Origin of the sequence: Clostridium sp. HBUAS56017, assembly GCF_007115085.1 — a bacterium.
Lineage (GTDB): Bacteria > Bacillota > Clostridia > Clostridiales > Clostridiaceae > Clostridium > Clostridium cibarium.
This window is the reverse complement of the sequence record NZ_SULK01000008.1, coordinates 21,923-79,593: the sequence shown is the minus strand read 5'-3', so window position 1 is coordinate 79,593 and position 57,671 is coordinate 21,923. Positions and strand designations below refer to the sequence as shown.

The 57,671-nt window shown below is 29.5% G+C and carries 32 protein-coding genes, 1 other RNA gene, 1 pseudogene, 1 riboswitch and 1 other annotated feature (1 of these 36 cut by a window edge); of the genes and pseudogenes, 7 read left to right on the top strand and 27 right to left on the bottom strand.

The features are described 5' to 3' along the window. The 14 genes from FAY47_RS08805 to FAY47_RS08735 form a co-directional block, all read right to left on the bottom strand. Positions 1-537: the 5' portion of a galactose ABC transporter substrate-binding protein gene (locus FAY47_RS08805; RefSeq protein WP_143316336.1), read on the bottom strand. The gene continues 516 nt to the left of window position 1, outside the view; only the first 537 of its 1,053 coding nucleotides appear in the window; the start codon lies at positions 535-537; its stop codon lies off the left edge, out of view. A 50-nt stretch (positions 538-587) separates the two neighbouring features. Next, positions 588-1,631, bottom strand: coding sequence for a galactose ABC transporter substrate-binding protein (locus FAY47_RS08800; RefSeq protein ID WP_143316335.1), 1,044 nt, complete (start codon positions 1,629-1,631; stop codon positions 588-590). Positions 1,632-1,766: 135 nt separating this feature from the next. Next, positions 1,767-3,152, bottom strand: coding sequence for an aminopeptidase (locus FAY47_RS08795; RefSeq protein WP_143316334.1), 1,386 nt, complete (start codon positions 3,150-3,152; stop codon positions 1,767-1,769). Between the two features lie 25 nt (positions 3,153-3,177). Continuing rightward, positions 3,178-4,095 (bottom strand): HPr(Ser) kinase/phosphatase, encoded by a 918-nt coding sequence (gene hprK, locus FAY47_RS08790; RefSeq protein WP_143316333.1) that lies wholly within the window; start codon positions 4,093-4,095, stop codon positions 3,178-3,180. Between the two features lie 13 nt (positions 4,096-4,108). Next, positions 4,109-4,300 carry a DUF896 domain-containing protein gene (locus FAY47_RS08785; RefSeq protein WP_143316332.1) on the bottom strand — a complete coding sequence of 64 codons (192 nt, stop codon included), beginning with the start codon at positions 4,298-4,300 and terminating at the stop codon, positions 4,109-4,111. A gap of 552 nt (positions 4,301-4,852) precedes the next feature. Beyond that, a non-coding RNA gene (gene ssrS / locus FAY47_RS08775) (6S RNA) lies at positions 4,853-5,032 on the bottom strand. 53 nt (positions 5,033-5,085) lie between these two features. Next, complete coding sequence (locus tag FAY47_RS08770; protein ID WP_143316330.1) at positions 5,086-5,481, bottom strand: hypothetical protein; 396 nt, start codon at positions 5,479-5,481, stop codon at positions 5,086-5,088. A gap of 14 nt (positions 5,482-5,495) precedes the next feature. Further along, complete coding sequence (locus tag FAY47_RS08765; RefSeq protein WP_143316329.1) at positions 5,496-5,741, bottom strand: DUF1292 domain-containing protein; 246 nt, start codon at positions 5,739-5,741, stop codon at positions 5,496-5,498. An 82-nt stretch (positions 5,742-5,823) separates the two neighbouring features. After that, entirely contained in the window at positions 5,824-6,999 is a 1,176-nt protein-coding gene (locus tag FAY47_RS08760; protein ID WP_143316328.1) for an FprA family A-type flavoprotein, read from the bottom strand. Positions 7,000-7,080: 81 nt separating this feature from the next. Continuing rightward, positions 7,081-9,366 (bottom strand): RNA polymerase recycling motor HelD, encoded by a 2,286-nt coding sequence (gene helD / locus FAY47_RS08755; RefSeq protein WP_143316327.1) that lies wholly within the window; start codon positions 9,364-9,366, stop codon positions 7,081-7,083. A gap of 282 nt (positions 9,367-9,648) precedes the next feature. Further along, entirely contained in the window at positions 9,649-10,182 is a 534-nt protein-coding gene (locus FAY47_RS08750) for an ECF transporter S component (protein WP_143316326.1), read from the bottom strand. A 276-nt stretch (positions 10,183-10,458) separates the two neighbouring features. Further along, entirely contained in the window at positions 10,459-10,914 is a 456-nt protein-coding gene (locus tag FAY47_RS08745; RefSeq protein ID WP_143316325.1) for an S-ribosylhomocysteine lyase, read from the bottom strand. A 17-nt stretch (positions 10,915-10,931) separates the two neighbouring features. Continuing rightward, on the bottom strand, positions 10,932-11,813 hold the full coding sequence (metF, locus tag FAY47_RS08740) for a methylenetetrahydrofolate reductase [NAD(P)H] (protein WP_143316324.1): 882 nt from the start codon (positions 11,811-11,813) through the stop codon (positions 10,932-10,934). Between the two features lie 72 nt (positions 11,814-11,885). Next, positions 11,886-11,994, bottom strand: a riboswitch (SAM riboswitch). 55 nt (positions 11,995-12,049) lie between these two features. Continuing rightward, the gene (locus FAY47_RS08735) at positions 12,050-13,000 is read right to left on the bottom strand and encodes an MraY family glycosyltransferase (RefSeq protein ID WP_143316323.1); all 951 of its coding nucleotides are present in this window, start codon (positions 12,998-13,000) and stop codon (positions 12,050-12,052) included. Positions 13,001-13,185: 185 nt separating this feature from the next. Continuing rightward, positions 13,186-13,236, top strand: a sequence feature (sodium ion sensor (DUF1646 type); this cis-regulatory element may regulate processes involved in with the transportation of sodium ions). A gap of 43 nt (positions 13,237-13,279) precedes the next feature. On the opposite strand from FAY47_RS08735, the gene FAY47_RS08730 reads away from it, so the two are divergent. Further along, positions 13,280-14,458: a cation:proton antiporter gene (locus FAY47_RS08730; RefSeq protein ID WP_143316322.1), complete on the top strand. Its 1,179-nt coding sequence runs from the start codon at positions 13,280-13,282 to the stop codon at positions 14,456-14,458. Positions 14,459-14,536: 78 nt separating this feature from the next. Here FAY47_RS08730 and FAY47_RS08725 read toward each other — a convergent pair whose 3' ends face one another. The 3 genes from FAY47_RS08725 to FAY47_RS08715 all read right to left on the bottom strand — a co-directional run bounded on the left by FAY47_RS08725 (position 14,537) and on the right by FAY47_RS08715 (position 18,192). Further along, complete coding sequence (locus tag FAY47_RS08725; RefSeq protein WP_143316321.1) at positions 14,537-16,195, bottom strand: B12-binding domain-containing radical SAM protein; 1,659 nt, start codon at positions 16,193-16,195, stop codon at positions 14,537-14,539. 17 nt (positions 16,196-16,212) lie between these two features. After that, entirely contained in the window at positions 16,213-16,722 is a 510-nt protein-coding gene (locus FAY47_RS08720) for a hypothetical protein (protein ID WP_143316320.1), read from the bottom strand. Positions 16,723-16,908: 186 nt separating this feature from the next. Further along, positions 16,909-18,192, bottom strand: coding sequence for a hypothetical protein (locus FAY47_RS08715; protein ID WP_143316319.1), 1,284 nt, complete (start codon positions 18,190-18,192; stop codon positions 16,909-16,911). Positions 18,193-18,320: 128 nt separating this feature from the next. Between FAY47_RS08715 and FAY47_RS08710 the strand changes: the two genes are divergently transcribed. Further along, positions 18,321-19,436, top strand: a complete 1,116-nt coding sequence (locus FAY47_RS08710) for an aminopeptidase (RefSeq protein WP_143316318.1) — start codon at positions 18,321-18,323, stop codon at positions 19,434-19,436. 159 nt (positions 19,437-19,595) lie between these two features. Next, positions 19,596-21,095 carry a stage V sporulation protein B gene (gene spoVB / locus FAY47_RS08705; RefSeq protein ID WP_143316317.1) on the top strand — a complete coding sequence of 500 codons (1,500 nt, stop codon included), beginning with the start codon at positions 19,596-19,598 and terminating at the stop codon, positions 21,093-21,095. Positions 21,096-21,169: 74 nt separating this feature from the next. Here spoVB and FAY47_RS08700 read toward each other — a convergent pair whose 3' ends face one another. From FAY47_RS08700 to FAY47_RS08675, 6 genes are all read right to left on the bottom strand, one after another. Beyond that, complete coding sequence (locus FAY47_RS08700; RefSeq protein WP_143316316.1) at positions 21,170-22,780, bottom strand: polysaccharide biosynthesis protein; 1,611 nt, start codon at positions 22,778-22,780, stop codon at positions 21,170-21,172. Positions 22,781-22,801: 21 nt separating this feature from the next. Next, positions 22,802-23,761, bottom strand: a complete 960-nt coding sequence (locus FAY47_RS08695) for an RluA family pseudouridine synthase (RefSeq protein WP_143316315.1) — start codon at positions 23,759-23,761, stop codon at positions 22,802-22,804. Between the two features lie 66 nt (positions 23,762-23,827). Next, the gene (locus tag FAY47_RS08690) at positions 23,828-25,015 is read right to left on the bottom strand and encodes a M20 family metallopeptidase (protein ID WP_143316314.1); all 1,188 of its coding nucleotides are present in this window, start codon (positions 25,013-25,015) and stop codon (positions 23,828-23,830) included. Between the two features lie 25 nt (positions 25,016-25,040). Next, on the bottom strand, positions 25,041-27,050 hold the full coding sequence (locus FAY47_RS08685) for a cell division FtsA domain-containing protein (protein WP_143316313.1): 2,010 nt from the start codon (positions 27,048-27,050) through the stop codon (positions 25,041-25,043). Positions 27,051-27,326: 276 nt separating this feature from the next. Beyond that, positions 27,327-29,114 (bottom strand): ABC transporter ATP-binding protein, encoded by a 1,788-nt coding sequence (locus tag FAY47_RS08680; RefSeq protein WP_143316312.1) that lies wholly within the window; start codon positions 29,112-29,114, stop codon positions 27,327-27,329. Further along, entirely contained in the window at positions 29,114-30,850 is a 1,737-nt protein-coding gene (locus FAY47_RS08675) for an ABC transporter ATP-binding protein (RefSeq protein ID WP_143316311.1), read from the bottom strand. The genes FAY47_RS08680 and FAY47_RS08675 overlap by 1 nt, the downstream gene beginning before the upstream one ends. Positions 30,851-31,468: 618 nt before the next feature. Between FAY47_RS08675 and FAY47_RS08670 the strand changes: the two genes are divergently transcribed. Further along, positions 31,469-33,484 carry a rhamnogalacturonan lyase gene (locus tag FAY47_RS08670; protein ID WP_207706231.1) on the top strand — a complete coding sequence of 672 codons (2,016 nt, stop codon included), beginning with the start codon at positions 31,469-31,471 and terminating at the stop codon, positions 33,482-33,484. A 62-nt stretch (positions 33,485-33,546) separates the two neighbouring features. On the opposite strand, the gene FAY47_RS20625 is transcribed toward FAY47_RS08670, so the two are convergent. Continuing rightward, a complete protein-coding gene (locus tag FAY47_RS20625; RefSeq protein WP_143316310.1) occupies positions 33,547-33,777 on the bottom strand; it encodes a hypothetical protein in 231 nt (76 codons plus the stop codon). A gap of 85 nt (positions 33,778-33,862) precedes the next feature. Between FAY47_RS20625 and FAY47_RS08660 the strand changes: the two genes are divergently transcribed. Continuing rightward, a complete protein-coding gene (locus tag FAY47_RS08660) occupies positions 33,863-36,226 on the top strand; it encodes an Ig-like domain-containing protein (RefSeq protein WP_143316309.1) in 2,364 nt (787 codons plus the stop codon). Positions 36,227-36,305: 79 nt separating this feature from the next. Here FAY47_RS08660 and FAY47_RS21185 read toward each other — a convergent pair whose 3' ends face one another. From FAY47_RS21185 to FAY47_RS08650, 3 genes are all read right to left on the bottom strand, one after another. Further along, positions 36,306-36,428, bottom strand: a complete 123-nt coding sequence (locus tag FAY47_RS21185) for a hypothetical protein (protein ID WP_279232052.1) — start codon at positions 36,426-36,428, stop codon at positions 36,306-36,308. 429 nt (positions 36,429-36,857) lie between these two features. Next, positions 36,858-42,281: a hypothetical protein gene (locus FAY47_RS08655; protein ID WP_143316308.1), complete on the bottom strand. Its 5,424-nt coding sequence runs from the start codon at positions 42,279-42,281 to the stop codon at positions 36,858-36,860. Positions 42,282-42,381: 100 nt separating this feature from the next. Further along, positions 42,382-45,999 carry a carboxypeptidase regulatory-like domain-containing protein gene (locus FAY47_RS08650; RefSeq protein WP_143316307.1) on the bottom strand — a complete coding sequence of 1,206 codons (3,618 nt, stop codon included), beginning with the start codon at positions 45,997-45,999 and terminating at the stop codon, positions 42,382-42,384. Between the two features lie 314 nt (positions 46,000-46,313). Here FAY47_RS08650 and FAY47_RS08645 point away from each other — a divergent pair, with 314 nt between their 5' ends. After that, positions 46,314-54,866: a hypothetical protein gene (locus tag FAY47_RS08645; RefSeq protein ID WP_143316306.1), complete on the top strand. Its 8,553-nt coding sequence runs from the start codon at positions 46,314-46,316 to the stop codon at positions 54,864-54,866. Positions 54,867-55,024: 158 nt separating this feature from the next. Next, a pseudogene (locus tag FAY47_RS08640) lies at positions 55,025-57,671 on the top strand (hypothetical protein); the annotation flags it as partial.

Sequence of the window (57,671 nt, the reverse complement as noted above, 5' to 3'; positions counted from 1 at the left end):
ACCATCCCCATTTTTATCTATATCTCCTTTGTTACTTTTCCATAGCCTAGTTATTATATTACCTTGTAATATACCTGCTTGACTTGGGTCTGTTCCTACAAATATAGCCCTATTATAGGATCTTATTGAATCTTTTATAGGAGGTTCCCTATTATATAATATAACAGGAACATTTTTCTGTTTAATCATATCTATAACGGTTTTTGCTTCTGTTATATCTACCAAATTTACAAATAAAATATCAATGCCTCCTTGAAGAAAATTATTTATGCTAAGATTTTGTATCTCTTGACTGTTTTTACAATCTACAAAAATAAATTCAACCTTTCCTTCATTTTCTTTTTGAATTTGTTCTAAACTTTTATGTACTTCTAAAATATATTGGTCATCAGATTTATATTCAAGAACTCCAATTTTTAAAGGAACTATTCCATTTGTATTATATACGTTCGAGACACTTTTACAAAAGTTTTGAAATATTAAAGATACTAAAATTATTAAAATAAGGCTTCCTAATATTCTATTAAAATACTTCATTTAGTTCCTCCTTAAAGATAACTATATTTAATAATTTATTTCTTAAAAAATTATTTTACATATTCCTTATATGGTATACGAATTGAAACCCCTGTATCATCAAAATTATATGCTGTTCCATCAATAGCGCTTTTTCTATTAATTAAATTTAAACCACAAGTATAGATAGCCTTTGCTGTTTCCATAACATCTTGAACAACAGTACCTGTCATGTATCCTTTTTCAATATACTCAATTGCAATTGGTATGGCATCCACACCAACAATCGGAATCATTTTATTTGGATCTCCAGTATTGTATCCATATTTTTGTAGAGTTCTAATTGCCCCTATAGCCATTGCATCATTATTTGAAATAATGGCTTCAATTTTATTTCCATAACTTAAATATACAGTATTCATGACACTTTCTGCTGTACTTCCATCCCATGAGCAAAAAACCGATGTTAATTCTTCTGTACCTATACCTTCACTATTAATAGTTAATACAGAGTATCTTGTTCTTTCAAGAGTCTCAATGTTATAAGGTTCTCCTTTTAGCATAACGTACTGAAGTTTATTATCCCTATTTTTATCGATAAGTTTCTTATTGATACTCCATAGTTTGTAAAATATTTTTCCTTGTAAAATTCCAGCTTCTGCCGCATCGGTTCCTATAAATACAGCTCGATTATATGATTTTATAGCATCTGTTGTAAGTGGTTCTCTATTATAGAAAATAATTGGTATATTTTTTTGTTTAACCATATTGATTACATTTTGTGCTGTATTAATATCTACTATATTAACTACCAAAAGATCAATACCTTCCTGAAGCAGCTTATTGATACTTGCATTTTGAACTTCTTGATTATCTTTTGCATCATAAAAAAGGAATTCAACTTTGCCCAGATTATCTCTTTGAATCTGTTCTAAACTTTTATGGATTTCCAAAATATATTGATCGCTTGATTTGTATTCCATAACTCCTATCTTTAAAGTTTTTTCCTCATTTACCTTTGATAAACACAAAGCATTTTTTTCGTTACCTTGAAAAATCACTGTTGCAAAAATAATAATTGCAAAAACTCCTATTATTTTTCTAAATTTATACATATCTCTCCTCCAAGTAATTACAAACTATATCACTCACTAACTTTATTATACTTTTTAATGCAAAAATTTATTCTATAATGAAAATTGAGCAAAAAAATAGAGCCTTTAATCATAAAAGACTCTAATTTTTTTGAATTATGCTTCAAGTAAAAATGCGTAATAACCTCTCATAGTTTCGTATATATCAACTTTACTTGCAATTTCCCAAGGCGCATGCATATTAAGAACAGGCACTCCGCAATCTATTACTTCCATATTATATTGAGCTAAAATATATGCGATTGTTCCTCCACCACCCTGATCTACTTTTCCAAGTTCAGCTGTCTGTATAGTCACATCATGTTTATCCATTATATTTCTAACTTCAGCCATATATTCAGCATTAGCATCATTACAATTATATTTTCCTCTTGCTCCAGTATACTTATTAAATACCATTCCTTTGCCCAAGTAAGCAGCATTTTTCTTTTCCATTACCGATGGAAAGTTTGGATCAAAGGCTGCACTTACATCAGATGATAACATCTTAGAATTATTTAAGCATCTTCTAAGTTTAATTTCTGAATAACCTTCAACTTTATCCATTACTTCCGCTACTGTATTCTCAAAGAATCTAGAGTGCATTCCTGTTGCTCCTACACTACCAATTTCTTCTTTGTCAACTAAAATGCATACACATGTTTTATCTGGCTTTTCTATATCAATTATTGACATAAGTGATGCATAAGAACAAACCCTGTCATCATGTCCATATCCCATAACCATACTTCTATCTATTCCATAATCTCTTGCTTTACCAGCTGGGACAACTTCAAGTTCTGCTGATATGAAATCTTCCTCTTCAAAATTGTACTTTTCTTTTAATATCTTAAGAATATTGGCCTTAACTTTATTCTTCTCTTTTCCTTTTAGTGGCATACTTCCTACTAATACATTTAATTCTTCCCCTTCAATTACCTTATTAGCTTTTTTCTCTAATTGATTTTGAGCTAAATGAACTAAAAGATCAGTTACGCCTACTACTGGATCATTGTCATCTTCTCCTATTACAACATCAATTATAGTTCCATCTTTTTTTACTACTACTCCATGAATGGCTAAAGGTAAAGTAACCCACTGATACTTTTTTATTCCACCATAATAATGTGTATCTAAAAGAACTTGCTCCGTATCTTCATATAAAGGATTTTGCTTTATATCTAATCTTGGCGAATCAATATGTGCTCCTAATATCTTTAAACCATCTTCAAATCTATTTTTTCCTATTATGAATAATGCTATTGATTTATCCTTATTATTAGCATAAATTTTATCATAAACTTTGAGCTTTTCACCGTTTTTTATAACATCTTCAATATTCCTAAATCCATTAGCTTCAGCTATCTTTATAGTTTCCTTAACACATTCTCTTTCTGTTTTGCACTTTGATATGAACTCTTTATATCCATCGCTAAAATCAAAGACTTTCTTTACACCCTTTTCATCGTACTTTTCCCAAACATTTTTTTCTTCATTACTCATCTGTCTACATCCCTTTCTTACTATCTTACTTCATATTTCTCCCCTCAATCTCCATCCTCTTTTCGATTATATCAACAGGTGAAATGTTTGACATTAACTGCTGACGGTAATTTACTGCTGCTGCTTCAATTATAACTGCTATGTTTCTACCTGGTCTCACTGGCACTGTCAATTTCTTTATGTAAACTCCTAGTATGTCCATATATTCATCATTTATTCCTAACCTGTCATAATCATTATCATCTTTCCAATGTTCAAAATGCATAATAAGGGTTATCTTCTTTTTCTGCTGAACCGAACTTAATCCATAAAGAGCTGAAACATCTATTATTCCTATTCCTCTAACCTCTAACATCCCTATTGTAACATTTGGTGAACTACCAATAAGATCACCATCTATTTCTTTAATATCTACAGCATCATCAGTAACAAGCCTATGTCCCCTCTTAATAAGCTCTAAAGCAGTTTCACTTTTCCCAATCCCACTTTCTCCTGTAATTAGAATTCCTATACCATAAACGTCTACTAATACTCCATGTAATCTTGTTTCTGGAGCAAGCTTGTCTGCAAGATATAATGTAAGCTTACTCATAAGCTTTGTTGTTACAAGCTCACTTCTTAATATCCATATCTCTTTCTTTGCTGCCAATTCTATAAATTCTTCATGCGGTTCTAATCCCCTAGATATAATTATACAATTCATTTCTGAAGTAAAATATTTTTTTAACCTTTTCCTTCTAACTTCAAATTGCATATCATCTAGAAAGCTCCATTCTGCTTTACCTATAACTTGAATTCTTTCTGGAGCGAAATAGTTATAAAACCCCGCTAACTGAAGGCCTGGTCTATTTATATCGTTTACCTTTATTTCTTGTTCTAAATTCCCCTTTACTAAAACCTCTAAATCAAAATCCTTAATAAGCTTTTCTACCCTTACCGCCAACTTTAATCACCTCTTATTTTTTCTTTTTGGGTTCAATTCCTTCTAATTGCCCTCTAAAATTACGTTTAACATTATCAATATATCTTTGTCTAAATTTCTGCTGTAATTCCTTTTCTTGATCTGACAATCCTTCTTCTTGACTTTTCTTATATAACCTATTTATATTCTCTATAACTTCCTCTATCTTCATTGAATCAATATCCATTAATACAACTCCTTATAATATATCTTAAGCTTATTTTACATATTATTCACTATATTATCAACCATTCCTTTTATCAACCTTTCCTTAATGCTGACATTTATTTTTCATTTATGCTACGAAGATTTTTAATAATACATTATCCTATATATTTCTCTCCAATTTTATACTAACTTGTATTTTTATGTAAAATCTTATCTAACTGTTTTAATTTACATTTTTCACCATTATGGTATAATTATCCCATAAATTATTTTTTTACTATATAAAGGGGTGATACTATGAATAGGACAATACTAATAAAACAAATAAATCGTAGAAAAAAGCTAATTAATTTTTTACTTAGATTCCTTCCACCTACTAATTTCTTTATGATAATTTTGTCTAAAAATTTGGACAAGCTAATCTATAAATACCAGAAATTATTATATATAAACCACTGTTCCAAAAGGCGCCAATTTTTTTATCTAGGGTTATCGGCATAAGATTTATATATCACCGCCTAAAACTATATAAAAAAACCTCAATATTAACTATTGAGGTTTTTAAATACAATCAATTCCCAACATGCCGTTTGCTTATACATTCATACCTGCGCCTCGCAGGTGGGTTAAGCTCATCTTACTTCAGCCATCTTCTAACAAAACGGAAGCTCGACATCCATAAAACTGTTGCAAATCCCGTATATAATATGTAGGTTGAACATAGTAAGCTAGGCGTACATCTCAGGATCTCTTTATGTTTCTATTATAACATATAATTTATACAATGCAATATGCAATTCTTGCCTATAAGTAATCGTTTAATGCATCTTCCATATCCCATTCAAAAGTATTATTGCATACTATAACTGCAAACTTAACATATTCAATATTATTAGCATGGCTAGTTATAACTTTCGAAAGACTTGAAGTTCCAAACTCTTCATTCATATCATCAAGTATTTCCTCTATATTGTCCTTAGCCACATCATATAAATATGAAAAATACCACTCTCTATACCACTCATTACTTTCTTCCTCTACGTCGCTTTCTTCATTAGCATATGACCTTGCTGCAGACATCTCTTCTTTGTCAAAATCATAAAAGAAGTTAAATACAACATAATTATCTTCGGATTTTATTTCCTTAATCTCTGATATATCATTATCTTCTAAAAATTCTATAATTTCTGTGATTTCCATTTGATCTATGCTCCTTAATAAATAAGTTTCTTATATTCCTTCTTAACTGCTAAAAATTCTTTATCATCTTCCACCAAATTTAACTCTTCTTTTCCATCTACATTATCTATCCTAAAGACAAAAACATCCTCACTGTCTTTTTCTTCAAGTGGTGCTAATAATAAATATTCTTTCTTTTCAACAAATATTCTAGCTACAGCTTCAAAATCTACCTTATTACCATTCTCATCTCTAAATGACATTATTTCTTTATCTTCCAATTATAGTTCACTTCTTTCTTAATAATAATTCTAATTAAATAAGACACTTATTTAAAAATAAGTGTCTTTAATTACATACATTTTACATTAAACTAATAAAATTCTCAACCATTTCATCTGCTTTTTTATAATCATCTTCTGATGGAACAAAATAAAACTTAAATCCTTCCTCCACTACCTTTAACTTTAACGACTTTAATCTTGCTGTTAGCATAGGAACTCCTTCACCGCTCCATCCATAGGATCCAAAGGCTAATGCAGCCTTACTTCTATTTATATTAACATTAACGAGAGATAATAAATCCCAAGCAGGTTTTACCGCATCTGCATTTATTGTTGGTGATCCTATCATAAATCCTTTAGCTCTCTCAATTAATCTAACAGCTTCTTCAATCGACATAGCTGTTATTTCATGAACATCTGCCTTATATCCCTTTTCTTCTAGCTTATTCCTCATGTAAATTGCTATATCTCCAGTGTTTCCATAAGCAGTTACATAAAATATCTCTACTTTTTTAGGATCGATAGGTTCTTCTGAAGCCCATTCTCTATAATAGTCTAACGCTTTAGCTACATTCTCTCCTTGATGGACTGGTCCATGACTTGTAGCCATCATATCAATTTCTAAATTCTTTATCTTTTCAAGTCCCTTCAAAACATATGGCTTGAAAGGTCCCATTATACAATCAAAGTAATATTTCATTTCATCTAAATAATCGTCTGCTACAAGATCTTTAATTGATTTTTCAGGACAATAATGACACCCAGTAAAATCACAGGTAAATAATAATTTCTTTTCTTTAACATAAGTAAACATAGTGTCAGGCCAATGTAGATTTGGTGCTTTTATAAATTGCAATGTATTATTCCCAATATTTACATCTTCATCAGCTTCTAACCCATTAAAGGGTTCATTCACTATATTTTTTAAGAAATTTAAAGCCATTTTAGTCCCTATGACTGTAGCTTCTGGATAATCTTTAAGTAACATCTTTACAGTACCGCTATGGTCTAGTTCAGTATGTTGCACTACTATATAATCTACCTTTTTTTCTCCAATAATATCTTTTAAACTTTTTTTATAATCTTCATAAAATCCATTTTTACAACTATCTATTATTACTACTTTTTCATCATTTATTACATATGAATTATAAGTAGTTCCTCTTTTTGTTTCCATTATAATATCAAAAATTTTCAATTCCGGATCTTTTACTCCAATCCAATAAATATCATCATTCAATTTCTCTGCTGACATATGATTACCTCCTAATAACAATTCTCTCTTAATAAATTATACTAGTTTTGGTTTCTACTTACAAGCTAATTGAATTGTTTTTTAACAACTTTTATTAATTAAATATGAAATTTTTTCATTTTCAATTATATACTCTAAGTGTAGAGCTCTAGTAAGAGCTACGTACAATAATCTTTCATCTAATAGATTTTCTCCATAATTTTCTTCACTTGGATTTAATATAATCGTACAATCAAATTCTAACCCTTTAGTTATATATGAAGGTAATATTATTAATTCTTCAGAAACTTCTTTCTCTTTACCTTTAATTAATTGGAATTTATATTTGCTCTTCTTTTTAAGATATTGGGATAATTCTAACGCCTCTTCGCTATTTTTAGTTATAATCGCAACTGTATTTTTTCCTTTTTCTTTCACTTCGTCTATTATACTATCTAGAACACTTGCATATTCTTCTTCAGAATCAACTTTTATTGTCTTAGGTTTTTCTCCATGTCTCAGAACTGGTTTTGCATTCTTGAGCCCTAAGTTTTGCGCGAGTAATGCTTTTTCAGCAAAATCAATTATTTCAACAGTAGATCTATAACTTTGTGTTAATTGTATATATGTAGCTTCTCCATTAAATAAACCTTTAGTTATATCTTCCCAAGTCTTTACTCCCTTATAATAATATATTCCTTGAGCTAAATCTCCAACTAAAGTTAAAGAATTTCCCTTTGAAAGTTTATTAACAAGAAAAATTTGAAACGGACTATAGTCTTGTGCCTCATCAACTACAATATGCTTGAATTTCTCCTTTTCCTCTATACCTTCTAATAAAACTCTTATATATAAAAGGGCTGCTAAATCATCTTCATCAATTATATTCTTTTCATAATTTGAATTAAACTCTCCTCTCATATAGTCTGCCAAAATTTCAGGAATTTTATCATCCGTTGCTATACTAAATAATTCTTCATCATTGAAAAAATTATAATAAATATCTTTTGAACTTATTCCTCTCCAATTTTTAAAATATAAATTAAATTCTTTTTTCAAATTTTTATTTATATTATCTTTTATAGCATCCCTTGCATCATATATTGCTATAAGTTTTTTTCTTCTCTCCTCAGAATCTTCTAATTCAGCCTTTACATCTTTAATTTTAAAATTCCATTCTGTATCTATTTTATTTAAGATTTGAGCTAATCTTTCCCTTATTTTAAGATTAAGATATCTTTTTATTTCATCTTTTCTCTTATTTATTGGGTATGACTTTAAATCTTTAAGATACAATCTAATTATCTCTTTTTTACTAAAGATTACTTCCCCTTCAATTGTAATGTCATGTATATCTAGCGCTCTACTTTCAACAAGTGCAATATATCTATCTATCATGGTTTTGTAAACCAAAGTTCCCTTAACCTTACTAGAATTAACTATTAATTTACGTTTTTCTTCATTTTTTTCTTCTAATATACTTTTCAACTTTTCATCTTTGTTATATATTTTCCCATTCATTTTAAGCTTAGATAGTACCAAGTCTTCAAAAGTATTTTGCTTAACCTTATCAGCACCTAAACTTGGTAAAATATCTGAAATATAATCCAAAAAAAGTTTATTTGGAGCTAATACTAAGATATCTTCTCCCTGCATAGTTTCTCTATATCTATAAATTAAATATGCAAGTCTATGAAGTGCAATTGTTGTTTTACCAGAACCTGCTGATCCCTGAACTATAATAGGCAGATTTTTAGGCCATCTTATAATGTCATTTTGTTCTTTTTGTATAGTTGCAACTACTTCCTTAAGCTTCTTCCCCCTACTCTCTTCTAAGTTAACTTTAAGAAACTCGTCGACAAGTTCTGTGCCCTCCTCCCCATTTATCATAAGTTCGTTTAAACCTTCATCAAAAAGTTCTTTTATTTTTCCATCTTCAAATAGAAACTTTCTTTTTAGATTAAGCTCTCCTTCAATAATTCCAGCTGGTGCTTTATAGAAAGCTTCTCCACCTGTTCCACTATAATAAAGGTCAGCAACAGGTGCTCTCCAGTCTACAACTACCTCTTCACCTTTTTTTATATTACTAATACCTTTTTTACCTATATATATGCTTTCCCCAAGTCCTCTATATTCCCTAAAGTCAACTCTTCCAAAGTAAGGTTCTTCTAATGCATCTTCGTAGCTGTTTATTTCTCTTGTTAAAACTTCATAAATCTTTTCGGTAGTTTCTTTTTCCTCACTATAACTTCCCTTAGCTTCTTTACTCAAAGCTTTAACTCTCTTCTCTATATCTTTTATATTTGATTTTTTTTCTTCAATTTCTTCTTTAATTAACTTTCTTTTTTTTAGAAGAACTTCATTTTCCTCTTTCATATTTTTATTCATAACTTACCTCAATATTTATTTTTTTGTGTTTCATATTGTAATTTTTTTACTTTTACACAAATACTTATTATATTTGTTTTAAACATAACTAATTTAAAATTATAATATAAAAATATCGCAAATTCAATTTTGAATATTACGATATTCCTAAGCAATTGCTTTTGCATTCATCATAGCTTCTATCCTATAAAAAAATTTACAACAAGGTCATCATACCATATTTTGTATATAAAAATAAAGCCATGTATAAAATCTTATTCATGACTTTACTTGAAAAATATTTTAAGTTAATTGCTTTGTTATAACTTCATTAAAAGTATTATAAATGCTTTTTCTTCTAGCCTTAGCAATTGCCTTTACAATAGCATAAGCAATTGTACTATCAACAGCATGATGTATAATTGTCCCTACACACACTACTACTAGTAATTGATAAACATTAAACCCTACAAAAGGTATAACTACTAAAGCTTCCCCTATACCATGAATCGGAGCTGTAAATATTGATGCCTTAACATAACTTCTACTTCTCTTTATTATTATTGCACCAACAAGCCCTACCAAAATGTGTATCGCCGCTCTAAAAACTATAGGCATTGGTAATCCTGTGAATAGAAAACCAACAACTGATCCTACACCTACTACAACTGCTACCATAGGTGAAACTAACATTGCAATAAACATTGGTACATGAGAAGCCACAGTTGCGCTAAATGGTGGAATTATTACCCTTAAAAATGAAAACTGCACTGGAATTATTATAGCTAACGCTGTCAATAAAGCTGCATATATCATTTCTTTTGTTCTACTATTCATATATTCATCACCTCATTAATGTATATACACCAGTATACTTTATCTTGCCCCTTATGTAAACACCTTTAACTTATCCATTTTACACCAATACTTTCTTTTAATTATTAACCTAATTATTACAGGTACTGATTTCCCAGGAAATAAATTTTTTCTATTTTCTTCGATAGTTTCATCAATTAAATTTTCAAAAAACTTATCAATATTTTGTTCTTTATAGCATAAATACCTAAGGACTTCGCCCTTAGGTATTTATAGTTTCTTAATTTTAAATAGTTTTTATTCACCAAATATGTTTAAAGAAAAACCTCTATCTAATGCTTCTTTTACATATTCCTTAGCTCCAAATAGTGATAAATCTCTGTAATTTCCACATTGTATATCATTTGCTGCTGGAATCTCTTTAGCCTTTAAAACTTCCTTTAAAGAACTTTCTAATGCTTCTTTAATTTCAGCAGCCTCCCTATCTCCCCATATACTTAAATAGAATCCTGTTCTACATCCCATTGGAGATAAATCAATTATTCCATCTAATCTTCCTCTAAGTTCATGTGCTAATAAATGTTCAAGTCCATGCATGGCTGCTGTTCCAAAAGCTTCTTTATTAGGTTGAAGGAATCTTAAATCAAATTTTGTAACTTTGTCCCCTTTTGGTCCATCTAATAAACAACACTTTCTTATATAAGGTGCTTTTACCTTTCTGTGATCTAATTCAAAACTTTCTACTTTTTCCATTTTTACATTCTCCTATCTTAATAAACTTTATTTTCTGTAGCTAAAATAGTTTCAATACTTCCACTAATCTTTTTGGCTAAATATGAATTATTCATAACATATAGATGTATTCCATCAACTCCAGTAGATATAAGATCTACGATTTGCTCTACTGCGTATGCTATTCCAGCCTCTCTTAAAGCTTCTGGATTATATTCATATTTATCCATGATTTTAGTGAACTTCTTTGGGAGTGATGCTCCACTTAATGAAACCATTCTCTCTATTTGCTTTTTATTTGTAACTGGCATAATTCCAGCTTCAATTGGTATTTTTATATTTGCAGCTTTTACTTTATTAAGAAAATCATAATATAAGTTATTATCAAAAAATAACTGAGAAATAAAATAAGCGGCCCCAGCTTCTTCTTTTCTCTTCATATTTTCAATTTCTTTTAGCATACCTTTATTTTCAATATGCCCTTCTGGATAACAAGCTGCTGCAATATTAAAATCATTGTATTTGTTAATGTTTTTAATAATTTCTGAAGCATATTTAAATTCTCCCTTCATTTGTCCATCAGCTGGTATATCTCCTCTTAATGCAAGTACATTTTCGATATTATTATTCTTCAGGGAATTTAAATAGTACTCTATATCTTCTTTAGATGAATTAATACAAGTTAAATGCGCTACAGCTTCTATACCATATTTATTCTTTACCAATGAAGATAATTCTATCGTTTTATTATCAGTTATACTTCCTCCAGCACCATATGTAACACTAATATAGTCTGGATTCAATCCCTTTAACTCTTCTAATGTTCTATAAATAGTCTCAACCGATGATGTCGTTTTAGGAGGAAATATTTCAAAAGAAAAAACAGTTTTTTTATTTTCAAATATTTCGCCTATCTTCATATAAATGCCCCCTTTAATAAAAAATACCTAAAGGTTATCCTTTAGGTATAATAAATTTCTACACTATAATAACCCTTATCTTTCAGCTTTGCTGCAGGATTTAGCACCATCATACACATATTACATATATATTGGTTGCCGGGTTTCACTGGGCCAGTCCCTCCACCTCTCATGATAAGATAAATATTAATTTATAGTTATTATAATATACTATTTATACACTTTTGTAAATATAATTATTTTTTTATCAACAGTAGCAATATAGATAATCCACTGCATATAAAACTTATTGCTAGTATAAGTGTAACTATTTGATTTATACTAAGTCCTCTTTCCTCTAGTCTAAAATGCATTTGACTTCTATCAGCTTGATATACAGGTTTTCCTTCACGGAATCTTTTAAATATGACAAATAAATTGTCAAATATAGGAACTGCCAATGCCAATATTGGCAAAAACAAACTTAAAACAGTAGCTTGCTTAAAAGCACCATCAATAGCTATAATACTTAATAGAAACCCTATAAGATTAGCACCAGAATCCCCCATAAATATTCTTGCTGGATGCCTATTGTAAACTAAGAATCCTAAAATTGCTCCTGCCAGTATAATTGAAAATTGAGCTGATACTCCTTGTCCAAGTATTATTGCAGCAAAAAAGAATGTAACCGAAGAAATTAATGATATTCCTCCTGCTAATCCATCCATACCATCTGACCAATTTATTACCGTAGTAACGCCAAATATCCATGTAATAGTTAATAAAAATTGTATAGTTCTCGATAGCAATATATATTCCCCTGAAAATGGATTTCTAAATCCCTCAAAAACTATACCAGCTTTAAATACTAAAACTGCAGCTAAAACCTGAATTATTAATCTTGGATATATAGGAAATTCTCTCCCTTTAGTTTTAAAATAATCATCTACTACACCAATTAAAAATATTAATGTTGCTGAAATAAATATCCATAGTTCTTCATGTCTATCATCATTAATTGTTAAAAAATATACTATAAAAAAACCTATATAAATCCCAAGTCCACCACAAAGTGGTATTGGTCCTCTATGCTTTTTTCGCTCAGTTGGCTTATCTGTAAATTCCAATTTATGAGCCACCTTCATTATAGGTGGAGTAATTAAGAAAACAATTAAGAAAGTACTTATCAGCGTTATTAAATATTGCATATTAAATCTACTCCTTAAACTTATCTGTCCTTTTTCTTTTATTGTCCTATATGAATTATACTATTATCGACTTTTTTTAGCAATTACAAAAATATTAAAATGCATCTATATTGGCAAAACATCTACAAATATGTTATTATATCAAAAGAAGATTTTAGTAGCAAAACATTATATTTTTATTTTACGGTTGAACATTTTTTTGATTCAAGATAATCTGACTTTCAGGGTGGGAAGTCCTTAGGGACTTTCTGCCTTTTTTTATTTTAATGGAGGTGTATTATGGAAAAAACTTTACTGAGTATTGTCTTAATTCTTATATTTACAAAATTAGGAGGTATAATAAGTAAAAAATTAAAAATGCCTGAAGTTTTGGGTGCCTTAATTGCAGGCGTAATACTAGGTCCTGTTGTATTAAACCTTATACATTACGATGATAATATTAAACTTCTTTCAAACCTTGGAGTTATCATCCTTATGTTTCTTGCAGGACTTGAGACCAATGTAAAAGAATTAAAAGAAGCTGGCTTATCTTCATTTATAATTGCAATAGCAGGTATACTACTTCCTCTTTTTCTAGGAACTTTAGGTGCATCTTTATTTTTTGATAACTTATTAGAAAATATATTTATAGGAGTTATATTAACTGCCACAAGTGTAAGCATAACAGTAGAAACTCTTAAAGAGCTTGGTAAACTTAATACGAAAGCAGGTATAAATATCCTGGGAGCAGCGGTAATAGACGATATTTTAGGCCTTATACTTATATCTATAGTTCTTGCATTTGCACAAACTTCTGGCTCAAATTGGGGGGCTTCAACCTCTTTACCGATTATATATGTTTTTGTAAAAATAATTCTATTCTGTTTATTTTCTATAATTGGAATAGCTTATTTACCAAAACTTATTAACAAATTTGCTAAACAGATAAAACCCGGTAGAGAACTTCTTACATTTTCTCTAGCCTTTGCCATACTAGTAGCATATATTGCAGAAAGTCTAGGTATAGCAGCCATTACTGGAGCTTATATATGTGGTCTTATGCTTTCATCCCTTGAACACAAAGAATATTTAACAAGAAATGTTAAAGCAATTTCTTCAGGATTTTTATCTCTCATATTCTTTGCAAGTGTTGGGATTGAAGCAAACTTAAAAGGAATAAATCTCGAGGTAATCTATATTACTCTAGTCATGTTTATTGTAGCAATAATAGGAAAATTAGTAGGATGTAGTGGCGCTGCAAGACTTCTAAAGATGCCAAGAAGCGAATCCATACAAATTGGAGTTGGAATGATTTCAAGAGGAGAAGTTGCTATAATTACAGCTAATATAGGTCTTCAAAAAGGTTTAATTTCTGAAGAAGTATTTCTTCCTACTTTAATAGTTGTAATATTAACAACAATTATAACACCTATTCTGCTTAAATTAGCATTTTCTCATAAAATAGAAAAGAACATTTAAGCATGATAAAAATATGTTAGTAGTATTATTATATAAAAACAAAAGTTGTTCCTAGAAAATGAGAACAACTTTTATTTTTTATAATATTTTAATTAATTCACCATTATTACCTACCAAATAATAAGTATCTTTATTAATTACTATTCCTTTTTTTATATATTCTTCTATATCGATAGAAAACTTTTCTATGCTATATTCTCTAAAGGCATACCTATCCCTATATTTATTTTTTATCTTTTCTTCTTCTCCCTTGTCTATTTTAACTTTTAAAAACTCTGGAATTCCTCTCTTTTTGTTAAAAGAAAGATAATCATATCTTATTATATCTTTTAATACTTCTTCACTAGAATTTAGAATTTCGTTATTAAAATCTATAAAAACTTTATAATACTCTGAATTTCCTATATTTCTATTAAAGTAACCTTTCTTTTCAAAATGCTCTCCAAGTTCATAGAAAAATTTAAATGCTGTATCAAACTTAGGGTAGAAATAATTAAGTATATTATTAAATTTCTGACTATTATAATATTTATCTACAACAGCTTCTACTTTCTTAAGTATTAATATTTCTTTATATGAAATCTTATCTGTTTTTAATATTTCATAAGGTGGATAAGGTGAGTATACCATTCCATACTTGTCACTTTCTTCTCTCATGGAAGATCCTTTTAATAACTTCAAAAAACCCAATTGTATTTCTTCTGGTTTTATACTATGTACATCATTGAATGATTTTATAAAAGATTCTAAGTTTTCCCCTGGAAGTCCTGCAATTAAATCTAGATGCTGTTTTATATTTCTAATAGATAATAACTCAATTACTTTTTCTTTAATGTCACTAAAATTTACAAATCTATTTATATTTCTTAAAACTTCATCATTTGTTGTTTGAACTCCAACCTCAAATTGAAATCTTCCATCTGGAGCATTTCTTAATAAATCAATTTCTTCTTGTTTCAATATATCCGCAGAAATCTCAAAGTGAAATTGGGTACTTGTATCTGCTTTAATTAAAAAATCCCATATAGCCATAGAATATTTATGATTGCAGTTAAACGTTCTATCAACAAATTTAACTAATCTTACCTTCTTATCTATAAAGTATTGAAGTTCTTTAAGTACTCTATCTATAGAATGAAATCTAACTCCATGACTGGTGGAAGATAAACAATATTTGCAATTAAATGGACATCCCCTACTTCCTTCATAATATACAATCTTATTATTTAGATCTTCATCTTCCTCATATGGAAAAACTACTTCATCGAACGTCATGAGGGGTCTGGTACCATTAGAAAAAACTTCTCCATTATTTTTGTAATGAAGACCCTTAATATCTTCTACCTTCCTATTTGCTAATTTATATTCAATAAACTCTCTATATGTCCTCTCTCCCTCTCCTTCAATTACATAATCCCCAATATGTTCCTTTAGGAATACTCTGCTGTCATAGGATACCTCTGGTCCACCATATAATATTTCTATTTTAGGATTTACGCTCTTAATTAAATTTGCTAAACGAGTAGCCATCTCTACATTCCAAATATATGTAGAGATGGCTACTACATCAGCATCCTCTTCAATAATCTCTTTTAATATATGCTCTTCCCTGTCATTTATAGAAAATTCTCTTATTTTACAGTCATATTCCAAATCTTTTGTAAATGAATTTAAATATCTAACTGCTAAGTTACTATGAACAAACTTAGAATTTATAGCTGTAAGTAATACCTTCATCTCTTTTCATCCTTCCTCTACGTTAATTTCTTTTTCTTTACTGCTTTAATAAAGAAAATATCTTCCCAAAGTTTAGTTTCTTCTATTTCAGAATATTTTTCAAGAATTTTTTTTATTTCCTCAAATTTACAAGTTATTAAAGGGTTATAATTTTTAAGAACCACTTCCTTTACACTTCCATTTGGCAAAACAGCATTTACATTATAATCACAAAAACCTCCACGCTCTTTATTAATATCCCAAATATAAATTACCCCTTCCTCCTTTAAATACCCACAAATCTCCTTTATTAAGCTTTCCTTTTTTCTTCCACCTAATATATTATTTAAATTAAAAAAGAATGTACATGCATCGTATGTTCTTCTATTTAAAATTTTTCTACTATCAAGATCAACATAATCAACTGATACTTCTTCTTCTGCATCCTTTGATATATTATATATTATTCCTGAGTTCTCCCTTGAAACATCTAATATATCCCCTTCAATATGAACATTATTTAAATTGATTAATATTTTCTTTCCCATAATATCACCTCCACCTCTATATTAACATATTTTACCAACTACTGAAAATATAATAAATTTATCTACCATAAAAAAACTGCCCAATCACATAAAGCAGGCAGTTTTTCTATAATATTTACTTTCTATAATATTTACTTTCTATATATTCAACTTACAATTAGTTAACTTCTTCATAAATTTACTTTTCTAAAAATACTTTTTATTTTCTTTTTTCATCCACTTCAAAACAATTATACATAGTAAAATAAATGAAAGCATAAACACAAATATCCAAATCTCTAAAGGTAGCTTAAACCCTAATAAACCCTCCTTTTCATGGATACTATAGATACATCCTGTTACACTATCAAGTATTAAAAATCCATCCTTATTATAAATTATATCTTCAATTTTACTTTTTTCATTTAGCTTTAAAATTTTACAGTATACTCCACTTGGACTTAATGCCGAAAGAACCTCTTCATCTCTATCCCAAAATAAATAACTGTCTTTATCTAAAAGCTTTCCATTAATATCTATAGATAATTCTCTTAAAGAATCAACAGTTTCATGCTGGTATAGAGGAGATTCAACTACCTTACTTGGAGGATCTTTAAGTAAAGCTTTAACTAATTCATTCCCTTTAAACCGTGGTGAAGTTATAGGATCCCCTCCACTAAAATCAGGCCACCCATACCATTTACCTCTTGCTATTTTGTAGATGTAATCTTTGTCTCTATTTACAGGTCTTAAGCCTTCATTTTTAAATCCTGAAAATATTGCAATTATATTTCCCTTGCTATCTAAATCCATCCCTGTTATTCCTCTAATACCACTTGCATATAAACTACTTCCTTTCTTTTTTAACCCGAAGGAATATAAGCAAGCATTTCCAAATGAAGACCTCTGTATTTTTTCCCCTTCCTCACTTTTTTCTCCAGCTCTTTTGAAAGCTCCTGTCTTTAGGTTACCGTAGTTGACACCTGTTAATGTTATATCTATAGGACTTAAGTCAACTTTATCTCCTTCTGATATTCCAGAATTAGTTACAGCCCCCACTGATAATAGCAAATTATTTTTGCTTAAAAGTAACTTTCTACTAATATTATTCCCACTCTCAGGAATACCACTGTACAATGTATTAACTTTTCCATCATCTAAAGAAAAACTTTGAATACTATCCTTTGATATAAATATAATCTTATCATTATAAAAAACTATATCCTCTATCGACATATCCTTATTTTTATATAAAACTTTTTCTTTCCCTTCACTATCTATAGACTTTATATAATCATTATATGCAACATATATATTTCCTTTATCATCAGTTGCTATAGCTTTTGCTTTTTCACAACTTTTAGTTATTACCTTACAATCTATATCATCTTTTAATATATTTAAACTATATTTTCTTGATACCTTAACTACTGCAAAAGATGTAGTCACTATCAAAATAATAATTATACTAAACTTAAAAAATCTCTTCATAGCACTCCCCCATTTAATCCCTTCTCTAATTTATATTTATTTAGCCTTAAATTATTACCCTCTTATTGAAAATTCTAGACATAATGCTATACTATAACTAATTAAGAAATCCAAGGAGGACAAATTATATGAAAGACCCTAGATATGCTACATTAGCTAAAAATCTAATAAATTATTCATGTCAATTAAAAGAAGGAGAAAAAGTTTTAATAGAAGGAATTGGAGAATGTAAGCCTTTAATTAAGGAACTAGTTAAAGAAGCTTACAAAGCAAAGGCAATTCCACTAGTTACTTTAAAAGATAAAGAAATTGATCGCGAATTACTTATGAACGCAACACAAGAACAACTTGAACTTATGGCTAAATATGAAGTAGAAAGAATGAAAGATATGGATGCTTACATAGGCATTAGAGCTGGTAATAACGCATCTGAAACTGCTGATGTTCCAGCAGAAAAGATTTCATTATATAGCAAATATTTTGCAAATCCTGTTCACATGAAAATTAGAGTTCCAAATACAAAATGGGTTATATTAAGATATCCAAATTACTCTACAGCTCAAGCTGCTAATATGAGTACAGAATCTTTTGAAGATTATTATTTCAATGTATGTAACCTTGATTATTCAAAGATGTCTACAGCTATGGATAATCTAGTGGAATTAATGGAAAAAACCGATAAAGTTAGATTAACTGCTGAAAACACAGATATTACTTTCTCAATTAAAGGAATACCAACTATAAAATGTGCTGGAGAAATGAACATTCCTGATGGCGAAGTATATTCTGCACCAGTTAAAGATTCTGTAAATGGTACTATAAGTTACAATACACCATCTCTTCGTGATGGATTTACTTATGAAAACATAAAACTTACTTTCAAAGATGGTAAGATCATTGAAGCAACTGCTAATGATACTGAAAGAATTAATAATGTATTTGATATAGATGAAGGTGCTAGGTATGTAGGTGAATTTGCTATAGGAGTTAATCCATTTATATTAGAACCTATGAAAGATACTTTATTTGACGAAAAGATAACTGGTTCGATCCATTTCACACCAGGCAGTTCTTATGATGATGCATTTAATGGAAATAAATCAGCCCTTCACTGGGATTTAGTTCTAATTCAAAGAGCTGACTACGGCGGTGGAGAAATTTATTTTGATGACGTACTAATAAGAAAAGATGGTCTATTTGTTCTAGATGAATTAAAATGTTTAAACCCAGAGAATCTAATATAGTTTTCCAATAAAATATTGGCTTAATTGAAATTTAAGGGTAATACTTAAATTTCAATTAAGCCTTTTTAACATATCTATAATTATATAATCCATTATTTTTAGTCTATTTATCCCTCTTCTTGAATATGATTTATTGTAATTTAAAGGAGTGAACAAACTTTGGATAAAGACAATTTTTTTAAGAATTCATTTTTACTGACAGCTTCTAATATAACAACGGGAGTTATAGGTTTCATTTTCTCAATATATCTTTCACATGTATTAGGTCCTGAAGGTATGGGATTATATAATTTAGTTATGCCAATTTACAATTTATTTATTTGTATGATGTCTGCTGGAATATCAGCTTCTATATCAAAAATTTCTGCTGTATATGTTGAAAAAAATGAAAATAATAATTTAATACGAACAATGAAAACTGTAGCTGTATTTAATATAATATGGGCAATATTTATTGGAATAATGGTTTTTGCCTTCGCTCCCATAATTGGAGAATACGGAATAAGTGATAATAGAACTATTGATGCTATTAGAGTAACTTGTCCTGCTATGGTATTTATCGCTCTTTCTAATATATTAAAGGGATATTTTTGGGGTACTTCCAAAATTACTATCCCTGCAGCAATAGATATTTTAGAAAAAGCTTTAAGAATACTTACCGTAGCCATTTTAATATTTCTATTTCAAGCTAAAAGCATGACTTTACTAGTAACACTTTGTTATATAGCCCTTTGTCTTGGAGAACTTCAAAGCTTAATTTTACTCTATATTTATTATAGACATTGTGTAAAGAAGATGGTTCCAACCTATGAAAAGTCTGAACGAAGATCTCAATTACTATTTAATGTACTTATAATTTGTTTGCCATTAACTTTAAACGGCTTTCTAAGCAATATTTTTAATACATTATCTACGTTAATTATTCCAAGGTGTTTATCCCATGCTGGTTTCACTCATGTTGAAGCACTTTCTATGATTGGAAAATTTACAGGGATGGCTATGATGATTGTTGGAATACCCTTAGTGGTAATTAGTTCCATAAATACTCTATTAATTCCTGATCTTTCTCAAACCTTAAGCAAAGGTAATTATTATGACGCTTCAATAAGAATAAGAAAAGTTATAAAGATAGCCTTTATACTTGGACTAGCTACCACTATAATATGTTTATTAATCCCTGATTCCTTAGGAAAGATTCTTTATCAAAGAGATGACTTAGGTAACTATATTAAATATGCAGGTATATCTGCACCTGCATTTTTCACTTCAATAACTATGTTTGGAATATTAAATGGAATAAATAAACAGATGATTATACTTAGAAATTCACTTATAGTAGCTGTACTAGAATTAATAGGATTATTCATATTTACATCTATCCCTAGTATAAACATATACGGCTACACAATTACTTTATTATTAACTTCTTTAGTTAGTCTTATAATTAATCTTTATGAAGTAAAAAAATCCATAGAAATAAATCTATCTATAACAAATGCGGTTATTTATTGTTTATTAACTCTACTATTTTATTTAGTACTAAATTTTCTAATTAAAAGTGTAATAGGCCCATTAAGTGTACTTAAAACCATAATCATAATAATTTTAACTTTTGGTATTTTCTCTTTTCTTGGAACCTTCGGAGAAGAAAACTCTTAAAAAATATCTAATTTATTATATATTAAAGGGCACATTTCGCCTTACTCTATACGAAATGAGCCCTTTTTCTAATTCTATCTTAACTTTATTCTCATAAACCTTGGAATGACCTTAAGTATTTTAGGTGAAACACCTTCTATATCTCTCTTTGTTATTCCTCCCATAAGAATAATTAAATAAATATAAACAAAACTTCCCACAGATACTAATATCACTGTTATTGGAATTGCCGTAATTCTTGTTAAATCCACAAACCTGTATATAAAACTAAGTGGCATTTTAAGAATATATATAGCTATTGCCATAGCAGCTGATGCTACTATTGGCTTGATAGTTAATCTTAATATTGGCATCCTCATCATCATTGTAGAACATATCTTTTTATGATTTAATACTGCAGGTATTAGATGCCACAAACAGTTACCTATTATTACTCCATATATATTTATTTTTGGAATTCCAACTAATAGAAAGTTAACTATTATCTTCACAACAATTCCTAAACAAAATGTTTTTAAAACATAGTATAACTTATTAATTCCCTGAAGCACTGTACTTTGTATCTGCGTCATTGACATAAGTACAAGTACTATAGAACCATACATCATAATATCTGATCCATTGCTATTACCATATAACGATGTATATACTTCTGTACTAAGCATAGATAATCCTACTGCTGATGGAATAGCTATCATAAATGCCATTTTAAAAGCATAGCTTATCTTTCTTTTAGCTTCCTTCCGCTCTTTTAGCACGATAGATTTTGCTATAGATGGCAATACGGTTGTCCCTATTGCAGTAATTATTACTAACGGAACACCATATAATGTTTTATATTGACTTAACTGTCCATATAAAATATTAGCTCCCTCTTCTGTAAAACCAGCAACACCTAATCTAGAAGATACATTAAGCATATCCACTACTCCTCCAAAATTTTGAAGGCCTGCACTAAGTGTAATTGGAATAGAATATTTTATTACCTTAGATAAAATTCTTCTATTTCTAATTTTCCTATTTGGAATTCTACTTTCTAAAGCTTCTTCCTTATACCCTTTCTTATCATAACAATAAATTACATAAAAACATGCAAATAAAGCTCCAACTGACGTACCTATTTGTGCTCCTGCATTACCCAATTCTATACTGCTTTGAACTAATATAAATGCACATAACAAGCTAATAAACACATTCAAAAATTGTTCAAAAATTTGAGATACAGCTATTGGAGTCATATCATTCTTTCCTTGCATAAACCCTCTAAAAACAGCAAGTAAAGAAGTAATTAATATACAAGGGCCTAGTGCCATTATTCCAATTTTAGACTGAGGGGATTTTGCCACAACACTTAGCATCCCTGCTGAGAATATCATAGCCACTCCAAGTATAGCTCCAAGTACTGCATAGAACCTACTTGCAACCTTAAGTACTTTTACAGCGCCCTTAGGATTTTGTAAAGCCGTATATTCTGCTACAACCTTAGCTACTGCTGGTTGTGCTCCCATACAACTTAATGCATATACAAATAAAAACACTTCTGTTGTCTTTGCATACGCTCCATATCCTACAGGTCCAAGTATTGATACTAAAAACGGTGTATAAAATACAGACATTACCTTTGCAATAATTCCAGCAAAAGAAAGAATAAACATCCCTTTAGCCGCTGAAGCTTTTTCGTTCATACTAATCTCCTATCTCTCTAATTAAAATTTAAAAACATCCTGTTTTATCTTTTTAAATATAGGAGGTAATGATTCCGCAATAGTTTTATTCTTTAAGTAGTTTAATTTACCGCCTACTTCTCTAAATATAAGCTTATACGCATAAAGGTATTGATAATCTAATCCAAATTTATTTCTAAAAGATGAATTTAATTTATTATCTCCATATTTTGTATCACCAATAAGTGGATTTCCTAAGTGAGACAAATGAGCTCTTATCTGGTGGCTCCTTCCTGTAATTAAATGTATTTCTAAGAAAGATATAAGCCCATTACTTTGAATATTCTTAACTTCCATAGCAATTTCTTTTGAATTTGGAACCTTCTTTTCAAATATTCTAGAAATATTTGATTCTTCATTTTTTAATATGTATCCTTTATATAATCCATCTTTTACTCTACCTTTAACCAAGGTATTATAATATTTTTCAACTTCTCCTTCTCTAATTGCTTCATTTAAAACTCTTAAAGCTTCGAAATTTTTCCCAAAAATAACTATACCTGACGTATTTCTATCAAGCCTATTGCATGGTGCTGGAGTAAAAGTTATCTCATTTTCAGGAACATAATCTCCCTTAGCATTTAAATATGAAAGAACATAATCTGTTAGTGTTGCTTCTTTTTTACTACTATCTGGATGAACTAATACTCCTGGCCACTTTTCTACTATAAGTAAATTATCGTCTTCATATGTAATCTTTAATCCACTTGAGTCAACCTTAATAAAGTTTTCCTTAGTTTCCTTCTTTGTTTTTATATATCGTATTTCTACTACATCATTTTCTTGTAGTGAATATTTTTCTTTTTCTTTTTTACCATTAACTCTTACATCACCTTTTCTTAAAGCTTTAAATATTGCACTTAATGGCACATCCTTAAGAAGCTTTCTTAGAAATTTATCTAATCTTTGTCCTGCTTCATTTGATCCTATTTCTATTTTCAAAGTATAATCAACTCCTAGTCTTATCCTTCTGTTTATAAATCCTCATTATATTAGAGTAATATTAAATCACATTGTTGTCAAATATTTGTACGCAATGTCACATTGAAGTGCTACACCTAAGGATAATGCATCTTCATCTATGTCAAAAAGACTGCTATGAGCTGGTTTGTCTGTCTTTTTAACAACATTTTTAGTTCCTAAAAAATAAAAGGCTGCTGGTCTTTCATTTGCAAAATAAGCAAAGCTTTCAACTCCCATACTTGGATTTTTTTGCTCTACTAAATTGTCTTCACCTAAAATATCCTTAGCTGCCTTTCTTACTCTATCTAATACTTTTTCATCATTATATAAACATGGATAGCTTTCTTCTATCATTATTTCTGCATGAGCTCTAAAACCCTTGCATACATTATCTATTAACTCTTTAAATCTTTTAACCATATACTCTCTATCTTCTTTTGTAAGAGTTCTAATAATTCCAGTCATAACTACCTCTTCTGGAATTACATTTTGAGCACTTCCTCCATGAATACTTCCAACAGTTATTACTGATGGGTTTAATGGAGATATTTCTCTACTTACTAAAGTTTGAAGATTTAATATTATTGTCGATGCTATAACTATTGGATCTACTGTAATATGTGGCGAAGCTCCATGTCCGCCACTTCCAATTATATTTACTATAAATGGATTAGATGCTGCATGAACTACTCCATTTTTCACTCTTATTTTTCCACAATCTAAATCCTCTGTAACATGCAGCCCTACTAAACAATCAACATTAGGGTTATCCAAAACACCTTCTTTAATCATAATAGGTGCGCCTCCTGTAGTTTCCTCTGCAGGTTCAAATAAAAGTTTTACATTTCCTGAGAACTTCTTTTTGTATTTATTTAAAATCTTTGCTGCCCCAAGTAATATCGTTGTATGTGCATCATGTCCACAAGCATGCATTTTTCCTGAAACCTTAGAACTATAGACTACTCCCTTTTTATCTTGAATTGGCAATGCATCCATATCAGCTCTAAGTGCTATAGTTTTATTATTATCTCCAACCTTCTCACCTTCTATAACTGCACAAACTCCAGTACCTGCAACCGATATAAAAGGAATCTTTTCATTAGATAAAAACTTCTTTATCATCTTAGAAGTTCTCTCTTCTTCAAACCCTAACTCAGGATGCATATGAATATCTCTTCTAATAGTAACAAGTTCGTCTTTGATATTATTTGCTTCATTTAAAAAATTAATCAAATAACTTGCCTCCTAATTATATAAATTATTCCCAAAATATTTCTACTTCGTCACCTTCAACTAGTACATCTGTGTATCCTGCTTGTTTTCCATTTAAAAGTAAATTAATATTTCCTTTAGGTATTGTTAAGTCAAAATTAATATGAGTAAATACATCTACAAATATATATGACTCTTTTCCACTCAATTTTACTTCTTCTTTATTAACAATCACGCTAATAGGATTCTTTTCCTTTGTTTCTTTAGGTACTTTAAATTCATAAATAACTTCCGATTCAGTAGCAACCTCCTCTTCTTTATCTTCATACTTAGTATATAGTTTATTTCCTTCTTCTAGTATAAAATCTTCATTTAATTCTTCATCATTTATATATAGTTTAATTTTATTTTTTAACACATACTTTTTAAAATCCTCTAATTTGTTAGGCAAAAACACCTTAACCTCATCTTCATTTTTTATAATTTCAGAGATATCTTTTCTTTCACCGTTTATTAGACATACAGGCTCTAAATTTACTATTTTATCATCAATAAAAATAGATATAGAATTTATATTGCTAATAAATTCACTTACCTTAGCCTCTGCATCTTTTCCATTTTGAGCATAAACTACACAAATATCATCACCTGCATTGATTTCACTTTCTATATCTGCAATCTTATTATTTATTTTAATAACTGCATTTACACCCATACCTCCGAAAGCTAATCTCTTCTTTCCATTGACAACAAATCTTACATTTTTCCCAGTTTTACCTATTAATAAGGAAGGATTAACACCAGCTTGCAAAAGTACATCCATAACTGTATGTTTATGAGAATTAAATAAACTTACTGGTTCTCCATTTAAACTTACATCAATAAAATCATTTCCAAGACTTCTTATAGCACTTAACGCTATCCCAAGAACTGTAACACCTGCTGATCCCAATCCATTATCAGCTACGCATTCTGGCACAGCATTCCTATCCTTTATAGCTATTCTTTGGGTAGGAATATTTAACTTCTCTGCAATTCCTTCTAAAAGACCTGGAGTATGAGCTCCTCCCCCAACTAAAAATACCGCAGATGGCGACTTTTCTCCATTAGTCTCTAATATTTTACTTGATATAGCTTCTGCTAACTTGTTTACAACTGGGTTAATAAGCTTCATAACGCTTTCTGAAAGAATTGTATTTTCTAGACCTAATACATCAATATATGAAACTTCTTTTTCTACAGCAATCTTTCTCTTTATTCCCTCAGCAGTATTAAAATCAACTAAATATTCTTGAGCTATTACTTCTGTAACTTCATCACCTGCCATTGGAACCATAGCATATGAACTTATAGTTTCCTTTGAACTTATAGCTATATCTGAAGTTCCTGCACCGATATCAACTAAAGCTATATTTAATAACCTTAAGTTTTTAGGTACCGCTGCTTCTATAGCTGCAATTGGTTCTAACGTTAGGTTCATAACTCTTAGTCCAACTTTATTCATTACAGTATATAATGAATCTATTACTGATCTTGGTAAAAATGTAGCTATAACGTCTACGCCTGCTTCTTCTCCCTTATGTCCTAAAAGGTTTGATATTACATATGAGTTTAAATAATACTCCTTTATAGAATATCCCACACAATAAAGTTTTCCAGCTGTATTTTTATTCACTTCACTTTCAGCTTCTTTTACTGCACTAAGTTCAATTGTTCTAACTATATCTTTATCTATTTCTTCATTTTCATTTAATTCAAGATTTGCTTTAGCTTCACAAGTCCTTAAAAACCTACCTGCAGCCGCTATTGAAACTTCTTCTAATTTTATCTCTAACTCTTTTTCTAGTTTCTTCTTAATATTATCAACAACTTGAGCTACTAGGTTTATATCATGAATTTGACCATCAACCATTGCTCTTTCTTCGTGTTCTTGATATTTTTCACATATTACTTCGAATTTTTTATCTCTTACAACGCCTACCGTTCCAATAATAGAACGTGTTCCTATATCTAATGAAAATATAATATCTCTTGGATTAAAAGTAGTCCTTTCCATATCTAACCATCCTCTACAAATTCTGATAGACACCTATATTATCATAATATAAGTCTAATTTAAATTATATATTATTAACAATTAACATTCAACGAAAATACAAATCACCATATACTGATTACCTCACCATTTACCAATACACTACAAATCAATTTACTTTTACATTTCTCTATTAATTGTGAGTTAGATAAACAAAAAATCTCCACAATGTATTTCTACACCATGGAGAATTTCATTAATCATAGCAAACTGCCAAAGTTATACCTTACCCACTTATTAAGCTCCCTCATTTAAAAATTCATACTGAGCTGAATATAATCCATAATAAGCTTTTCTCTTAGTAATAAGCTCATCGTGATTTCCTGATTCAATGATTCTTCCACCTTCAACCACCATAATCTTATCACAATCCCTTATAGTAGAGAGTCTATGTGCTATAACAAAAGAAGTTCTGCCTTGAAGCAATTTTTCTATTCCTCTTTGAACCAATCTTTCTGTCTGTGTGTCTATATTAGACGTTGCCTCATCTAATATAAGTATCCTAGGATTAGCTAAAAGAGCCCTTGCAAAAGATACTAATTGTCTTTGACCAAGAGATAATCTTGATCCTCTTTCATTAACTTCTGTATCATATCCTTTTTCAAGTTTTATAATAAATTCATGTGCATCAACAGCCTTTGCAGCTGCAATTACCTCTTCATCAGTAGCATCTAATCTACCATATCTTATATTCTCCATTATAGTTGTGGAAAATAAGAATGTATCTTGAAGCATTATTCCCATTTGATTTCTAAAGGATTCTAGTTTTACTTTTCTAATATCCTTGCCATCCACTAATATTTCTCCACTAGTAACATCATAAAATCTACTTAATAATGAAACTATAGTTGATTTTCCTGCTCCCGTAGCTCCTACTAAAGCTACTCTTTCTCCTGGTTCAACATTAAAATTAACATCTCTTAATACATCAGCACCTTCTTCATAGGCAAAACCAACATTTTTAAATTCAACTTTCCCATTAATTTTGTCCATTTCCTCTGCATCTTCAGCATCTTTTATATCAGGCTTTACATCTAAAATATCAAAGATTCTATCAGCCGCTGAAAGATTTGTTACTAACGTATTATAAAAGCTTGAAAGGTTCATTATAGGTCTCCAGAACATTCCTGCATACATAGAAAATGCAATTAAAGTACCTATAGCTATCTCTCCACTAATGACTAACTTATATCCAACTGAAAATACTATTACAGTTGCTATTCCAGCTGACAATTCTACTAAAGGCCAAAACATATCATTTAACCTTACTGCAGAATTCCAAGATTTTTTTAAGTTTTTAACAAAATGTTTAAATTCATCATTTGTATCTTTTTCCTTAGCAAAAGATTGAACAACTTTAACTCCTGAAAATTCTTCATGAGTAAAAGCATTTAGATTTGATCTTTTCTTTCTGTATATTTCCCATCTTCTTCTCGAAAAAATTTCAATGCAAAACATAGCTATTGCAAGTATAGGAAGAAGCGCAATACAAACTAATGCAAGTTTAACATTAAGCATTAACATAGCGATTGAAAGTAATGCTAAATTTAATAGTTGTGGTATTAATAGTTGAATACTTTGGTTAAATAAATTCTTTAATGCATTAACATCTCCAACCACCCTCGCTAATATCTTTCCTACAGGTCTACTATCAAAAAAATCAAAGGAAAGATCTTGAATATGTGTATATAGTTCACGCCTTATATTTAAAAGTATATTATTGTTGATTGAATAAATCTTTTTCCATCTAATAATAGATACTGCCCATGCAACTAAATTTAAAACCAATAAAACTCCACCTATTTCCAAAAGTCCCATTACATCATGGTTTGCAACCTTATCATCTATTGCTATTTTTAAAAGATAAGGGTTTAAAACACTACAAAGCATTACAAAAAGCATAAGACCTATTACTATAACAGATTCTTTCTTATATGGTTTTAAATAAACTGATAATCTTAATATAAGTTCTTTTTTACTTCTTCTAGTTGTATTCTCATCTTTTCTTATAGTATTTCGAGCCATTATATCACCTCTTTCTCTAGAGAATCAAAGTCTTTAAATTGCTCAGAATAGATATCATAATAAGCTCCTCTTTTCTTAAGCAACTCATCATGGTTTCCTAGTTCTTTTATTTCACCATTTTCAAAGTAGATAATTATATCTGCATTTTTAACTGCTGAAATTCTATGAGCTATAATAAATGTTGTAGCAGATTTTTTTCTATTATTTAAATTCGCTAATAATTCATGTTCCGTTTCCATATCAAGCGCTGAAGTCGCATCATCTAATACTAATATTGGTGCATGTCTAAGTAAAGCTCTAGCAATTGATAATCTCTGTTTTTGCCCTCCTGAAAGCCCTAATCCTCTTTCTCCTATTTCTGTATCAAATCCCTCATCTAATGAATCAATAAATTCAAGACAACAAGCTGTTCTACAAGCATTAACTACTTCATCGTAATCTGCTCTTCCATTACTAAATTTTATATTGCTCATGATAGTATCTGAAAACAAGAATGTATCTTGAGGTACTATACTCATATTTTTTCTTAGTTTATTTAAATCATAATCCTTAACATTAACTCCATCTACAAGCACTTCACCAGTTGAAACATCATAATGTCTTCCTATCAAACTAAGAAGAGAAGATTTCCCTGATCCTGTAGCTCCCATAACAGCCACTGTACTACCTGCTGGTATTTTCAAGTTTATATTCTTTAGCACTTCTTCATCTTTATACCTAAAATTAACATTTCTAAATTCAATATCTCCATTAACTTCTTCTGGAGAATATCCATCTTCCTTACTTTTAACTTCAGTTTCTCTATCCATAATGTTAAAAATCTTTTTAGCTGAAGCTGCTGTCCTTGAAATAAGATTGATTAAATCTCCAAGCATTCTCATAGGCCATATTAAATTCCATATATAACTACTAAATGCCATTAACACACCTAATGTAACTTCCTCGTCTAATACAAAATATCCACCTAAAACTATCATTACCACTAAAGAAATATTCGTTAAAAATTCAATTGGTGGAAAGTATCTTCCTATAATATCAGCTTGTTCCATATTTAAATCATAATAGTCATTATTCAATTTCATAAACTTTTTGATTTCATACTTTTCTCTTGTAAATGCCTTTACTAATCTAACTCCAGAAATATTCTCTTGAGCTGATGTATTTATCTCTGCTGTTTTATCACTTATCTTTTCATAACTTTTACCAAACTTATTTTCAAGTTTCATACCTATAAAACCAATTGGAATCATAATTACGACACAAGCCAATGCAAGCTTCCAATTAAGATAGAATAAAATTGCTGTTGAAAGTATAAAATATAATATATTTTCTACAAATAATCTTAGTCCAAACCCTATAGTTTCCCATATTGTTTCTGCATCCTCACCAATCCTTGACATTAACTCTCCAGTATTCATATCATCAAAATACTTAAATTCTAATGATTGTATATGATTAAATAGATCGTCTTTTACTTCCTCATGTACTTCACTACTTGTAATATCATAAAGATATTCTTTAATATATCCAAGAATCGCCTTAAATATTGTTATTCCAAGCAGCATTAAGATGATAGGTATGACTACAGAAGTATCTCCTCCAGTAATCCCCCTGTCTAAAAATTCTTTTTGAAGAAAAGGCACACATAAATCTAAACCTATAACTCCTAACATTGCAAAACTACCTATTACTACCCATGTTTTGTACTTTGAAATATACCTTAATATTCTCTTCATCTCGCCCCTCCTAATTGTTTATTTCCATAGCCCATAGAAAAAAGGCCATGGATATCCCATGACCTTAAAAATTACAATTAAAATCTATCTAAAATTGAAATTAACATAATAAAAAAGGTCATAGGCAATAGCCCATAACCTTGTAAATACAAAGCATAATTATAGCAAAGCTATTTTTCTCTTAACTTCACTATAGAGGTAGGGCTATTGAAAAATTGTACTAATCTTGAAACTGTAAATTGATTCATAAATCTCATTATTTGTTTGTCCATTAAAAACATAATCCTACCTCCTTTCGAATTTCTATAATCTATATTTTTATTTATTATTCGTTTTCTAGTATATTCCATTAAATATATCCTGTCAATACAAATATATATTTTTTAGTATATTTTACAAACATTAAAAAGCAACTTCAACCAACATTAATTCTTTGTTTTTTCACTTTTTTGTGGAAAACAAATAAAGCTTTACCATAATATCTAGCATTAATCTTTATTTGTGTTATAATGTCTTTGTAATCAAAATTTTGCATATAGAAAATATTCAAGAAACTGGGGTATATATTTTCTTGATAAACCATTACTAAAAAATACTATTAAGGGGTGTGTTTTTACAATGAAAAAATTGAAAATTACTTCTTTATTTATTTCTGCTTTTGTTATCTCTGCTTCTCTTACTTCATTCATTCCGAATGAAACAAAAGCAAACGCTACTACAATTTCTTCAAATGTATCCAAAACTGCAAGACAAATGGAATACTTAGATCGTGGTCTTATTGCTACAAAAGTTAATGATGGCGTATATATTGGATGGCGTCTTCTAGGGACAGATGCTCCTAATATATCATTCAATATATACAGAGAAGGCACTAAAATCAATTCAGAACCTATCACAAATAGCACAAACTATTTAGATAATTATGGAACTCTTAATTCAAGCTACTATGTTAAACCTATTGTTAATGGTATAGAACTTAATGCTAGTGAATCAATAACACCTTCATCAAATTCATATTTATCTATACCTCTTCAAGTCCCTGAAGGTGGAACAACTCCAGATGGAATCAAATATACATACAGTGCAAATGATGGTAGTGTTGGAGATCTGGATGGTGATGGAAAATATGAGTATATAGTAAAATGGATGCCTTCAAATTCTAGAGATAATGTACCTGGATTTACAGGTGAAACTATACTAGATGCATATAAATTTGATGGAACTTTATTATGGCGCATACACCTTGGTAAAAACATAGCATCTGGTGCACATTACTCTCCATTTCTAGTATATGATTTCGATGGGGATGGAAAGGCTGAAGTTGTTCTTAGAACTGCTGATGGTACTATAGATGGAACTGGTAATGTTATTGGCGATAAAAATGCTGATTACAGAACTGATAAAGGTTCTATATTGAGTGGCCCAGAATACCTAACTATATTTAATGGAGAAAACGGAGTTTCTATGTCTACTATTCCTTTTGTACCTGAACGTGGGAATATATCAGACTGGGGAGATAACTACGGTAATCGTGCAGATAGATTTTTAGCTGCTGTTGCTTATTTAGATGGAATTCATCCAAGCATAGTTATGTCAAGAGGATATTATGTTAAAACTTGTCTTAGTTCATATGACTTTAAAGATGGCAAGTTGGTCCCACGTTGGAATTTTGTAGCTGATGAAAATCTTAACAGTGATTATAGAGGTAAAGGAAATCATAATTTAAGCATTCTTGATGTAGATAATGACAGTAAAGATGAAATCGTATACAGTTCCTGTGCGATAGATGACAGCGGTAAAGGATTATATCAAACAGGTCTTTCACATGGTGATGCTCTTCATGCTGGCGATTTGGATCCTAACAGAGATGGTTACGAAGTTTTTCAAGTTCATGAAGAAAAAAGCTGTAAATACAATGCCGATGTTCGTGATGCAAAAACTGGTAAAGTTCTTTGGGGCGTGAAAGTTGCAAATGGTGACTGTGGACGTGGAGTTGCCGCAGATATTGATCCTCGTTATCCAGGTGAAGAAGTTTGGGCTGCCAAACAAGTTGGACTCTATTCCATAAAAGGTGAAAAAATTGCTGATGCTACACATGCGCCTACTTCTATGAATTTTGCCGGATGGTGGGACGGAGATTTATCTCGTGAACTTGTAGACGGAATTAAAATTTATAAATGGGATTATGAAAATGGAAAAATGAATACAATTTTAGATGCTACTGGCTGTGCATCAAATAACTCGACTAAAGCTAATCCTGTACTTCAAGCTGATATTTTGGGTGATTGGAGAGAAGAGATTATTTGGAGAACTGAAGATAACAAAGAACTTCGAATTTACTCAACTACAGATGTCACCAACTATCGTTTTGATACCTTAATGCATGACTCTGTATATAGGTTAGGTGTTGCTTGGCAGAATGTTGGCTATAACCAACCTCCACATACTAGCTATTTTTTAGGTAATGGTATGAAAACTCCACCTAAATCAAACATATATACTATTGGTAATAAAGTTACACGCTTAAATTTACCAGATTCAATAAATGTAAATAAAAACGAGAAAATTAATTTACCACAAAAAATTGTTGGAACATTTAACAATGGTTTTGATCATGAAGTTACCATTTCTTAGAACAGCATAGATACTTCAAACCCTGGAACTACTTCAATTACTGGAGTTATAGAAGAAACCAATCAAATCGTTACAGAAACTGTAAATATATTATTAAAATCTGAAAAGACCAATGCAGAAATTAATGCTGATAGCATTGCAGTAAAAAGCACTAACAAAATGAACAAGTCTTCTGAAATTCTCAATAAAGAACCTTCCACCACTACAAAAACTAGTGATAATAATCCAATAACTTTTCTTGTAACTTCTTCATTAATGGCTTTAATTTTATATTTAACTTCATATAAAAACAAAAAGATTTCAAAATAAATACATATATAATCGCCGTTTTTAGTGAACGATTACCAAATAATATTTTCTAAGGAGTGTGTATTATAAATGCATAAATTAAAAATTATTTCTCTTTTTATCTCTGCTTTTGTTATCTCATCTTCCCTAACTGGTTTTATACCAATTGGAGAGAAAGTAAATGCTGCAACTGTTTTATCTACAATTCCTATTGGGGCAAGACAAATGGAATACTTAGACCGTGGACTTATTGCCACAAAAGTTAAAGACGGTGTATATATTGGATGGCGTCAACTAGGAACAGATAATCCAAATATCTCATTTAACATTTATAGAGAAGGTATTAAAATCAACTCTAAACCTATTACAAATAGCACAAACTACCTAGATTCTGGTGCTGATGGAAGCGCTAGATATTTTATTAGACCTATTGTCAATGGTGTTGAATTAGCTGCTACTGATTATGTAGAGCCTTCAACCACGCCTTACATATCTATTTCAATTAAAGCTCCTGAAGGAGGAACTATCCCAGAAGCTGGAACAAGTCCTGATGCTAACTATACCTATGATGCCAATGATGGTAGTGTTGCTGATTTAGATGGAGATGGACAATATGAATATATTGTTAAATGGAATCCAACAAATGCTAAGGATAACTCTCAATCTGGCTATACTGGCAATGTGTATATAGATGCATATAAGCAAGACGGAACTCGTCTTTGGAGAATTGATTTAGGTAAAAACGTTAGAGCTGGTGCACATTATACTCAATTTTTGGCATACGATTTTAATGGCGATGGAAAGGCAGAAGTTGCATTTAGAACTTCTGATGGAACTGTAGATGGGATTGGAAATGTCATAGGTGATAAAAATGCTGACTACAGAACTGATAAAGGTTATATTCTAAGCGGAAATGAATATTTAACTATATTTAATGGACAAACAGGATCTATTATGTCAAATATTCCTTTTGCCCCTGAACGTGGAAATGTGTCTGACTGGGGTGATAGTTATGGTAATCGTGTAGATAGATTTCTAGCTGGTGTTGCTTATTTAGATGGGGTTCACCCAAGTATAATTATGTCTAGAGGTTACTACGTAAAAACTGCTATCTCTGCTTATGACTTTAAAAATGACAAATTAGTTCCTCGTTGGAATTTTGTTGCTGATAAAAATCAAAATAGCGATTACCAAGGTAGAGGTAACCACAATTTTGCTGTTGCTGATGTAGATAATGATAATAAAGATGAAATCATATTTGGTTCAGCTACAATAGATGATAATGGTAAAGGCTTATACCAAACTGGTCTTTCCCATGGTGATGCTCTCCATGTTGGCGATTTAGATCCTACTAGACCTGGGCTTGAAGTTTTCCAAGTTCATGAAGAAAAAACATGTAAATACAACGCCGATGTCCGCGATGCAAAAACTGGTGAGATTCTTTGGGGAGTTAAGGTTGCACAAGGAGATTGCGGACGTGGTATTTCTGCTGATATAGATCCACGTTACCCTGGAGAAGAAGTATGGGCTGCTAAACAAGTTGGGCTCTATTCCATAAAAGGCGAAAAAATTGCTGATGCTGCACATGAGCCTAGTGCTATGAATTTTGCTACATGGTGGGATGGAGACTTATCTCGTGAACTTTTAGATGATACAAAAATTTATAAGTGGGATTATGAAAACAGTAAAATGAATACAATTGTAGATGCTACAGGTTGTGCTTCTAATAACACTACAAAAGCTACTCCTGTTTTGCAAGCTGATATACTAGGTGACTGGAGAGAAGAGGTTGTTTGGAGAACTGCAGATAACAAGGAGCTTCGTATATATTCTACGACAGATGTTACTGATTATCGTCTTGACACATTGATGCACGATCCTATTTATAGATTAGATGTTGCATGGCAAAATGTTGGTTATAACCAACCACCACACACAAGTTATTTCTTGGGAACAGGAATGAAAACTCCTGCAAAACCTAATATCTATACTCCTAATAATAGAGTAACAAGCTTGACTCTTGCTGATTCAATAGATATTACTCAAGGTGATAATTATACATTACCTCAAAATATACTTGCAACCTTTAATAATGGAAGTAAGAAACCTGTTTCAGTAATATGGGATACTATAAACACCTCTAAATTAGGACAAGCTACTGTAAATGGAACTATTGAAGATACAAATCAAACAGTTGTACAAAATATAAACATAGTAGCAAGCAAAAATGCAACTCAGTCAAATACAGATACAAAGCAATATACAAACGAAGATGCAAATAGCAATAACAACGAAACTTCAACTACTAATACAAACAGTAATACAAAAAATAATATTTCACAAACTAGTGATAGCACTCCTATCATTTTTATTACTTCAGTATCCATATTAACTTTAGCTACCTGCATTGTTTTTGCAACTAAGAAAAAACTCAAAAATAGAACTCAAAAATAAATAAACTCTAATTAAATATAAAAAAAGCTATCTTAAAATAGAATATCTATATTTACAATAGCTTTTTTTATTAATTATTTTATCTATTTGGCTCAGTACTTAATTTTGATAATATTCCCGCAACTACTATTACCGCAATAAACATTTTCATATCTGTGCTTAAACTATTAAACATATTAACTAATGTCATTAATTTTTCCATACTCCCCACCCTTACATCCATAAACTTTACTTATCATAAACTTCAATAAGTTTACTTAATATTTATTTATATATATGTATGAGGACAGTTTTAATAATATGTTAATTTTAAAATTATTTAATAAATATATATCTTTATATATGTTCTGGTTAATTCCAAGTTTTTTCACCAATATAAATTTATATATTGAATTTAGTTACAATATGTTCGCAAAAAATTTATATTTTATTAAATTTGTCATACTATTGACACACTACAATTTTATAATAAATAATGTAAAGTAACAAAAGCATTATTTATCCCCTAAAATAGATAATGAAATATATTTTGAATGACTTATCTCCCTTTGATCAAGTCATTCTTTTTTTATTTGAAAAAGACCTGCAAAACCATGCAGGCCTCTTTCATTATCACAAATTAAACTATAAATTAATCTGCTACAGTACTATAAGTTATAGTATTAACATCTACAATTTCTCCATTTTTAATTTCAAATACATTCCATATATCTCCAACCTTATTTGTAGCTATAACATAAGTTTTCACTAGTGTGTTACCTTTATAAACACTTACCTTAGCTCCTGAATTTGATAATATACTTGAAGATGAATTTGATTTATCTGAATAATCAAAAACTGAGTACTTATATGATCCCTTTGAATCTACTGCAACTGTAATTGTTTCTGGTCCATAACTAGTTCTATCATCTACATCTAAACTTGCAACCACTTTCCCATTCTCACTAACTGAGGTATTAGAATAATTTACATGGAATGTTGATCCATTAGCTGTTGTTCCTGAAAGGTGAGAATCCAAATCACTTGGGTTTTCATTCCAAGTTAATACTATACTATATTTTTCATCAGTTCTCACTGGTACTAAAGCTGCATTTTGTTGCACATTTTCATTAGCAGCATTAGCTACAATTGAGAAATTCTCAATAATATAACCATCTTTTTGAGCTACTGCTGTATAGCTTCCTTCTGGTAATTCAACACTATATCTTCCCTGAGCGTCTGTATATACTACAATTTCCACTCCATCTTTTGAAAGATATCCTCCAGTAGTTCCATCACCTATTTTAAATCTAATTGCTACTCCTGCCACAACATTACCAGTTGATGCATCTTTAAGAACTCCACTAGCTGTTGATATTTGAATTGAATCTATTATACTTCTTACTCTTTCTTCAACTTCTGCTAAAGTCACTAAAGATGATCCTTTTATTCTTATATTTACATAATATAAGTTAAAATCAATAACTTCCGTGATACCAATTTCACTATAATCCTCTAAAGTCGCATTTCCTTCATTAATGTTCTTTAAAATTTTATATACATTAAGATTTTGCTCAATTCTGACTTTAACCTCATCAGCATTAGTATAATTTTTGCCCTTTAAGTCAGCATTAACATAAACTATTAAGCTAGAATCTAAACCAGTTATACCTAATATTGAATAATCATTAAGTACTGCTTCTCCAGCATTTATTTTTTGTAATGCTCTATAAATATTTAATTGAGCAGCTATTCTTGTCTGAATTTCTTCTACTGTTTTGCAATTTCTACCTTTTAAATCCTCATTAACATAAACCAATATATTAGCATCAACATCTGTTATTCCTAATACTGAGTAATTAGCAAGTACTGCATTTCCAGCATTTATTTTTTGTATTGCTAAATAAATATTTAGTCTACTATTTATTCTTTCTTGTATTTCTGCAATTGTTGTATAGTTTTTACCTTTTAAATCTTCATTTATATAAACTAATACATTTATGTCTACACCTGTTATTTTTAATGAATTATAATCACCTATTGTTGCTTGTCCTAAATTCACCTTATTTAAGAATACATATACACTTAGATTTACATCAATTGTCTTTTGAATATCTTCTATATTTTTATAATTCAATCCCTTTAAGTCACTATTTACATATATTAAAATATCTTTATATACCCCTGTTATGCCTAAAATACTAAAATCCTCTAATGTGGCTTTCCCTAAATTAACTCTTTCCAATGAAGCTTGTATCTTTATTACTACATTTACTCTCTCTTTAATAGCAACTATATCACTAAAATCTTTCCCCTTAAGATCCTCATTTATCGCATCGATATTTACTTCAGTTACGCTTGTAATTTCAATATATCTATAATCTTCAACTGTAGCTGTACCTAAATTAATTCTCTCCACTATTTGTTCAATCTTAATATTCATTTCATATTGTGCTATGATTGCCTTTACAGATGCCTTAACTTCATTAAATGACTCAAATAACTTACCTTTTATATTTACATTTATATAAGCTAAGTTTGCAGAGGTTACCCCTATTACACCTGCTTCACCATAATCACTTATAGTTCCTTTTCCTGAATTAATTCTTCCTAGAACAGTTTCAATACTAAATATTGCTTCAATTCTTTCTTTAATTTCGCTTACGCTTAAATAACCTTTTTCCTTCATATCTTTATTTATCAAGATTAGATTATCTATAGTAACTCCACTAACTCCAATAGTTGTATAATCAACAACAGTTGCTGTACCTGAATTTATTCTAACTAATTCTTCATAAATCTTAATTACTTCATCTATTCTAGCTTGTACTTTAATTATTTCAGTAAAGCTAGTGCCTTTCAAGACACAATTTATATATTTGATATTCTCATTAGTAACACCTTTTACTTTTATAACTTCATAATCTTCAACAACAGCGCTACCTTGACTAATTCTAATATAAGAATTGTATTCTTTAACAAGTACATTTATTCTCTCCTGAACTATGGTTGTTTCAAAACAACTATTCAAATTAATGTTTAAGTTAATATAAGATATATTCTCGCTAGTTACTCCAATTATTCCTATCTTTTTATAATTTTCTACAGTTGCTTGTCCAAGGCTTATTTTTACATAAGCTTCATACTTTTCTTCAATTATTTTTATATTACTTTGTAATGATGATAATTCAAAATATTTACCTTCTTTAATATTAATATTAATAAATGATATGTTTTCTCTTGTAACTCCTGTAATCCCTAATGAAGTATATATATCTACAGTTGCTTCTCCTTTATTTATAATTTCATAGTATTGGTATATGCTTATTAATACATTTACCTTAGCCTGTATCTCAGCAACTGTAAAGTATCTACTTTCTTTAATATTTAAATTAATATATGCGATATTAGCTTCTGTTACACCTGTAATTCCTAATGAAGTATATATATCTACGGTTGCTTCTCCCTTATTTACAACTTCATAAGAATTGTATTGACTTACAAACATAGTAACAGCTGCTTTTATCTCTTCAATTGTTGTATATTTTCCAACTCTTAAATGTTCATTTACATATTCTATATTAAATGAATTTACTATACTTATGCCTATAAATTCAAAATCGCTAACATCAGCCTGTCCCAAACCAATTCTGTTAATAACAACTTCTGTATGAGTTATAGATTGGATTTGTTCTACAACTATGTCGATCTTTGCTTGTAGTGTTTCTTTAGTAATCAAATTTCCATTTTTAACATAATCATTTATTGAGCTTATATTAGTTGTAGTAACTCCTGTTACTCTAATATATTGATAGTCTTCTATAGTAGCCTTACCTAAATTAATTCTTTCATATATTTCTTTTTCCTTTATTATAGCTTTTATTGAAAGTATTAATTCAGTTTTACTATAAAATTTCTCCTTTGTTACTCTTTCCATAATGTAAGAAATATTTTTTTCTGTAACTATATCTAATCCTAAATCTTTAACATCTTGAGCAGTAACTTCTCCTTTACTCCATCTCATTAATATTTCTATATCAATGCTAACTTTAGTTATTATTTGTTTAATAGTTTCAGGAGTTGAATCCCCACCTTCAATTATTAATCTGTTGATAAAATCAATATTGTATTCTGTTACGTCTGTATATCTTGCAATCCTAAAATCTTCTAAAGTTCCTATTCCATCCTTTATATGCTCATAAGCAGTTCTTACCCTTATTGATACTTTAATTTCAATTTGCATCTCTTCATAGGTAAAGTAATTTTTACCTTTGAATATCTCATTATAGTATGTTACTTCTTCAATTTTTATTTTGATACCTATTTTTATATAATCCTCATATGTTCCTTCACCTTTATTGGCTCTATTATATGATTCATATAATTTTAATGCTTCAGCTACTTTAGCTTTAAGCTCTTCTATAGTTTTGCAATTACTTCCTTTTACTTGATTATTTACAAATGTTAAGTTATCATTTGTAACTCCTGTTATTCCAAGTAAAGTATAATCTTCTATTGCTCCATTACCAGCATTTATTTTATCCATTGCTGCAAGGCACTTTAATGATGATTTAACTGATTCTTCTATTTTTGATTTATTTAAGTTATCTCCACTAGTACCCCTTGCATTTTTTATATCATTTCTTATAAATCCTATATTGTCAGCTGTTACTCCACTAATATTTAAGTTACTATAATCCTCTATAGTATCTGTACCTTCATTAATATTTTTTAATGATTTTATTATAGAATTTATATTATCTTGAAATTCTTTCAATGTTCTGCAATTTCTATTTTTCAACAATTCATTAAGGTCGGCTAAATTACTTTCTGTAGCTCCAGTTAAATTAGCATCATTATAATCACTTACCTTTGCTGTTCCAGCTTTTATTAAATCAGAAAAACTACATACTGTTTCAGATTCTTTTACTGCATCCATTATTTCTGCTATACTTAAATCTTTTCCTTTGATTTGTCTTTTTTCTGCTACAATTGGCTTAACATTTTCTAAGTTATCATCATTTACATCATATATCTTTAGTGCTTCATAATCTGGTACTGTACCATTACCACTATTTATTTTTTTCAATGGTTCTATAATTGAATTTATTTCATTAACTACATTACCAATTTCACTCCAGCCTTTACCATTCAGCCATTCATTAACATCTGATATGTTGGCATCATTAACATTTGTAGCTCCAATAAATTGATAATCATCTAATGTAGCTTGTCCTAAATTAATTCTTTGGAAAGCTAGATTTAATTTATCTAAAGCATCTCCTACTACCTTAGCAATTTCTCTTGAAGTTAGATCACTTCCCTTATTTACCTTTGCACTTTGTATATTTCTATTTAAAAATGGAACTAACTCATCTTTAGCTTTATAAATTTGTAATTGATTAAAATCATTTCCACTTTCAGTTCCATTATTAATATTAGCAACAGAAGTAACTATTTTTGTTACCATATCAGATACTCTGCTTATCAATTGATATCTTTTCCCTTTCAACCAATAATTAACATCCTCTAAATTACTATCGTTTACTTGTGTTATTAGCAATAGCTGATAGTCGTTAACTGTCGCTTTACCTTTATCCATTCTATCAAGAGAAGCACTAATATCTTGCACAGCATTTGTTATGGTATTAGAAATTTCATCTTTTGTTAAATTTGCCCCTTTATTTGTCTTAGCATTTTTTATAGCTTGTGCTATTACCTTAATATTATCTGGTCTTACTTTATATAATTTCAATGAATTATAATCTGATAAAGTTTCAGATCCTTCATTAATACTATTGATTAACTTTCCTTCATCAATTGCTGCTGCAACGGCTAAAACACTCTCTGTACCACTCTTTACTAGTTTATTATCGTCTATTTTTATATTTTTTTCCTTCTGAACTTCATTATCTCTTGCATTATTTTCTATTTGTAGTTTTTCTTCTTTAGCCTCAATTTTGCTTTCCGAAATATTTTCTGCTGCATGCGCTTTTATCATATCTAAATCTATAGACATCTTTGTACTTAATGCTAAGACTGATGCTAGCAGCAAAGTTTTCTTAATATTATTCATATGTTTCCCCCCTAATTAATTTAGTATAAATACAGATATAGGTGTGTTTACACCTATATCTATTAATCATTTTAAGTATATAATTTAATTATCTTTTTTCTTACTTTTTATCACTTGTTATAGTGTTTACATCAACTATTTGTCCATTTTCAACTTTAAATACATTCCATGTAATTCCACTGGCATTAGTAGGAATTACATATGTTTTTAATTCTTGATTGCCTTTATAGACTTTTACTGTAGCTCCTGATAAAGATAGTAAATTTGACGATGGTGTAGAACTATCACTTAAGTCATATACTGAATATGTATAATTCCCTTTTTGATCAACAACAAAAGTTACTGTTTCTGGACCATTACCATCAGTATCATCTCTATCTAGTGTTACAACTGTATCCCCTACTTTAACAGTCTTATTCTGATAATATACATTTATTGATTGCCCATCTCCTGTTTTACCAGTAAAATATGAATCTAAATCATGAGGATTACTTCCCCAAGATAGAACTACACGATATTGGTTTTCAGGTAATGTTTTAGATAATACCATATCTTGTAACATCTTTTCAGCAGACTCACTTGAAATAATTACACTATATATAGTAATATTTCCATCCTTTTTTGCTTCCGCTGTATATGTTCCACCAGCTAAACTAACAGAATATTTCCCTTGTGCATCTGTGTATACTACAACTTCAGTACCATTAACTAAATAGTAATCTCCTGATTTATTATTTTCTCCAACTCTAAATCTAATTGCTACACCTTCTAAAGGATTGCCTGTTTCCGCATCCCTTACTACACCACTAACAGTATATTGAATCATTATTAGTTGAATATTTTGTAATACATTCTTAGCTTTACCATCTGAAGTAATTACAAAGTTTTGAGTAACATATCCGTCTTTCTTAATTTCTACTGTGTAACATCCTTCTGGCAATTGAATACTATATTTTCCTTGTGCATCTATTGTTGCTACAACTGGAACTCCATTTTTAGTGAAATAGTCCCCTGTAGTGTTGTTAGCTCCAATCCTAAATCTAATCTCAACACCTTGTAGTGGTTTTCCTGTTGTTGAATCAGTAATTACACCACCTACATTTGAAAATATCATATTATTAATTATTATGTTAATAACCATTTTAGCATCTGAAACTTGGGATATATTTGCATTTTTTATTCTGATATTCACGTATGAAATATTGTAATCAATTATCTCATTAACTCCAATTGCCCTATAATCTTCTATAGTAGCTTCTCCAGAACTAATTTTTAATAATACTTTGTATATTTGAATATTTTTTTCAATTTGAGCTTTTACTTCATCAACCGTTACAAATTTCTTACCTTGTAAATCAGCATTTACATATATAAGTATATTAATATTTATTTGTGAGAGACCTAAAGCATTATAATCAGCAACAGTTGCTTTTCCTAAATTTATTTGCATCAATGCTTTATAAATACTTATTTTAGCTTGTACTCTATTCACTACTTCATCAATAGTTTTATAGTTTTGCTTTTGCAAATCTGTACTTACATATATAAGCAGACCATCAGTTATATCTGTCAATCCTAAAGCAGTAAAATCATCAGTTATAGCCTCTCCTAAATTTATTCTCATCAATGCTTCATAGCTACTTATTCTAGCTTGTATTCTGCTAATTATTTCATCAACAGATTTATAATTTTGGATTTTCAAATCTGCATTTACATATACCAAAATATCCTCATAAATATCTGTAATACCTATATTAATATAATCATCAATAATTGCATTACCTGAACTTATCTTATTTATTATCTCTATGTTGCTTATAGTACTATCTACTCTTACTTGTATGTCTTGAACTTTAGCATATTTTTTATTCTTTAAATCTGCATTTATATATATTACGTTCTTTTCATCAACGTTATTTATCCCTAACTTTTTATAGTCTTCTGGAGTTCCTTCTCCAGATACTATCCTTACATATACTTGAGATAATTCTACTATTGGCTTAATTACAATATTAATATTTATTATTGTTATCGAACCATTTTCTTTAATTTTTTCGTTGATAAACTGTATATTTATTTCTGTAACACCATTAATACCTATTATAATGAAATCTTTGACTTCACCATCACCTTTTACAACCTTAGAAGCTGCAATGGTTTTCTTAACTGATTCTCTTATTTCTGCTATAGTCAAATCTCTACCTTTTTCAGCTTTTAATTTTAAAATATCATCATTTACAGCTTGTAGTTTTGACAAATCAACAGCATCTGTTTTTAAATTGTTGTAATCATCAATACTACCTGTTCCAGCATTAATGTTTTTTACCGAATCTAATATAGACCTTAGCTTGTCTTGCAATGATGTTAAACTCTCATCTTTAAGCATATCATTTAATGTAGCAACATCATCTTGAGCAACTTCCGGAAAACCTGCATCTTTAAAATCTTCTGCAGTTGCTTGTCCAGCTATTACACGTTCATAAAATTTTGTTAGTTTTCTAACACTATCTACAACTTCTTTTATTTGATTTATTGTTAAATCTTGTCCACTGTTAGCTTCTTTTCTCTTGAGAACTGCAGCATTAACAACACCGTAATCAAAAAATTCTTTATTCGTATCTATAATATGTGTATTTCCATAGTCAGGTTCATCACCTACTCCATTGTTAATATTACTTAACCAACCTAATATATTATTTATTTCTTGAAGAGCTGTAGTTACATCTCCCCATCTCTGATTCATTGCTAAACTGTTTACATCTTCTCTATGCAGTTCGTCTACATTATCAGCTCCAATAAATTTATAGTCATCTAGAGTACCTACTCCTTGATCCATATTATATAAAGCTTGTTTAGTTCTATCTATGGTGGTATTAACTACACTTGCTATTTCTGCTATTGTTAAATCTCTACCTTTACTTTCCTTTTCCTTACTTATGTACTTTTTCACAATATCGCTATAAATTGAATTATAACTACCTATCTCTAACGTGCTATAATCAGATTCCGTACCCTCTCCATCATTAATATGTCTAAGAGCACTTGCTGCCTTATTTGATACATCTTGGAACTTAAGTACGTTAGTATACCCTTTTCCATTAAAATATTTATTTACGGAATCTATATTTGTTTCATTAACAAAATCTGCTCCAAGTAATTTATAATCATCAACTGTTCCAGTTCCATTATTTATATTTTCAAATGCCTCTTGAATTCCTTCTCCAGTTTGTAATGTTATATCCATAATTTCTGGTAGTGTTAAGTCTCTGCCTTGTGCACTTTTTTCAGCCATTACAGCCTTATTTATGATCTTTAGGTTATCCCTATTAACCCTTGTAAGTCTCAATGCTCTATATTCTGCTATATCACCATTGCCAGCATTTATTTTATTAACTGCATCTGATACACTAATAGCTTTCGAAACTGCCAAGTTATTTTGTATAGCTAAAGATTTACTATCTTTATTAACACCTACATTTGAATTAGACGAAGTTTTTTTAGATTCTAACTCTTCCTCTTTTTTTAAATTCACCCCCTCCATTTTTTTATCATTTGTTGTCTCTTCCTTAGAAATGTTGATTTTATTATTACTTGTAATTTGATTTTTATACGCAGATTCATCAACTGCATATGCTTTTAACGTAGGCTTATCCAATAAAAATGTACTAGTAGCTGCTGATATAGACGCTAGTAGCAATATCTTCTGAATCTTCCTCATATTCCCACCTCCTACATTAATTATAACATTAATTTCATTAATATTCTATAATAGTAAATTAAATGATTTAATTCTATTTTTATGTCACTAAATCCCCATAAAATTACATATTAATTAAATCGTTTGTAATATCATTCCAAAATATGCATCTTCTTTTTCATTAACTTTAACCTATTTATAAAATCATTTATTTCATGGTTATATAAAAAAAATATTTACTTAAGTAAAATTGTGTAAAATGTAATAATTTTAACGCCTTGTTGATATTTTAGTATATTATGTAATAAAATAGAACTCGAAAGGGGTTGATGCAAATGGTAAAAAATAAAATTACATTACTGTTATCAGGTATATATATAGCAGGTTCTATTTCTACTCCTACTTTTGCGTATAGCAAATTGGAAGAAAACTTTACAAACTTACAAAAAAAAGACTCTGTTTATAATGGACTTATGTTTAAAAATGATCTAAATCAGTCACCTTATTCATTCAAAAACTCAAATATACCTATTAACGACATACAAAATACTGCAAAAACAAAAGATTCTGTGAATTGCTCTGCAAATAGCAATACTAGTTCACTACCAAATACTAATATTCAATCGTCACCAAACACCTCATCTATAAGTAATTATCCTAACTCATCAAGTACTAATCCTATTAATGATACTATAATTAAATCAGCTGAATCTAATTCTACTGAAACCAATTCAGCTAACCAACTTACCTCTTCAAAGAGTGGAGATTTATCAAAACCTGTTGAATCAAATGTAAAACAAACTAACTCAATTGAAAAAAAAAGTTCTTACAATTCAACTAATTCTTTTTCAAAAACTGAAGTAAATTCAGTAGATAACAAATCAGTTTCCAACAACTTAAATTCATCAAACATAGAAAAATCTAATAGCTATACATCTAAATCAATGAATTCTTCTAATAATATTGTTGCTGATAATAGCAACATTAAAAACGGATGGATTACTAATGATGGTAAAAAATACTATTACATTAATGATGTTATGCAAACTGGTTTTCAAACTATTAATAAAAAAACATATTATTTTAATTCTGATGGAATTATGCAAACTGGTTGGATTACTTATAATGAGGATAAATATTATTGCGATGCTTCTGGTATTATGCAAATGGGCTTATCTAATATCAACGGTAATTATTATGGTTTTAGTACTGAAGGTAAATTACTAACTGGGCTCCATTCTATTGATGGTAATAATTATTATTTTAATTCTGATGGAATTATGCAAACTGGCTTTATTACCTATAATAACAATAAATATTATTTTAATACTTCTGGTATCATGCAAACTGGGCTAGTTTCTATTAGTGGTTACTACTATGGATTTGGTACTAATGGTAAATTACTAACTGGACTTAATTCTATTAATGGTAATAATTATTATTTTAATTCTGATGGAATTATGCAAACTGGTTGGATTACCTATAATAGCAGTAAATATTATTTTAATGCTTCTGGTGTTATGCAAACTGGACTAGTTTCTATTAGTGGTTACTACTATGGATTTGGTACTGACGGTAAATTATTAACTGGACTTCAATCTGTTAATAACACTACTTATTATTTTAATGGTGATGGTATTAGACAAACTGGTTGGATTACTATTAATGACAAGGATTACTTCTTTGATAGCAATGGTGTTATGACTCAGAATTGGACTGTTAATGATAATAAATATTCCTTCTATATAAATGGTGTTAAACAAACTGGCCTTTTACTAATTAACAATAAATACTACTATTTTGACATTAATGGTGTTATGCAGACTGGACTACAGACAGTTGATGGAAAGTCATACTATTTTGATACTAATGGGATTCGTCAATCTGGATTTGTTACATACAATAACAATAAATATTATTTTGATGCTTCTGGCATTATGCAAACTGGTTTGGTTAATATCAGTGGTTATTATTACGACTTTGACCTTGATGGTAAATTACTAACTGGCCTCCAAACAATTAATGGCAAAACATATTATTTTGACTCTAATGGAATTCGCCAAACTGGTTGGGTTACTATTAATGGAGATAAATATTATTTTAATTCAGATGGTACCATGCAAACAGGATTGCTTCCCATGCAATACTATAGATATGGTTACTGGTATAACTCCTATTATGGATTTGGCCTTGATGGTAAATTACTAACCGGTCTTCAATCTATTAATGTAAATACTTATTATTTTGATAATGAAGGTATTAGACAAACTGGCTGGATCACTATTACTGGAAGAGATTATTATTTTGATTTCAATGGTATCATGACTCAAAGCTGGATACTTAATAACGGTAAATATTCCTTTAATATAAATGGTATTAAACAAACTGGCCTTATATCCATAAACGGTAAATACTACTACTTCGACAATAACGGCATTATGCAAACTGGATTCCAAACAATTGATGGAAAAACTTACTACTTTGATAATAACGGAGTTCGCCAAACTGGTTGGGTTACTATTAATGGTAAAGATTATTACTTTGATGGCAATGGTGTCATGTGTTATTATTGGGTTTTTAACAAAAATAAATATTACTATTACGTAAATGGCAGTATGCAAACTGGTGCTATATCAATAAATAACCATTACTATGGATTTGACGATAATGGAATTATGCTTACTGGTTGGCAATTCATTAATAACCGTACCTATTACTTTGATGATAATGGTTTAGCTAAAACTGGGTTAATTACCTATGGAGGTAAGACTTATTACTTTAATCCTTCTTATGGATATATGGAAAGAGGATTTATAAACATAAATGACCAATATTATTACTTTAATAATAATGGAATTATGCTTACTGGTTGGATTAATGTTGGATCTCAACGTTATTACCTTAATGAATCTGGTATTAGATTAACTGGTTTCCAAACTATTGATGGTAATAAATATTACTTTGACTACAATGGTATAATGTGTACCAATACAGTTACAGTCAGTGGTAAAACCTATGGTTTTAATAAAGATGGTATTATGTTAACTGGATGGCAAGCCATTGTTTACGACTCAGGATATTCATACTGCAATACTTATTATTTTAATCCTGACGGTACAGCTCAAAAAGGGTTCTTTACTTATTTAGGGAAGACATACTATTTTGATCAAAACTATGGAAATATGTTATATGGCTATCAGTATATTGGAAACAAATATTATTATTTCAGTAATAATGGTGTTATGCAAACTGGATGGATTAATATCGGTTCTTATCGTTACTATTTAACAGAGTCAGGTGCTGCAGCTACTGAATGGCAAACTATTGATGGCACAAAATACTATTTTAATTCTTCTGGCACTATGCAAACTGGCCTAGTTAATATAAATTATGACTATTACGGATTTGATAATAACGGTCATATCCTTACTGGATTACATATGATAAACGGCTATAAATATTATTTTGATTCTACTGGTAAATCACAAATAGGATTTGTCACTTATCTCGGCAATACTTATTATTTTAATAGAATTATGCAAACTGGGTTTATATATGTTGACAATAATTATTATTATTTTGGTAATGATGGTTCTATGCAAACTGGTTGGATTAATGTCAATTCCTCACGTTATTATCTTAATTCAACTGGTATTAGATTAACTGGTTTTCAAACTATTGATGGTAATAGGTATTACTTTAATTCTAATGGTGAAATGTGTACTACTGTAGTTACCGTAAATGGAAACACCTATGGTTTTAATAAAGATGGTATTATGCTTACTGGATGGCAAACCATTGCTTACGACCCAGGATATTCATACTGTAATACTTATTATTTTAATTCTGATGGTAAAGCTCAAAAAGGATTTTTTACTTATTTAGGTAAGACTTATTATTTTGATCAAAACTATGGCAATATGTTATATGGTTATCAATATATTGGAAATAAATATTATTATTTCGGCACCGATGGTGCTATGCAAACTGGCTGGGTCACTAATGGATCTACAAAATACTACCTTGATGTATATGGTGTAGCAGTAACTGGTTTCCAAACAATCAATGGCAATAGATATTACTTTGATGCTAGCGGTACTCTGCAATCTAACCGTGTGCTTTCTATTAATAATACTTATTATGGCTTTAATAACATGGGCATTATGGTTACTGGTCTTCAATATTTTAATGGACATATGTATTATTTTAATTCTAATGGTTCAGCAAAAACAGATTTTGTAACTTACCAAGGAAAAACTTATTACTTCAATCCTTATTCATATAGTGGTTTTCAAACTATTAATAATAATTCTTATTATTTTGGCTATGATGGTGCTATGCAAACTGGTTGGGTTAGCTACTATTATTATGGTTCTTACCGTTCTTATTTTAATGAATCAGGTATAAAACTAAATGGATGGCAAACAATTGAAGGTAATAAATATTATTTTGATTATTATGGTGTAAAAACTGGTGTACAAAATATTAATGGACATTACTATGGATTTAACAATTCTGGTGTAATGCTAACAGGTTGGCAACGTATTAATGGAAATACTTATTATTTTAATTCTGATGGTATTGCTAATACTGGATTTATAACTTATTTAGGAAAAACATATTACTTCGATACTTATGGTTGCATGCAAATAGGATCATTGAATATAAACGGAACTAACTACTATTTCTATACTAATGGAATCATGAAAACTGCTAGTGATAGTCCTAATACATTAGCAACTGGGTGGATTAGAGATAGTTCTTACCACTATTACGTAAACTCAGCTGGCACTAAATTAACTGGATTACAAAATATAGATGGTAAAAGATATTACTTCAACACTAATGGCATAATGTTAACCGGTGTGCAAACTATTAATGGTAATCGCTATGGTTTTGATATTAACGGTATTATGCTTTATGGTTTTCAAACTATTAATGGAAGTACTTATTACTTCAACACTAATGGAGTTGCTCAAACTGGCTGGCTTACACTATCAAACAATAAATATTACTTTGATCCTTATTATGCCACAATGCAAACTGGGCAAATAAACATTACTAATAATTATTATTACTTTAACATTAAAGGCGTTATGCAAACTGGATGGATTACTAATAATTGTGGTTCTAATATTTACTATTCAAATCCGTATGGTGTATTGTTAACAGGATTTCAAACAATAGATGGTAAAAGATATTATTTTGATTCTAATTGTAATATGCTAAAAGATATGCAAAATATTAATGGTAACTGTTATGGATTTGATAATAATGGTGTTATGCTTTATGGCCTTCAAACTATTGGATCATATACCTATTATTTTAATTCTAGTGGTATCGCTCAAAGTGGTTTGGTTACAATATCAGGTAAAAGATATTACTTTAATACTTATTACTATTCTCATGATAAACTAACTGGAGTCATAAATATTAATAATAATTATTATATATTTGGTAATGATGGTATTTCACTAACTGGATGGATTAAATGGGATAATTTTATGTACTATGCCAACTCTTCTGGAATATGTCTAACTGGTTTGCAAGTTATTGACGGAAAGAAATACTACTTTAATTCTTATGGTCGTATGCTAATTGGTATTGTGTCTATAAATAATATTTATTATGGATTTGATAATGATGGTTCAATGTTATACGGTTGGCATACAATTAATGGTAATACTTATTATTTCAACACAGATGGCACTATAAAAACAGGATGGATAAACTACTTAGGCAAGCTTTGTTACTTAAATAAAGATTATGGATATTTAGAAAGAGGATTTATTACTATAGACAAAAATGTCTATTATTTTGGTAATGATTATTCTATGAAAACTGGCTGGCTTACTCTAGGTAACTCAACTTATTATCTTAATGAATCTGGTATAAGGTTAACTGGTTTCCAAGTAATAGATAAAAACAAATACTATTTCAATTCTGATGGAGTCATGCTAACCGATGCACAAAATATTAATGGAACTTATTATGGATTTAGTAAAGACGGGGTTATGCTTACTGGATGGCAAATTATAAATGATAGTACTTATTATTTCAATTCTGATGGCACTGCTAAAACTGGTTTGAATACTTACCTCGGAAAAACTTATTACTTCTATCCTTATTATGCTTATATGCAAACCGGTTTTATTAACATTAACGGCACTACTTACTACTTTGACGAAGACGGATCACTAAAGACTGGTTGGATTAAATATAATTCATATCAATACTATCTTGATTCAAATGGAATTAGACAAACTGGTCTTCAAACTATTAATGGTAAGAAGTATTACTTTAATTCTAATGGCATTATGGCAAATGGCATTGTTTCTATAAATAATACTTATTATGGATTTGATAATGATGGAAGCATGCTATATGGTTGGCATACTATAAATGGATTAAACTACTATTTCAATTCTGATGGTATTGCTAAAACTGGATGGATACCTTATTCAGGGAAGATGTATTATTCAGATCCTTCCTATGGATATATGAGTATTGGCTTTACAACTATCAATAATAATACCTATTATTTCGATAATAACGGGGTTATGGAAACTGGTTGGATTACTGTTGATTCCTACAAATATTACTTGAATTCATCTGGAATTAGACAAACTGGATTTATGACTATTAATGGTAAAACCTATTACTTCAATCCTAATAGTAATGGTATTATGCAAACTAGTACAACTTCAATTAATGGTAGTTACTATGGATTTGATGATAATGGTGTCATGCTTTCTGGTTTACAAAGACTAGACGGAAATATTTATTTCTTTAATAGTACTGGTACTGCTAAAATTGGTTGGAACATAATAGGCTCCGATAAGTATTATTTTAATTATTATGGTTATGCACTTATAGGTACACAATCTATAGATGGACATTATTATTACTTTAATGATAATGGTATTATGCAAACTGGTATAGTTAAAGTAGGTAATACTGTCTATGGTCTTGGTAGTGATGGTATCGCCCTTACTGATTTACAAACTATAGGTGGACATACTTATTACTTTAATTATTATGGTTGTGCTAATACTGGTTGGATTACAATTAATTCAAACAGATATTATTTTAACTCTGATGGTTTTATGCAAACTGGAGTTCAAAATATTGGTGGTTATATTTATGGATTTAATAGTGCGGGAATATTACTTACTGGTTTACAAACTATAGATGGACATACTTATAACTTTAATGCTAGCGGTTATGCTAACACAGGATGGATCGTAATTTCTAATAAAACTTATTATTTCAGCCCTACTTTAGGATATAAATTAACTGGTTTTATTACCGTTGACAATAAGAACTACTATCTAGATGCTGACGGTGCTTTGCAAACTGGATGGATTACAGTAAATTCAAACAAATACTATCTAAATTCAAGTGGTATAAGACAAACTGGTTTCTTAACTTTAGATAATAAAAAGTACTACTTCGATGATAGCGGTATTATGCAAACTGGTTGGCAAACTATTAATAACAATACCTATTATTTCGATAATGATGGTGTTATGCAAACTGGTTGGGCTAATATTAACTATAATAAATACTATTTTGATTCTACTGGAGTTAGACTTAGCGGTTTCCAAACAATTGGTGGTAAAAAATACTACCTTAACACTAATGGAATTATGGCTACTGGTACTATTTCCATAAATAATAAGTTATATGGATTCGATAGTTATGGAGTTATGCTTACTGGATTACAAAATATAAATGGATATACTTATAACTTTAATTCAGACGGAACTGCTATTACTGGATGGATTAAACTTTCTGATAAAACTTATTATTTTAGCCCTTCCCTAGGATATAAATTAATTGGTTTCCAAACTATAAGTGACAAAACTTATTACTTGGATAATGACGGTGCTCTTCAAAGTGGTTGGATTAGCCTTGGTTATAATAAATATTATCTTGACTTAGAAGGCGTAGTAGAAACTGGTTGGCTAACTCTAAATAATAAGAAATATTACTTTAATTCTAATGGTGCTATGCAAACTGGTATTGTATCAATAGGTGATAATAACTATGCTTTTGATACCGATGGTGTCATGCTTACCGGAATGCAAATTATAAATAATCAAACATATTATTTTAATTCTGATGGCGTTATGTTTACTGGATGGCTTAAAGATGATAATTCTTATGAACACTATTTTGACAATAATGGCATAATGCTTATTGGCTTACAAAATATAAATGGTAATATATATTACTTTGATTCTAAAGGTGTTATGCAAACTGGCTTTGTCACTTATAATAATAGTAAATACTATTTTAACGAATATGGTATTATGGCTACTGGATGGCAAATCTTAAATGGTCATAAATACTTCTTTAATGAAAATGGCACTATGCAAACTGGGATTACTACTATAAATGATTCAGTTTATGGATTTGATTTAAGCGGCGTTATGCTTACTGGATGGCAGACTATAGACTCTAAAACTTACTACTTTAACTCTACTGGTATTGCTAAAAACGGCTGGCTTAACTATCGTGGTAAAACATATTATTTCGATCCACAATATTCTTATATGATAACTGGATTTAAAACTATTACTGGCAAAACATATTACTTCAATGAAAATGGTATTATGCAAACTGGTGTTATATCTATTAATGGAACTTTTTATGGATTTAATTCTCTAGGTTTCTTACTAACAGGATGGCAAACTATTAATTCTAATACTTATTATTTTAATCCTGATGGCTCTGCTCCTAAGGGACTTCAATCAATTAATGGATATCTTTATTACTTCCATCCTGATAATGGATATGTTGCGAAAAATACTAATATAACTATAGATAATGTTAGCTATGTAATAGATGAAAATGGTATTGTTAATAAAACTAAAAATATTTAAATTTAACAATTAACTTTTTTCTTAAACATTCCTAAACTAAAAGAAAGACCTGCAATTAATTTGCAGGTCTCTTTTTGTCATAAAATAGTATTTTAATTATTATATTGATATTTTAGCTCATTATGTAATAAAATAGAAATTGAAAGGAGTTGGCATAAATGTTAAAAAATAAATTCACATTGATAATGTCAAGCATATATATAGCTGGATCTATCTCTACGCCTAATTTTGAATATGGAAAATTAGTAAAATCTCTTTCAAATGTAGAAAAAAATAATTCGTCATATAGCGATTTTTTGTCATTAAATAATCATAACTTATTTAATGAACTTACAAAGAGTTCAAATGCAGACGATAACACAGCCACGAATACTATAGCTTCAAAAGATGTTAATAATGGAAATTCAACTTTGCAACCAAGTAATGTTATGAAATCTAATAATACAGATTTTTCTGAAGAGCCTAATCTGAATTCTGTAGAAAATAACTCTCCTAGCTTAGATAATTCTTCAAATAAAGAAGATGTCTCTACTAAAGTTGCCTCAAGCTCTGCTTCTAATTCCTCATCTAATCAATTTAGTCCAGCTAGTAATGAAAACGTTTCAGAAAAAATTGATTCCAAATCTACTTCTGATGCTAAATCTAACCTAGTTAATGCCCCAAATAATGAGGATTCTAAAGAATTAATTAGTTCGTCTTCTGGAACTAATACTCAAGAAATTCAAAAAAGCAGCAAGTCACAAAATAATTATTCAGAAACTTCTACTAGAACTAATGCCATTTCAGGAAATATAAGTAATTCCATGTCAAGTAACATAAATACTAATGATGATACTACAAAAAAAACAGGTTGGGATATTGTTAATGGTAAACACTATTACTATGTTAATGGTGTTATGCAAACGGGATTTAAATCAATAAATAAAAGCACCTATTATTTTAACGCTGATGGCGTTATGCAAACGGGATTTATTGATTTTGAAAATAATAAATATTATTTCAATTCCAATGGTGTTATGCAAACCGGATTAGTTAACATCAATAATACTTTTTATGGATTTAGTGATGATGGTAAATTATTAACTGGACTTCAAACTATTGATGGAAGCACATATTTCTTTAATACTTCTGGTATTAGACAAGTCGGTTTTGTTACATACAATAATGACAAATATTATTTTAATTCTAATGGTATTATGCAAACCGGATTAGTTAATATTAATAATACTTTTTATGGGTTCGGTGCTAATGGTAAATTGCTAACTGGCCTTCAAAACATTAATGGCAACACATATTTTTTTAATGCTTCTGGTATTAGGCAAGTTGGCTTTGTTACATACAATAATGACAAATACTATTTTAATTCTAATGGTGTTATGCAAACTGGATTAGTTAATATTAATAATACTTTTTATGGGTTCGGTGCCGATGGTAAGTTATTAACTGGTCTTCAAAACATCAATGGTAATACTTATTTCTTTAATACTTCTGGCATTAGGCAAACTGGATGGATAACTATTAATGGAAAAGATTATTTCTTTAATACTTCTGGAATAATGACTGAGAATTGGGTTATCAATGATAATAAGTGTTCTTTCTATATAGATGGTGTTATGCAAACTGGGCTTTTATCTATTAATAATAAGTATTATTATTTTGATACCAATGGTATTATGCAAACTGGTATTCAAAATGTTAACGGTAAAACTTATTACTTCAATGATAATGGAATTAGACAAAATGGGTGGATCACCTATAATAACGACAAATATTACTTTGATTCTAATTATAATATTCAAAACGGATTAGTTATTATTGGTAGTTACTACTACGGATTTAATTCTGATGGAAAATTATTAACTGGTCTTCAAACTATTAATGGTAAAACTTATTTCTTTAATACTTCTGGTATTAGACAAAACGGTTGGATTAATATTAATGGAAAAGATTACTTCTTCGATAATAATGGCGTTGCTACTCAAAATTGGGTGATTAATGATAATAAATACTATTACTATATAAATAGTGTTATGCAAACTGGCTTTATATACATAAATGGCAAATACTATTATTTTGATTCTAACGGTGTTATGCAAACCGGATTGCAAACCATTAATGGAAATACATATCTTTTTGATAGTAATGGAGTTAGACAAACTGGCTGGATTACTATTGATGGTAAAGACTATTACTTCGAGAGTAATGGTTTGATGACTAGGTATTGGATTACTAAAGATAATAAATATTATTACTATGTAATTAATAGTATGCAAACTGGCTGTATATCGATAAATGGGAAATATTACGGATTTGATGACAACGGAATTATGCTTACTGGATGGCAAGTTATTAATAATAACACTTACTATTTTAACGATAATGGTATTGCTCAAACCAGATTTATTAATCACCTAGGAAAAACCTACTATTTTAATCCTTCTAATGCAGTTATGTTAACTGGATTTGTATATGATAACTATCAATATTATTACTTTAATAACAATGGAGAAATGCAAACTGGTTGGATAAATCTAGGATCTTATCGTTACTACCTTAACGAATCAGGTATTAGAGTCACTGGCTTGCAAACTATTGACGGTAATACCTATTTCTTTAATTCTAATGGTACTATGTGTACTAGTTTAGTTACTATTAACAATAAAACTTATGGTTTTAATAAAGATGGTATTATGCTTACTGGATGGCAAAATATTAATAACAACCTTTATTACTTTACTTCTGATGGTACAGCCCAGACTGGACTATTTACTTATTTGAATAAGACTTATTATTTTCATCCTACCG

Excerpts from the sequence above, each read along its gene's own strand:
- helD (WP_143316327.1), bottom strand. The coding sequence starts at position 9,366 with ATGAATAAAAATATGAAAGAGGAAAATGAAGTTCTTCTAAAAAAAAGA.
- FAY47_RS08795 (WP_143316334.1), bottom strand. The coding sequence starts at position 3,152 with ATGAGTAATGAAGAAAAAAATGTTTGGGAAAAGTACGATGAAAAGGGT.
- FAY47_RS08800 (WP_143316335.1), bottom strand. The coding sequence starts at position 1,631 with ATGTATAAATTTAGAAAAATAATAGGAGTTTTTGCAATTATTATTTTT.
- FAY47_RS08680 (WP_143316312.1), bottom strand. The coding sequence starts at position 29,114 with ATGGCTCGAAATACTATAAGAAAAGATGAGAATACAACTAGAAGAAGT.
- FAY47_RS08715 (WP_143316319.1), bottom strand. The coding sequence starts at position 18,192 with ATGAAGAGATTTTTTAAGTTTAGTATAATTATTATTTTGATAGTGACT.
- FAY47_RS08750 (WP_143316326.1), bottom strand. The coding sequence starts at position 10,182 with ATGAATAGTAGAACAAAAGAAATGATATATGCAGCTTTATTGACAGCG.
- FAY47_RS08700 (WP_143316316.1), bottom strand. The coding sequence starts at position 22,780 with ATGAACGAAAAAGCTTCAGCGGCTAAAGGGATGTTTATTCTTTCTTTT.
- FAY47_RS08745 (WP_143316325.1), bottom strand. The coding sequence starts at position 10,914 with ATGGAAAAAGTAGAAAGTTTTGAATTAGATCACAGAAAGGTAAAAGCA.
- FAY47_RS08760 (WP_143316328.1), bottom strand. The coding sequence starts at position 6,999 with ATGTCAGCAGAGAAATTGAATGATGATATTTATTGGATTGGAGTAAAA.
- FAY47_RS08720 (WP_143316320.1), bottom strand. The coding sequence starts at position 16,722 with ATGGGAAAGAAAATATTAATCAATTTAAATAATGTTCATATTGAAGGG.
- FAY47_RS08725 (WP_143316321.1), bottom strand. The coding sequence starts at position 16,195 with ATGAAGGTATTACTTACAGCTATAAATTCTAAGTTTGTTCATAGTAAC.
- FAY47_RS08685 (WP_143316313.1), bottom strand. The coding sequence starts at position 27,050 with ATGGAAAGGACTACTTTTAATCCAAGAGATATTATATTTTCATTAGAT.
- FAY47_RS21185 (WP_279232052.1), bottom strand. The coding sequence starts at position 36,428 with ATGGAAAAATTAATGACATTAGTTAATATGTTTAATAGTTTAAGCACA.
- FAY47_RS08675 (WP_143316311.1), bottom strand. The coding sequence starts at position 30,850 with ATGAAGAGAATATTAAGGTATATTTCAAAGTACAAAACATGGGTAGTA.
- FAY47_RS08655 (WP_143316308.1), bottom strand. The coding sequence starts at position 42,281 with ATGAATAATATTAAGAAAACTTTGCTGCTAGCATCAGTCTTAGCATTA.
- FAY47_RS08785 (WP_143316332.1), bottom strand. The coding sequence starts at position 4,300 with ATGGATATTGATTCAATGAAGATAGAGGAAGTTATAGAGAATATAAAT.
- FAY47_RS08770 (WP_143316330.1), bottom strand. The coding sequence starts at position 5,481 with ATGGAAATCACAGAAATTATAGAATTTTTAGAAGATAATGATATATCA.
- metF (WP_143316324.1), bottom strand. The coding sequence starts at position 11,813 with ATGAAGATAGGCGAAATATTTGAAAATAAAAAAACTGTTTTTTCTTTT.
- FAY47_RS08710 (WP_143316318.1), top strand. The coding sequence starts at position 18,321 with ATGAAAGACCCTAGATATGCTACATTAGCTAAAAATCTAATAAATTAT.
- FAY47_RS08645 (WP_143316306.1), top strand. The coding sequence starts at position 46,314 with ATGGTAAAAAATAAAATTACATTACTGTTATCAGGTATATATATAGCA.
- FAY47_RS08730 (WP_143316322.1), top strand. The coding sequence starts at position 13,280 with ATGGAAAAAACTTTACTGAGTATTGTCTTAATTCTTATATTTACAAAA.
- FAY47_RS08650 (WP_143316307.1), bottom strand. The coding sequence starts at position 45,999 with ATGAGGAAGATTCAGAAGATATTGCTACTAGCGTCTATATCAGCAGCT.
- FAY47_RS08735 (WP_143316323.1), bottom strand. The coding sequence starts at position 13,000 with ATGCAATATTTAATAACGCTGATAAGTACTTTCTTAATTGTTTTCTTA.
- FAY47_RS08660 (WP_143316309.1), top strand. The coding sequence starts at position 33,863 with ATGCATAAATTAAAAATTATTTCTCTTTTTATCTCTGCTTTTGTTATC.
- FAY47_RS08670 (WP_207706231.1), top strand. The coding sequence starts at position 31,469 with ATGAAAAAATTGAAAATTACTTCTTTATTTATTTCTGCTTTTGTTATC.